Below are 55,283 nucleotides of genomic sequence, written 5' to 3' on the forward strand. Positions count from 1 at the left end.
TCAGGCTTTACTTACGTCAAGTACGAACACATCAACTAGCCCTTTGAGCTCACTGGGCATTGATCCCTCAATGCTCTGTTTGAGGTGGTCCGCGTTCTCAATGAACGTATTTTTCTTCCCCGCCACTTTCTCCTCGGCTCCGAACCAAAGCACTAAGTAGATGCCTTGTTGCTCGGCGTGTGGGTGTATCGAATAGCGTTCGTGCAACTGTTTTGATGCCGCAGTGTAAAGCTCTTCGTGCCACTGCCCTTTGACTTCGACAACAAGAAGTCGTCTATGATTGTCAATAAATTTGGTGCAGGTGAAATCGCACCTCTTTGCATCTTGCAATTGGTGTTCCGGTGTCACCGAGACCCCCTTGTCCTCAAGCCGAAGGCGTATCCGATCCGCTATTCGCAGTGTCGCTGCGACTTCTCCAAGGCGCTCTCCTTTCTTGTAATCCTTGTAGAAAACGTCCTTTGAAGTTGTCTCGCTGCCTATGAGATCAGCTTGATACTTTTGAAGCTCATCAAGCATCATTGCCCGAAGCCCTTCAACAGTGGCGATCTCACCTTTCTCCAGAAGCGCTACCAGTTTGATCGGGTCGGGCGCTTGAAAATTTCTAAGAGCCTTTTTCCTGACTTCTGAAGCGCGGATGCTTCGCAGATCCTGATGCATGTCCGCAAAGCGGGTATCGCCTAGAAGGCGATCTAGAACGGGCAATGAAGTGTCGGGATCACATTTCCCGATGTTCCAGATCGCTTCCGTTAGGAAACGATAGGCCTTCTCCTCTTTCGGGCTGTCGCTTCCTGAGTGGTTGGGCAAGTCAACCTTTGGCCAAACATCGATGAAGGCGTCCAGAATAGCTTCAATTTGGCCGGCGGACAGAAGGGGCCAGTATGGATGTTCGCTGCGGTTTATCCGCCCTGATCGTTCGTCCAGGATCAGGACCGTGTCCTTGTCTGCCTTCAGCCATTCCCAGTAGGCCCTCGGGGCATTGGGTAAGAAATGGAGCGCTCGGACAAACCAAAAGGTGCGTATTTGCTCCAGCTCATTATTTTCCGTTTTGTCGGGCCAGAAGAACATGAATTCCGCACAGCGGATCGAGATTATCTCTTCCAGTTTCTTCGTTTCCCCGAATTGAGCCGCCAACTCAAACAGTTCATCTAGGGCACCAAATGGCAGTCCATAAAAACGCGTTAGCCATTCAATCGGCAAGCTGGGTTGAAGAGGCTTGAATGCTTCGTCATATCGAAGCAAGCCAACTTGTGGATTATTGCACCGTTGAATGCAGAGCTGCGGCTCAACATAGTTTCTTAGAAAAGCCTCGGCCAGCTGGGGCGTCGCAAACAGGTGCTTGTCAGTCTCTGTTTTTAGCAATTCTCGCTCGTCACTAGTAACTGCAGAGTAACCCATGTTAATATTGGTTCTGAGGGCGGCCAACAATGTAGGCTTAACGCGTTTGAGGCTTCCTTCTGTCCGCATGATCTCAAGGCACGCTGCGTACAATATGGTTTCAGAGCGGAGGCCTTGCGATTGACATTGCAGTTCAGCAAGCCTTTGCAGGCTAGGAACATGAGGCTCGATGAAATCGAGGCAATTTCTTAGTGCACTGCGAACGAGTTTTTCGTCACCGAACTCGTGCTCGATCTTGTCGGGTTGCATGAGTACCAGTTCGGCAAATCGGGCGAGACAAGACCAGTGCTCCCCCCCTTCTACAAGCTCCTTATTGTCTTGAACGTACTTGATATTTGCGGCTCTGATTTCGATCTGTTGCCTGTCGCGTCGCCTAATACGCCGCGACAACCGGAAACTGGGAATTCTGTTCTCGCGTTCAAATCTCTCTGCGGCTCTATTGGTCTCTGCCCACTTCTGCATGAACACAGGTTTCTCCCTAGCCTGTTGCTTCATGTAGTGGCGAAGATCGTCCGGGCCTCTTACTTTTTTGTCGCGATGGCGTTGATGGCGCGCAATGAATCGAGACCAAAGAGCGGTATTGTCAACCGAGAACGCTAGGTCCACGATGAAACGATAGTCTATCTGCTGAAAAAATAGTCCAGAGTGACAATGTCTATCGAACTGGTGCACCTTTATTTCAAATATCCGATCACCATCTGTCTCATGTTCAAATGCAAGTGCAATGATGCCTTGGCGCAGGGTGTCGTCTTGTCGAAGGACGCGAACGGCCGTGCTTTGGTCTGGACCTTTGCTTTCATGAAATTTCAGGTTTTGTACCCATTTCCAAATTGTTTTGGGGTCAAAGGGAGCGCTGGACAGTTCAAAAAAACGATCCAATAGCGATCCAACGATTTTGCTGGTTCCGTTCCGACAATCGCATTCGTAGGATTTTTTCCCGCACTTGCAGCTGAGGCCGTGGGTCAAGTTATGCAAGAGCCAGTCGACTGTTGGGAGGTCAAGGATAGAGACAAAACGCTTTACAAAGTATCTGTCACCAATCGTGCGATCAAAACGTTCTGCGTGTGGGGGGTACAGATTTGCACAGATACGCAAGAACCCTGCGAGATAGGTCTTTTCGAAGCTCTCTATCCCAGTGCCCTCCATGATCTTAGCGGCAATATTCAACGAAGTGCGGGTAGCCTCGAATATTAGAACTGCTAGGTCAGCTTTGTGGTCATGTTTTTGAATTCCCAACAAACATTGGCTGGCCAATGTGCGGGTATGGTTGCTTTCCTGTGGCGCAAGTACAAGCTCTCGAAGTTCATTTGACATTAAAGGAATGGCTTTGGAGTCGACTAAAAGTTCGAGTATCAACCATCTAAGATGCCCGTTTTCGTCCTTTTCAGTAAGCAACGGTTTAATGTCGGAAACAACGTCTTCTGTGAAGAACCCTGCCGCACTAAATGTTCTCCATATGTCGCTTCTACGAAAGTATGGATCAGTTTTGGCGATTGACTTCAATCTATGGATTAGCTTGCACTTCGAAGTGGGGAGCAGCCTAGACGGGTCCCCGTTGGCAAGTACGGCATACGGGTCTAGGTCGATCGCAGCTTCTTGGATGTGCTTGTTGCCAAGTGCAGCCATCCAACCAAGGAGACCCCTTAATTCATCACGAACAGTCGAATTCGGTGCAATGATTGCTAAGCATTGTGGAAGAGACAGGGCGTCTGTGGGGTCGGTGATCCGCTTGATCAGGTAAGTCGCGGCACAATACTCTGATACTATTTTATGCATCGGTTGGTGTTGGCCGACCTTGTCACCCGGCTTGAACAGCCTGGTTGCCAAGATGCTTCCAATTGATGCCTCGCCAACAATAAGTGAGGCTAGTCTTGGGTACATGCGATCAGAATTTACATCACTGGAACTCACACCCTCCGAGCCGGAAAGCAACAGCTTGGTGAAGACATCAGCGGCAAGGGCAATTTTCCGTTCGAAAGGGATTTCTCGCTTCTGGGAGACGCTTGTATTTGTCTCTTTTGCTAGTCGATCTACAGCAAGTTCAAAGATGGAAATTTTGTCCTTGAAGCATCTATTGCTTTCCGAGTAGGCATCCGCAAAGAGTGTCAAGAATTGTGGATTTGGCAGGAGTTGTTCTAGGTCGAAACGGGAAACTTCAGCCTGGAATCTGTGAAAATCCTCTCCCGGTATATGGTGGTCAAAAAGCAACTTTTGTTCCGCTTCGATAAAAGCGGTCAAACGCACCACCAATGGTTTGGTGTCAAAGAATTCCGCAAAGCTCTGCGTGCAGGAGTTGTCCCACTCACTTGAGCGGCTGGACAAGATCACCCTATCGGCTTGTGCTTCTACCGCCTTGCCAAGCAGTTTGTAGATGCCGGAAGCGTCAACCTTTGCGAGCTCATCGAATGCATCAATTACAAGCGGTTTGTATTTTGCATTTGAGATTGTGTGATGGAAAACGTTCGCTGTGATCCTTTTGGTCTTCAATTGAGTTGCCAGGCTATCCATTAGCCTCGTTTTCCCGCCTCCCGGTTCAGCCAGAACGACAATGTACTGCGAAGCGGCTAGGAGCGTAGTTTCGCTATATGATTTGTTCTCGTCGTGTAGCGTGCGTGGAAGGTAAAATTCTGAATTCATGATCAGGTCACAACGGGTCGGACTAAAAATGTTCGTCGAGCATAGTGCATGGGCGATATATCGCAATCGGGACGAGGGTCTACTTTTCGACTAACATAGCCATTCAATTCGGCATCTCGACAGACCGGTTCGGGCACGATTTGCCGTTTACCTGTTGCATGGGAACGGCAGCATTCCATCAAGAGCGCCTTTGAGTGACCGCCTCGGGTGGAGGGCGGAAGTCGGGCGGTGGGCGCGGCGATGACGCCTTTCACCAAGCAGCCATTTAGCCACGCTGAGTTGAACGACGGGTGGTCGGCGGGAATCTGACTGCGACATCGCAGATTGAAAGACCATGACGCTTCGCGAATATTCGTCACTTCGATGTCTAGCTAAAGATCATCGGGAGAAGTCTGACTCAATCCCAGTTGAAAACGGGCTTCCGTGGCGTATCAAGTAATGACAGCGGAAAGGAGTGCATGAATGGCGAAGCCCGACGTTTTCATAATCGAAAGCCTTGATCCCGACGATGAGGGAAATGGTCGATTTGAGGGTAGTATCCTCTCAAACTTCCTGCGACTACACGGAAAGCGGCCGAAAATACCGTTACGTTCGGACGCGTGATGAGTTCGAGGAGGCGTTGGAAGCCTACAAGCGCTCGAATTACCGCTATCTTCACATCTCGGCCCACGGAGAGGCTGAAGGCTTAACGCTTACAAACCAAGAGGATATCGACTTTGACGAGCTAGCAATCCTGCTGAAGCCCTGTCTGAAGAACCGCCGTCTATTCCTGTCGGTTTGCTCGATGGTGCATGACGATTTCGCGGATGAGATCATCTCTAAGACAGGCTGCTACTCCGTGGTCGGCCCTACCACGGATATTTACTTTCGCGATGCAGCCGTGTTTTGGATTGCCGCTTACCACTTGATTTTCAAGGCCGATAGAAATCGGATCGCTAGCCGGACCCTTAGGATTGAGTTAGGTCGAGTGCGCGATCTCTTTGATCTCGATATAGCGTACTATTCGAAATCGAAAACTCTCCCTCAAGGTTTCACAAAGGACCTGCTCGCAGTTCGCGGGTGAGTAACATCTTTCTAACCTCCATTCTCGTCCGCACCTCGCGACCGTTTATGGCTTCGAAGATGGCGGGGAAGGAGGGGTTGCCTGGCTCCGAAGGACGCTCGCGTTGGCAATCAATCCAACCGCCGTAGGCCAAGCGAGCAAGAACGGTTTTGGGGTGCTCAATCTGGGGGAAAAAGGGCTGATTCCGAAAAATCACGACTCCTCGATCGAAGATCGACAACTGGCGTTGGTCTCCAAAACGCTGTCAAATCGAGCCCCTAGAGCAGAGGGCAGCATCTGGACCTTTGATCACCATAGCCCCTTGAAGAGAAAGGCTTTTCTCCGGTGGCGTAGTTGGTGATCCCGACAGGAATCGAACCTGTGACCTACAGATTAGGAATCTGCCGCTCTATCCTACTGAGCTACGGGACCACTCGGCTGCACACATAGCGGCTTCAAACGGATTCGCCAACGGTTTTTGGCGGGCCGCGGCTGAAACGTTTTGGCGGCGGCTGGCTGCGGCAAATGCTGTTTCCGCCTCCAGGGCCGGCGGGCAGCCCCGGAGGCGTTTTGCGGGCAGGGGCGCTAGGCCGCCAGGGCGGTTTCGGCGAGGCGGACCCAGTAGCTGACGCCGTGCGGGATGGCCTCGTCGTTGAAGTCATAGGCCGGGTGGTGGAGGTTGGCGGTGTCGCCATTGCCGATGAAGATGAAGGCGCCGGGGCGGGCTTCGAGCATGTAGGAAAAGTCCTCGCCGCCCATCAAGGGCTGGATCGCGCGGTGGACCTGCGCTTCGCCGGCGACGGTGGCGGCGACATCGCCGGCAAACACCGTCTCGTTTTCATGGTTGAAGGTGACGGGATAGTTGGCGTCGTAGTCGAGCTCGATCGCCGTGCCGGTGGCTTCGGCGACGCCGCGGCAGATCGCAGCCATGCGCTCCTGCGCCAGCTTGGCGATGTCCTTTTTCAGCGTGCGCACGGTGCCGGCAATGACCGCCTGCTCGGGAATGATGTTGTAGGCGGTGCCGGCGTTGAACTTGGTCACCGAAACGACGATCGCCTCGGCCGGGTCGGTGCTGCGCGAGGCGATCGTCTGCAGCGCGGTCACCAGCTGGCTGCCGGTGACGATCGGGTCGATGGCGCGGTGCGGCATCGCGGCATGGCCGCCCTTGCCCTTGATGGTGATGGTGAACTCGGCGGTCGCCGCCATGATCGCGCCCGGGCGGATGGCGAACTGGCCGACCGGCAGGCTCGGCATGTTGTGCATGCCAAACACCTTCTGGATGCCGAAACGCTCCATCATGCCGTCCTTGACCATCTCGTTGCCACCGCCGCCGCCTTCTTCGGCGGGCTGGAAGATGACCGCGACAGAACCGGCGAAGTTGCGGGTTTCGGCGAGATACTTGGCCGCACCCAAAAGCATGGCGGTGTGGCCGTCATGGCCGCAGGCATGCATCTTGCCAGGCACTTCAGAGGCGTAGGGCTTGCCGGTGATCTCCTCGATCGGCAGCGCGTCCATGTCGGCGCGCAGGCCCACCACGCCACCGGCACCGAGGCTGCCCTTGATGATGCCGACCACGCCTGTCTTGCCGAGGCCGGTGACGATGTCGTCGCAGCCGAATTCCCTGAGCTTGCCCACCACGAAGTCGGCGGTCTCGAAGACGTCGAAATTGAGTTCCGGCTTCTGGTGCAGGTGACGGCGCCAGCCGGCGATCTCGTCCTGCATTTCGGCGGCTCGGTTCAGGATCGGCATGTTTGTCTCGACTTCCTGTGTGGTGGACCGACTGGGTGTGGAACCAGGGTCCGGATTCGCAATTGTGATCGTCCAAGCTCTGCCATCTTGGCGTCACATAGGTTATTTAGCAGCGGCGGCGGCGCCGTGGCCATGGGTCTTTTGTACCGGCCAGCGCGTTGCCATCCCGGTTTACGGAAATCTTATGGACGGCCGGCTATGATCGGCAAGAGGCGATTTCGGATTTGATGATGAAGATGCAGTTCGTCAAAAGCATGCTCCTTGGCCTAACGGTCGCGACCGCGTTCGGTGCAGCGCCTGCGGCGGCCAATCCGGTGCTGCTTTTCGACATCAATTCAGGTGCCATCATCGAGCACCAGGATGCGTTCAAGCGCTGGCACCCGGCGTCGCTGACCAAGCTGATGACCGCCTACACGACCTTCCGCGCCGTCCAGGCGGGTGAACTGGCGCTCGATTCGCCGATCAGGATCTCCAAAAAGGCGGCGGCCTTCCCGCCGGCCAAGATGGGCTACAAGCCCGGCTCGGTGCTGACCCTCGACAATGCGCTGAAGATCATCATGGTCAAGTCGGCCAACGACATTGCTGCGGCGATCGGCGAGAATGTCGGCGGCACGCCAGAGGCCTTCGCCGCGCGCATGAATGCCGAGGCGCAGCGCCTGGGCATGTCGGGCAGCCACTGGGTCAATGCCAACGGCCTGCATGACCCCGAGCAGTACACCACGGCGCGCGACCTCGCGATCCTGGTGCGGGCGATCCGCTTGGAATACCCGCAATACGCGTCTTATTTCGACATTGAAGGCATCATTGCCGGCAAGGCGAAGCTGAAGAATTTCAACCCGCTGGTCGGCCGCTTCCCCGGCACCGACGGCATGAAAACAGGCTTTGTCTGCGAATTCGGGCTTCAACCTGATCGCCTCGGCCAATCGTGGCGGCCAGACGCTGGCGGCGATCGTGCTCGGCGCGACGTCGCCGGGTGACCGTGCCGAAGAGGCCGCCAAGATGCTGCAGGGTGGTTTTGGCCGCACCGGCATCAGCTCGGTGACGGTGGCGACGCTCGCACCTTATGGCGACAACCGCGACCTTGCCACCGACATGCGCGACGTGGTCTGCTCGAAAAAGGCCAAGCACGTGGCATCAGACGGCCCGACCGAAACGGGCGCAGCACCGGAAAAGGTCTCGATCATTCCCGAAATGACGCGCCCGCGTAACTGGGTGACCGTCAGCCTGGGCGGCGCCACCGGGCCGATGCCCAAGGCGCTTGGCGGCCGCGACATAGCAGTCGAACAGGCCGACGTGCCGCTGCCGACCTGGCGCCCTGACAGGCCGGCGCCGACAGGTGCGGTGCCGGTGGTTTCGAGCAACACCCAGGCCCGGTCGTGAACCCGCAGGCGGCGTTTCCGATCCCCGTCTCGGTGCTGACCGGCTTTCTCGGCGCCGGCAAGACGACGCTGCTCAACCGGCTGCTCAGGGATCCCGAGCTCGCCGACACGGCTGTCATCATCAACGAGTTCGGCGATGTCGCCATCGACCATTTGCTGGTCGAAAAGGCCTCGGACGGCGTCATCGAATTGTCCGATGGCTGCCTGTGCTGCACGGTGCGTGGCGAACTCGTCGACACGCTGGCCGATCTCGTCGACCGCCTGCAGACCGGCCGCATCGAGCGGCTGGCGCGGATCGTCATCGAGACCACCGGGCTTGCCGATCCGGTGCCGGTGCTGCAGTCGATCATGGGCCATCCGGCCCTGATCCATGCCTTCCGGCTCGACGGCGTCATCACGGTCGTCGATGCGGTCAATGGCTCGGCGACGCTCGACGCCCATGTCGAGGCGGTCAAGCAGGTGGCGGTGGCCGACCGCATCGTCTTGACCAAGGCCGACCTCGTCGACGACGCCGAATGGCTTTCAGCACTCAAGGCGCGGATCAGCCGCATCAATCTGGGCGCCGAGATCCGCGAGGTCGAAGGGGCAGCGGTGGCCAAGCTGCTGCAATGCGGGCTCTACGATCCGGCGTCCAAGACCGCCGACGTGCGCCGTTGGCTCGGCGAGGCGCAGGCGCATGATCACCATGATCACCACGATCACCAGCACGATCACCATCACCACCACGGCGATGGCCATGACGACCATCACCACGCCCACGCTCACGACGCCCGCATCGGCTCGTTTTCGCTGAGCCATGACGGTCCGTTGCCGTTTTCGACCATCGAGATGTTCCTCGACCTTTTGCTGTCGACCCAGGGCGACAAGCTTTTGCGCATCAAGGGCATCGTCGAGCTGATGGAGGACCGGGCACGGCCGCTGGTCGTCCATGGCGTGCAGAAGCTTTTGCATCCGCCGGCGCGGTTGCCGTCCTGGCCGGATGCGGTGCGCGGCACAAGGCTGGTGCTGATCGGCATCGACCTGCCGCGCGACTATGTCGAACGGCTGTTTTCAGCCTTCGTCAACAGGCCTGCCATCGACACGCCCGACCGCCAGGCTATGGAAAACAACCCGTTGGCGATCGCCGGGCTCTAGTTTCCAGTCTTTTGCGAAAATCAGTTTCCGCGTTCGACGAGGAAGCGGTGGCCGCCTGAAACCGGCCTGGTTTCGACCAGCCGGTGGCCGGCCTCCTGGCAGAAGGCCGGGATGTCGATCACCGCGAGCGGGTCGGTGGTTTCGAGCCACAACAAGTCGCCCGCCGCCATGTCGGCGAGGCGGCGCCTGGCCTTGAGCACGGGCAGGGGGCAGTTGAGCCCCCTGAGGTCGTAAATGTCGGTGGTTTCGCTCACGCCGATCAGCTGCCGAACAGGCCGAGCAGCTTTTTCTTGAGCTTGGTGGCAGCACCTGCCTCTTCGACCGGGGCGACCTGCGCGGCCTGGGTCGGCGCCTCGGTGACCACCGGCTCGGGCACGGTGGCGGTCACGACCTGCTGCTGGGCGGCAAGCTTGGCAGCCTTGGCGGCAGCGACCGCGGCAAGCTTTTCCTCGGCGGCCTTCTTCTTGGCCTCGGCTGCGGCATCAAGCGCTGCCATGCGGCGGCCTTCGGCCGAATCGATACGGCCCATGCGCGAGGTGACCGTGACGGTGCCATCCTGGTTGAGCGACGGCGGCTCGATCGGCACGCGTTCGCCGCGGGCCCGCTTCTTGGTCCAGTCCGAAACGATGGCGGCTTCCTTGAGGCCGGCAATCGTCGGCTTGGGCGCCGGAATGTCGGCGCCGGTGGCGCTGGCAAAGGCCGCGTCATATTTGCTCTTGTAGGCCTGATAGGCCGTCTGCAACGCCGCCGGCTGGGTCACGGCAGGGCAGGCGCCGGTCGGATTGAAGGTGCCGCCGGCTTCGGGCACCTGGTTGAAGACGTAGCGTTTTTCGCAGACGTCGACCTTCGGTGGCACCTTGGTGATCTCGAAGTGGTCGTAGCCTTCCTTGAGCATCGCCCAGAACTGGTAGTTGGCGTCGTTGCGGTACCGCGCCATGTTGGCGGCGGTCATGCGGAACGGATAGGACTGGACCTGGAACTCGGTCTGGCCGCCCTTGAAGGCATCGCGCGCGAAGGCGTAGATCTCCTCGATCTGCGCATCGGTCATCGAAAAGCAGCCTGACGACGAGCAGGCGCCGTGCACCATCAGGTTCGAGCCGGTGCGGCCGTTGGCGCGGTCATAGCTGTTGGGATAGCCGATGTTGAAGGCGAGGTGGTAGCTGGAGTTCGGGTTCATCTGCCCCGGACGCACGGTGTAGAAACCTTCCGGCGACTGGCGGTCGCCCTCGGTGAATTTGGGGCCGAGCTTGCCCGACATCTTGCAGATGTCGTAGGTGGCGATCAGGTCGTAGCGGCCATTGGTCTTCTGTTTCCAGACTTCCAGCTTGGCCTCTTCCTTGAACACGCGCGCCAGCACCGGCGAGGTCCGCGTCATGCCCTTGGCCTTCATTTCCGCCACGATCTTGGCCGGCAGCTGCCTGTTGGCATGCTGCGGGACAAAATCAGTCACGGAAGATTCCGAGCAGCCGGCCAGCGCGAGCGCAGCGAAAAGCAGTCCGGTACGTGCGATATTGGCGATCATCGGTCTAAAAGTCGTCTCTACATTGCAGTCATGGCGCCTAACGCCATCGACCGGCCCGTCCTGATACTGCTTCGACTTTAAGGTCGTTAACCTTGAAAATTCCTTACCGCAAGTTCCTGGCCCGTCCGACGCACGAAAAATCACGGCACGTTCATTGAACGTGGCGAGGCGGCAATTTTGTGGCGAAAAGATGCCGCGGCCCATGCAGGCCACAGTTTGTGCAATCACAGGCTGCGCATCGTGCTTTCCGATTTTCGGGCCGATGCCTAGAGGCTGCGGCCGATCGCCAGATATTTCTCGCGGCGTTGTTCGCGAAAGTCGATGTTGGAGCCGTTGAACTCGGCGAACGTCCTGGCGATCAGGTCGCCGGTGGCCGAAATGACGGCTTCGGCGTTGCGGTGGGCGCCACCGAGCGGTTCGTCGATGATCTGGTCGATGATCTTGAGGCCGAGCAGATCCTGCGCGGTGATCTTCATGTTGGTCGCCGCGTCCTTGGAGCGCGTCGTGTCGCGCCACAGGATGGAGGCGGCACCTTCCGGCGAGATCACCGAATAGATCGCATGTTCGAGCATGAAGACCCGGTTGGCCGCAGCAATCGCGATCGCGCCGCCCGAACCGCCTTCGCCGATGACGATGGCGATCGACGGCACCTTGAGGCCAAGGCAGGTCGAGGTCGAACGCGCAATGGCTTCGGCCTGGCCGCGCTCTTCGGCGCCGACGCCGGGATAGGCACCTGCGGTGTCGACCAGCATGACGACAGGGATCTTGAAGCGGTCGGCCATCTCGAGCAGGCGCACCGCCTTGCGGTAGCCCTCGGGGCGGACCGAACCGAAATTGTGCTTGAGGCGGCTCTTGGTGTCGTTGCCCTTTTCCTGGCCGAGCACCAGCACCGGCTCGCCACGGAAGCGGGCGAAACCGCCGACCATGGCATTGTCTTCGCCGAAACTGCGGTCGCCGGCCAGAAGGGTGAAGTCGGTGAACAGGCCGTTGATGAAGTCGAGGCAATGCGGGCGGTCGGGGTGGCGGGCCACCTGGACCTTCTGCCACGGCGTCAGCGCCTTGTAGGCGTCGCGCAGCGCATCGCGCGAGCGCTTCTCGAGCCGCTTGATCTCGTCGCCGACATCAACCGCCTCGCCGTTTTCGGCAAGCTTCTTGAGCTCGAGGATCTTGCCTTCGAGATCTTGGACCGGTTTTTCGAAATCGAGGTAATTGTACATTGGCGAGCGGACTACCACGCTGAAATGAGGCACTGGGAGCGCGAAAACTGCGGCGCCGCGCCAGCGGAACGTGGCACTCACATAACGATATGGACCCTAATCGGCAAGCGGGTGATGTTCGTTGACCAGTTTCAGCAGCCTTTCGTGCAGCACATGGGTGTAGATTTGGGTGGTCGAAATGTCGGAATGGCCGAGCAATTGCTGCACGGCGCGCAGGTCGGCACCATTCTGCAGCAGGTGGCTGGCGAAGGCGTGGCGCAAAACGTGCGGTGAAATTTTCGCCGCAGCGATGCCGGCCCGCGCGGCAAGCCCCTTGAGGTCGCGGGCAAAAACCTGGCGTGGCAGGTGACCGCTTTGCGAGGTCGCCGGAAACAAAAACACGCTTTCGGCTTGTCGCGGGTCGCGATTGCGCTGGTCGAGCCAGGCCCGCATCGCCTCGCGCGCCTTTGATGACAGCGGCACCATGCGGTCCTTGTCGCCCTTGCCGCGCACGACGAAAAAACGCTCGTCGCGCAGCGCCACCGTCAGCGGCAGGCTGACCAGCTCGGAGACACGCAGGCCGGTGGCATAGAGCACCTCGACAAGCGCGTGCAGCCTGGCCGCCGCAAAGCTGTCGCCATCGGCGGCCGCCTCCGCTGCCGCGCGGTCGAGCAGGCGGCCGGTTTCGGCCTCGCTCATCGTTTTGGGCAGCGGCCGTTGCTTTTTCGGGCTGTCGAGAATGCCGGTCGGATCGTCGCCGCGCAGCCCTTCGGCATAGAGGAAGCGGAAGAACTGCCTGAGTGCCGAGAGCTTGCGCGCCTGCGAGGTGGTGGCGAAGCCACGGCCGGCGATGTCGTCGAGATAGCTGCGGATGGCAGCGGCATCGGCATCGGCAAGCTGGCCGCCGAGATGTTCGGAGGCGTCTTCGAGATCGCGGCGGTAGCTTGACAGCGTATTGTCGGCGGCACCGCGCTCGGCGCTCATCATTTCAAGGAAGGCCTCGATGCGCGCGCCGCTTTTCATTTTTTCGGCGCGAGCTTTTCCGGCGGGATTCGTATGGTGATTTCCGCCTTCTTGGGCTCGACGAACATCACCAGCGCAAACATGGCGCCGTAAGCGATGCCCGCCAGAACAGCGAGCGTGACAAGGAACCGGAAAAGTGTCGGCATCGATGTGTTTGCCCGTCTGTCCTATCCTGTGCCCTTATGGGACGCCGTGTCAGGCAATTCAAGGGCACGTTTGGTGCCATGCGCTTGACGCAACGGGGCTTTTCATGTCGATACGCCGGCGAAAGGGACGCCATGACACCCGACGTGCAGACTCCATTTCCCGAAGGCTCGGTTGCTGCCCTGCTCGAACGGCTCGGCACACGCTCGATCGTCTTTGTCGGCCTGATGGGCGCGGGCAAGACCGCCATCGGCCGCAAGGTCGCCCAGGCGCTCGGCCTTGGCTTCATCGACAGCGACCACGAGATCGAAAGCGTGTCGCGGATGAGCATCCCCGAGCTGTTCGAACGTTATGGCGAGGTCGAGTTCCGCGCGCTCGAGCAGCGCGTCATCGGCCGTGTGCTGGAGAACGGCCCGCAGGTGCTGTCGACCGGCGGCGGCGCCTTCATGAACGCACAGACCCGCGCGGCGATATCAGGCCATGGCGTATCGGTGTGGCTGAAGGCCGAGCTTGATCTGTTGATGGAGCGGGTCTCCAAGAAGCAGAACCGGCCGCTGTTGCAGAATGCCGATCCGCGCGCCGTGCTTTCCAAACTGATGGACGAGCGCTACCCGGTCTACGGGCTTGCCGACCTCACCGTTGCGACACGCGACGACCGCAAGGAAGCGATCGCCAGCGAGGTCATCGAGGCATTGTGCAATCATCTCGGCGTGCCCGGCAGGATACATGTCTCGGAAGCCCCGGAGGATCACGAATGAGCGTCGTCACTGTCGAAGTCGGGCTTGGCGAGCGCGCCTATGACATATTGATCGGGCCGGGCCTGATCTCGCGGGGCGGCGAGCTGATCCAGCAGCGCCTGCCCAAGGCGCGGGCGGCGATCGTCACCGACGAAAACGTCGCCGCAGCCCATCTCGAACCGTTGGTCGAAAGCCTCAGCGCTGCCGGCAATGTGCCTGCGGTGATCAAACTGCCGGCCGGCGAGAAGACCAAGAGCTTTGATTCGCTGCAGACGGTGGTCGACGACATCATCGCTGCCCGCCTCGAACGCGGCGACGCGGTGATCGCGCTTGGCGGCGGCGTCATCGGCGATCTCACCGGCTTTGCCGCCGGCATCGTCCGGCGCGGCATGAATTTCGTGCAGATGCCGACCTCGCTTCTGGCCCAGGTCGATTCGTCGGTCGGCGGCAAGACCGGCATCAACAGCCCGCGCGGCAAGAACCTGATCGGCGTCTTCCACCAGCCCAAGCTGGTGCTGGCCGACACCGCCGCCCTCGACACGCTGCCGCTGCGCGAATTCCGCGCCGGTTATGCCGAAGTCGCCAAATACGGCCTGATCGACCGCCCCGACTTCTTCGCCTGGCTGGAGACCAACTGGCGCGAGGTTTTTTCAGGCGGCCCAGCCCGCATCGAGGCCATCGCCCAGTCCTGCCGCGCCAAGGCCGATGTCGTTGCCCGCGACGAATTCGAAACCGGCGACCGCGCGCTGCTCAATCTCGGCCACACGTTCGGCCACGCGCTTGAAGCCGCGACCGCCTATGACGGTGCGCGTCTGGTGCATGGCGAGGGTGTCGCCATCGGCATGGCGCTGGCGCATCGCTTCTCGGCCCGGCTCAACCTGGCAAGCCCTGACGACGCGGCGCGTGTCGAGGCGCATCTGCGCGACGTCGGCCTGCCCTGGCGCATGGCCGACATTACCGGCGCGCTGCCCGACGCCGAGGCGCTGTTTGGCTACATCACCCAGGACAAGAAGGTGTCGCGCGGTGCCTTGACCTTCATCCTGACGCGCGGCATCGGCCAGTCCTTCATCGCCAAGGACGTGCCGGCCTCCGAAGTGGTGTCGTTTCTCAAGGAGAATCATCCGGGATGATCGACGCAGGCTGGGTCGTCGCAGGCATTCTGACGGGGCTGATCTTGCTGGCCCTGGCGTTCCGCGACCGTCTGCTCGCTTCGCTCGGCTATGAACTGTTGGCTCTGACGCCGCAGCGTTCGGCCCATGACGAGCTGCGCGGGGCGGTCGACGAGTTCCACCGCGACGGCCAGGTGGTCAAGCAGGACCGCGACCGTGTCGGCGGTCTGCTCGACCTGCACGAACTCGAAGTCTCCGACGTCATGGTCCACCGCACCGCCATGCGTTCGGTCAATGCCGACATTGCGCCGGAGGCGCTGGTCCGCGAGATCCTGCAGAGCCCCTATACACGCATGCCGCTGTGGCGCGGTTCGATCGACAACATCGTCGGCGTCGTCCATGCCAAGGACCTTTTGCGGGCGCTCAACGACGTCGAGGGCGACTATGCCAGGGTCGACGTGCCGAAGGTCGCCTCCAAGCCGTGGTTCGTGCCCGACACCACCACGCTGCAGGAACAGCTCAACGCCTTTTTGCGCCGCAAGGCGCATTTCGCCATCGTCGTTGACGAATATGGCGAGGTCGAAGGGCTGGTGACGCTCGAAGACATCATCGAAGAAATCGTCGGCGAGATCGCCGACGAGCACGACATCGACGTCCAGGGCGTCAAGCAGGAAGCCGACGGCTCGGTGGTCGTCGACGGCACCGTGCCGATTCGCGATCTCAACCGGGCGCTCGACTGGCATCTGCCCGACGACGAGGCGACGACGATCGCCGGCCTGGTCATCCACGAGACCCAGTCGATCCCGGAGGAGAAGCAGGCCTTCACCTTCCACGGCAAACGCTTCATCGTCATGAAGCGCGACAAGAACCGCCTGGCGCGAATCAGGATCAGGCCGGCGGTGGTGGAGCCGCAATCGCCGCGCTGACCATGGTCATTTTTGCTATCTTCGGAAGGTAGCAGGAGGTGCGGTCGATGGTTGCTCGCGTTTCGAAATCCCAGTTCAAGGCAAAAGCGCTGGAGCTGTTTCGTGCAATCGAAGCGACCGGCGCGCCGCTTGTTATCACTGATCATGGCCAGCCGAAGCTGGAGGATCAGGCGGATCGATCAAAGGCAGCCCAACCCGCTTGATATGCTGAACGGGTCGGTGCTGCGCTCGTTCGAGCCGGCCGGCGATGGCGACTGGGACGTCCTGAAATGATCGTCCTTGGGCGCGCCGCTGGTTAGCGCAGACGGCAAGAGAGCGCGCTATGCACGTGAAGAGCATCTGGTCGTCATCGAGCCGTGGCGGCCTCATCTGCGGATTGCGGGGCGGCCCACAACAGCCTTGCCGCGGCCAAGCCGAACAGAGCCCCAACCAGTTGCGCCGCGATGAATGCCGGCGCGTCGGCGGGCGCTATGCCGGCAAATGTATCGCTCAGCGCGCGTGCGATCGTCACCGCAGGATTGGCGAAGGACGTCGACGAGGTGAACCAGTAGGCCGCCAGGATGTAGAGGCCGACGGCGACAGGCGTCGTCTTTGGTGCCTGGACAATGCAGCCGAGGATGGTCAGCACCAGTCCAGACGTCGCGACGGCTTCGCCGAGCCATTGGCCGGCGCCGGTGCGAACGCTTGTCGACAGCTGCAGCACCGGCAGGTCGAACATGGCGTGTGCCGTCCAGACGCCGAGGATCGCCCCGGCGAGCTGTGCTGCGATGTATGGCGGCACCGCCGACCATGCCAGGCGCCGGTCGAGCGCCATGACCAGGCTGACCGCCGGGTTGAGGTGCGCGCCGGAAACCGGCCCCAGGATGGTGATCAGCACGACCAGCATGGCAGCGGTCGCCAAGGCGTTGCACAAAAGCGCGAGCGCAACGTTGCCGCCCGCCAGCTGTGCCGCCATGACGCCGGAGCCGACGACGGTGGCGAGCAGCAATGCCGTGCCGAGAGCTTCGGCGAGCAGGCGTCGTGCCAGCTCAGCGCTCATTTGTCTGAAGCGCCGGAGCTGGCGCCGTCCATCTTGCCGATGTCGTGGAGATGCGAGGTCAGCGCCATGCGGTCGAGGCTGGCGATCGGCAAGGCAACGAACGCCGCGATGCGGTTGCGCATGTATTTGAAGGCGGTGACGAAGGCGGCTTCCTTTTCGAGGTCGCTGCCCAAGACATGGCTCGGATCCTCGATGCCCCAATGGGCATTGGCCGGATGGCCGAGCCAGACCGGGCAGGCTTCGCCGGCGGCGTCGTCGCAGACGGTGAAGATGAAATCCATCTCGGGAGCGCCTTCGACGGCGAATTCGTCCCAGGTCTTGGAGCGGAAACCGTCGCTCGGATAGTCGTAGCTTTCGAGCACCTTCAGCGCGAACGGGTTGACGCTGCCCTTGGGCTGGCTGCCGGCGGAGAAGGCGTTGAAGTGGGGGGCGCCGTCCTTGCGCAGGATGCTCTCGGCAAGGATCGAGCGGGCGCTGTTGCCGGTGCAGAGAAAAAGCACGTTGAAGGGCCTCATGGCATCACTCCTGGGGAACGCAGCAAGGGGAGGCAAGCAAGGGCGCGCAGATCTCGGGCCTGCCTTCGCAGCAGTCCTGCAGCAAAAACAGCAGCACCTTGCGCAGGGCAGTGAGCTCGGCACGGTAGATGATCGAGCGGCCCTGGCGCTCGCCTGTGGCGAGGCCGGCGCGGGTCAGCACGGCCAGATGCGTCGACATGGTGTTTTGCGGAATGTCGAGCCGGCGTGCCAGGTCGCCGGCGGCAATGCCTTCAGGTTCGGCGGCGGCGAGGCGGCGAAAGGCTTCCATCCGGGTCGGCTGGGCCAGTGCTGCCAGTGCGTCGATCGTGTCATTCGCATCCATATATCCGGACTAATGGATATATGTGACAGCCACATGACGCCGCAGCCGCGCCGTCATCGTCGCACAGCTGCGTCGACGCGCTGCTACCAGCGCGTCTTTTCGCCAGGTGCTGCCGGTTCGATGGCGAGCGCATGCAGGCCGGCCTTGAGTTCGGCTGCAAGTGCTTCGTTGACGGCGCGGTGGCGGTCGATGCGGCTCATGCCGGCAAAAGCGGGTGCGACGATACGGATGCGGAAATGGGTTTCACCCGAGCCGTCGAATGTTGCATGGTGGCCGCCATCGACGTGGTGATGGCCGGCATGGAGGTGGCTTTCGTTGAGGACGGCAAGCCGTTCCGGCGAAAATGCCTTGTTCAGCTTGTCTTCGATGGTCGCCTGTATGGACATCGGTCTCGCCTTTCACCACATGTGTCGCCGCGAACAATCGTGCTATCAGGCGCAATTGGGCCGCAAATCAGGCGTTAGGGCCAACATCCTTGAAATGTCAATTCTTGTTTCGCCGCGCCAAGAGGCGGTAAATACAATCCGATGAAGTCGTATCCGAAATATTTCGACAAAATCCGCGTCCGGCCCGATCCGGAAGCGGAGGTGAAGTCGCACGCCCCGATCTGCCAGTGGGACGGCTGCAAGCAGCCGGGAACGCACAAGGCACCGGTCGGCCGCATGAAGGAGGGCGAGTACTTCCGCTTCTGCTTCGACCATGTGCGCGAGTACAACAAGGGGTTCAATTATTTCTCCGGCCTCGCCGATGGCGATATAGCGCGCTTCCAGAAGGAGGCGCTGACCGGGCACCGGCCGACCTGGACCATCGGCTCCAATGCCGCCGCCGGTGCCGGTGGCACGGCGCGCTCGGCACCTGACTTTGCCCAGCAGCGCTCGGGCCGCGCCGGCTATTACAATCGCATGCGCGACTCCAGCAATGTGTTTGGCGGGCAGGGCGCACCGCGCCAGCGCAAGGCCAAGCCCCTGGAAGCCAAGGCGCTGGAGACGCTTGGGCTCGATACCAGGGCGACTGCCACCGACATCAAGACGCGCTACAAGGAACTGGTCAAACGCCACCACCCCGACGCCAATGGCGGCGACAGGGGGTCCGAGGACCGCTTCAGGGACGTGCTCCAGGCCTATCGCGTGCTCAAGCAAGCGGGATTGTGTTGAGCCAGCCGCGGCCGCGGCCTTTTTCCAACTTTCATCTGGTCGGAAAAGGCTTTAAGACCGCCCCCGAAGAAAATTCGATTGCCGGCGTGGCCTGAAGCCACGCGCGTGGAGACGCTATGAACAAGGTCGATCGCGACATCACCAACCTGCCTGATACCACGGTGTCGGTGAAAGACACCTTCGGCTTCGATTCGAAGATGGTCGTACCGGCCTATTCGGCCTCATCGGAGCATGTGCCCGACATCGATCCGGACTATCTGTTCGACAAGGCAACGACGATGGCGATCCTCGCCGGCTTCGCCTACAACCGCCGCGTCATGGTGTCGGGTTATCACGGCACCGGCAAGTCGACCCATATCGAGCAGGTCGCCGCCCGCCTCAACTGGCCGATGGTCCGCGTCAACCTCGACAGCCATGTCAGCCGTATCGATCTCGTCGGCAAGGACGCGATCGTCGTCAAGGAAGGCATGCAGGTCACCGAATTCAAGGACGGCATCCTGCCCTGGGCCTACCAGCACAATGTCGCGCTGTGCTTCGACGAATATGATGCCGGCCGCCCCGACGTGATGTTCGTCATCCAGCGCGTGCTCGAATCCTCGGGCCGCCTGACCCTGCTCGACCAGAGCCGCGTCATCCGTCCGCACCCGGCCTTCCGCCTGTTTGCCACCGCCAACACCGTTGGCCTCGGCGACACCACCGGCCTCTACCACGGCACCCAGCAGATCAACCAGGCACAGATGGACCGCTGGTCGATCGTGACGACGCTGAACTACCTGCCGCACGACAATGAAGTGAACATCGTCATTGCCAAGGCCAAGCACTACCGCGACGCCAAGGGCAAGGAGATCGTCAACAAGATGGTCCGCGTCGCCGACATGACGCGCTCGGCCTTCATCAATGGCGACCTGTCGACGGTCATGAGCCCGCGTACCGTCATCACCTGGGCCGAAAACGCCGAGATCTTCGGCGATGTCGGCATGGCGTTTAGGCTGACCTTCCTCAACAAGTGCGACGAGCTCGAACGTTCTGTCGTGGCCGAGTTCTACCAGCGCGCCTTTGGCGAGGACCTGCCCGAATCAGCCGCCAACGTCGTGCTGGGATAAGAAACAGGCTCAGATGGCGGGGCCGGGCGACAACACACGCAACAAGTCGAAGACGGGCTCGGAAGCCGACAGCTTCAAGCGCGCCGTGACCGTTTGCATGCGGGCCATTTCGGGCGACAACGGGCTTGAGGTGGCTTTCGCCAAGGAGCGGCCGGCACTTGCCGGCAATCGCGCCCGCCTGCCTGAACTGCCCAAGAAGGCCTCGCCCAGCGACATCGCGGTGACCCGCGGCCTTGGCGATTCGATGGCGCTGAAGCGCGCCTGCCACGACACGCGCATCCACAGCCGTCTCGCGCCCGAGGGCAAGCAGGCCCGCGCCGTCTTCGATGCCGTCGAGCAGGCCCGCGTCGAGGCCATCGGCAGCCGCGCCATGACCGGCGTTGCCGCAAACATCAGCTCGATGCTCGAGGACAAATACGCCAAGGCCAACCTCGCCGACGTCACCGAACAGGCGGAAGCGCCGCTCGAAGAGGCGCTGGCGCTGATGGTGCGCGAGAAGCTGACCGGCCAGCCGATCCCCAGGAGCGGCGAGCGCATGGTCGCGCTCTGGCGCAACTGGGTCGAAGACAAGGCCGGCGGCGACCTCGACGGCCTGCTCGGCAGTCTCCAGGACCAGCAGGCCTTCGCCCGTGTCGTCCGCCACATGCTGGCCTCGCTGGAGATGGCCGAGGAATATGGCGACGACCAGGAAACCGAAGACAACGACGACCAGGACGACGACCAGCCGCAAGGCGAGGAGCAGAGCGAGGAGGGCGGCGAGGACGATGCCGGCTCCGACCAGTCGCAGTCCGAAGATGCCGAATCGTCCGCCGAAGAGGAACAGTCCGGCGAGATGGAAGCGTCGGATGCCACCTCCGACGAAATGTCCGACGACGATGACGTCGATTCGGAGACGCCGGGCGAAGCGCGGCGCCAGGACAATCCTTTCGCCAACCTGCCCCGCGACATCGACTACAAGGTCTTCACCACCGCCTTTGACGAGACGGTGGGTGCCGAGGATTTGTGCGACGAGGACGAACTCGACCGTCTGCGCGCCTTCCTCGACAAGCAGCTTGCCAATCTGTCTGGCGTCGTCGGCCGCCTCGCCAACCGGCTGCAGCGCCGCCTGATGGCGCAGCAGAACCGCTCCTGGGACTTCGACCTCGAAGAGGGTTATCTCGATCCGGCGCGCCTGGTGCGTGTCGTCATCGACCCGATGCAGCCGCTGTCGTTCAAGCAGGAGCGCGACACCAAGTTCCGCGACACCGTCGTCACGCTGGTGCTCGACAATTCCGGCTCGATGCGCGGCCGCCCGATCACGGTTGCGGCGACCTGCGCCGACATATTGGCGCGCACGCTGGAGCGCTGCGGCGTCTCGGTCGAGATCCTCGGCTTCACCACCCGCGCCTGGAAGGGTGGCCAAGCGCGCGAGAAGTGGCTGAAGGACGGCAAGCCGCCGAATCCCGGCCGCCTCAACGACCTCAGGCACATCATCTACAAGAGCGCCGACGCGCCGTGGCGGCGCTCCAGGCGCAATCTCGGCCTGATGATGCGCGAAGGCCTGCTCAAGGAAAACATCGACGGTGAAGCGCTGTTGTGGGCGCATCAGCGCCTGATCGCGCGGCCCGAGCAGCGCAAGATCCTGATGATGATCTCGGACGGTGCACCGGTCGACGACTCGACCCTGTCGGTCAACCCGGGCAATTATCTCGAGCGCCATCTGCGCGCCGTCATCGACCTGATCGAGACACGCTCGCCGGTCGAGCTTTTGGCCATCGGCATCGGCCACGACGTCACGCGTTATTATCGCCGCGCCGTCACCATCGTCGACGCCGAAGAACTGGCCGGTGCGATGACCGAGCAGCTGGCGTCGCTGTTTGGCGAAGAGTCGGCACGCGAAACCCGCCGCGGCGGCTTCCGGCGCGCCGGATGATCTTTTTCGCTAGCCCGACTGCGGCAGTTGGCTTGCGCTGCCATGGCAGCACTTGCGCTTTCGACGTCGCTGACCGCCTCGTCGCGGGCCGAGCAGCCTGACATCGAGCGCATCGAAATCTCGGCCCGTTCGATCGCGCGGTTCCAGATCGGCCTCGACCAGAAGATCTTTGGCCCGCTGGAGTTCGTCGGCGGCCTCGAAATGACCTCGTCGTCGCGCAATCTCGGCGCGCTGTCGGCCTTCCGCTTCCTCAAGCCGGGCAGCGATTTCATCGGCGTCGCCGATACCGGCTTCTGGTATTTCGGCCGCATCGTCCGCGATTCCGCGCAGCGGCCGACCGGCGTCGAGAATTTCCGCATGGTGCAGATGGTCGACGCCTCGGGCAGCGCCATCGAAAAGAAATGGCAGGCCGATGCCGAGGGCCTCGCGGTCAAGGACGGCATCGCCACTGTCGGCTTCGAGCGCACGCACCGCGTCGCCCAATACAAGATCGATCCCGACAACATGCAGCCGGCCATCCGCGAGCTCGACTTCGTGGTGCCGCGCAACGAACTGCGGACCAATCGCGGGTTCGAAACCGTCGCCTATTCCGCTGAAAAGGCGAGCCTGGTGGTGGTCTCGGAAAAGAGCCTCGACAAATCAGGCAACATCTTCGGCGCCGTGCTCGAAGGCCCCGGCAAGGGCGTCTTTACGGTCAAGCGCAATGGCGAGTTCGACATCACCGACGGCGCCTTCCTGCCCGATGGCGACCTGCTGCTGCTCGAACGCAGCTTCTCGATGGCGTCGGGCGTCAAGATGCGGCTCAGGCGCATCGCCTCGCAAACCATCGCCACGGGCCAGGTCGCCGATGGCCCGGTGCTGCTGGAAGCCAATATGGGCTACCAGATCGACAATATGGAAGGGCTCGACGTCTGGCAGCGTGCCGACGGCGCGCTGATGGTGTCGCTGGTTTCAGACGACAACCACTCGATCCTGCAGCGCAATCTCTATCTGGAATTCATCCTGCACGGCGATTGAGCGGCGGCACGGCGATTGCGCGGCGATTTTCCGCTATGCTGGCCGCTTGCGGGAGCCCGGCCATGTCGTCCGATGTCACAGCTGTCATCGACCGCTATTGCGCAGTCTGGAACGAGCCCGACCAAGAGCAGCGCAAGGTGCTGCTGGAAGCCGTCTGGGCCGAGCAGGCAAGCTACACCGATCCGCGTGCTGATACTGTCGGCGCCGATGAGCTTTTGGCGCATATCGCAAAGATCCGGGCGAGCCGCCCCGGCGCAAAAATCGTTCGCACCACAGCGGTCGACCTTCATCACGGAGTTGCCCGGTTCGGCTGGCGCGTCATAGAGGCCGACGGCACGCCTTTGCCCGAAGGCATCGACTTTGTCGAACTGGCGCCCGACGGGGAGCGTATCGAACGCATCATCGGGTTCTTCGGGCCGATGACGGCGATCTGATCTGCTTGAAAGCTTCCATCGTGGCTGAGGCAAACGCCGTACCCATCTCAGCCTTTCAGGCAAAAAGAAAGCGAGGGGTCCCCCAACCCCTCGCTGCATAAGTCGGACCTCCGGGGTATCCTCCCCGTAAGGTGTTGCGTGATCAGGCTGCCAGGTGCGCGGCACCTTGCTGGGCGTAGTTGTGGCCGAAGCGGTTGGCGAGGAAGGCGTCGAGGCCGATGTCTTCCTGGCGGATGAAGCCCTGCTGCGGCAGCGCGCCGGAAGCCAGCATGTCGAGCACCGAGCAGATGCCCGAGGCGGTGGTGATCTGGATGGCGCTGCGCACCATCTTGCCCATCTGGCGGCTGTAGATCTTGTTGGCGTAGCTTTCCTGCAGCAGGCGGCCATTCTTGTGGCCGCTGACGGTGACGAAGATCACCACCACGTCCTGCATCGTCGCCGGCAGGGCGTTTTCCAGAATGTCCTTCAGCACCTCGCGGCGGTGGCGCAGGCCAAGGTCGTTGAGCAGCGCCTTCATGATCGCGGCATGGCCGGGATAGCGGATGGTGCGGTAGTTCAGCGTGCGCACCTTGCCCTTGTAGGTCTCGCACAGCGTGCCGAGGCCGCCAGAGGTGTTGAACGCCTCATAGGTGATGCCGTCGAGCGAGAACTCCTCGCGCTCCTCGAGCGGCGGTACCTCGACGAGTGAGCCTTCGACGATGGCTTCGCACGGCTCGCAATATTCGTTGATGACGCCGTCGGTGCTCCAGGTCAGATTGTAGTTCAGCGCGTTGGACGGGTATTGCGGCAGCGCGCCGACACGCATGCGCACGCTCTCCAGCGTGTCGAAGCGCTTGGCGAGATCATTGGCGACGATCGAGATGAAGCCCGGCGCCAGGCCGCATTGCGGGATGAAGGCGCTCTTGGCGGTGGCGGCCAGTTCCCTGACGATGCGGGTCGAGGCGACGTCCTCGGTCAGGTCGAGATAATGCACGCCGGCCTTGGCGGCGGACTCGGCGATGCGCGTGGTCAGGTGGAACGGGGCGGCGGAAAGCACGGCAAACTTGCCGGCCAAAACGGCGTCGAGCGCGCCGGCTTCCGAAATCTCGACCTTCAGCGTCTCGACGGGGTTGCCGGTCTCGAGCGAATCAAGTGCTGCCTGCGAGCGGTCGACCACTGTCACCTTGTAGTCGCCCGTTTCGGCCAGCATGTCGGCGATGGTCGAGCCGATCTTGCCTGCGCCTACAACAACGATCTGTTTCATGGTCATGTCCCCTTCGACTGGAATTTCGTGGCGGATTCTATGGCCGCGCCTCGTCGAAAGGCAGTATCGATTTTGCCGAAAAGACGATATGTTTTAGGCATAACGACGTAGAGTATTGACGAAATGACGACAGACCCCGACCGCGCCCTGCTTGCCTTGCTGCGCGACAATGCGCGGGCCTCGACCGCCGAGCTGGCACGCAAGCTCGGCGTTTCCAGAACGACGGTGCAAAGCCGCATCGAGCGGCTGGAGCAGCGCGGGGTGATCGCTGGCTACAGCGTCCGGCTGTCGCCCGACTACGAGAAGAACCTGGTTCGCGCCCACATCCTCGTCACCGCCTTGCCCAAGGTCTCGGCGGCGGTCGAAGCGGTGCTGAAGCGCATCCCCGAGGTGCGCATGCTGCATTCGGTCAGCGGCAATTTCGACATGATCGTCGTTGTCGAAGCGCCGTCGGTGCGCGACCTCGACGCGCTGATCGACCGCATCGGTGCGCTCGAAGGCGTCGAGCGCACCCTGTCGTCGATCATCCTGTCGACGCGAATCGACCGCTGAGCCGCTTCAGCGGGTCGCGGACAGGTCGTGGCGAAAGACAACCTCGCCGCCGATGATCTCGCCCGTCGCGCGAAAGCCCGTTGAGCGATAAAGCGCCATCGCCGCTTCGTTTTGTGGCACGACGCCGAGGGTGACGTGGCTGCAGCCGGGCAGCCTGGACATCAGCTTCAGCAGTTCGAGCAGTGCTGTGCGGCCATGGCCGCGCCGCTGGAAGCGCTGGTCGATCATCAGCCGGTAGATCCAGTGATTGCCGTCGTCGGGATCGAGCGCATACATGGCAAAACCGACCGGCTCGTCACCTGCGTAGATGGCCAGCGGCACACAATCGTCGCCGTCATCGGCTTCCTCGATCGAGTCTTGGTTGCTGGCGACGAAGTCCTGCTGCGCCGGAGCGACCTGCAGTTCAAGCATTCTGGCCCGCTCGGCATCGTCGAGCGGGCGTAGTGTAATGGTCATGCGTCATCCTTGGTTGCGTTGGGACGCAGCCGCTACCTCACCTAGATTGCATGAGCATGACGCCGGTGGTGTCGCAGTCCGATCGCCATGTGCCATCTGTTTGGAACGCAGCCTGTCGGCCGCCTGTCGCAGCAGGCCGACAAGCTCGTCGAGCGGCTTGACCGCCGATGTCGGCGCTTGCCCGGCAAGGACCATCATCGGCACGCCTGATATGCCGCGCTCGGCGGCAAGGCGTTTGTCGGCGCGCACGGCATCGCCAAAATCCTCGCCGGCGAGCAATGCGGCCACAGCACTCGGGTCAAGCCCGGCCTCGCGGCCATGCCGGTCGAGCACGCCTGTCACAGCGATGTTTTGCGCCTCGCTGTGATAGGCGCGCAGCAGGCGTTCCATCACCGCATCGGCCTTGCCGGCGGCCGCGCCGAGATGAACCAGGCGGTGCGCGTTGAAGCTGTTGACCGGGCGGGCCTTTTCCAGGTCGAGCTGGAGCCCTTCCGCTGCCCCGAACGCCATGATCTCGGCGATCCGCGCTGCGGCGGCGTCGCCACGCCACTGCCTGATCATGTCGGCAGCACTTTCGCCTGGAATCGCGCCGCCCTCGGGCGAAAGCTCGAAGCTGCGCCACACAATTTCGGTGGCTGTGCCGGCCAGTGCCGAGGCCGCTTCGAGGCGGCGCTTGGCGATGTAGCTCCACGGGCACAGCACGTCGGCATGTATCTCGATTTGCATGATGTCCTCCCGGCTCAGGCGTCGGTCGGGCGCGGGCCGGGCGCCACCTCGCGGACGAGCCTGTAGCGCGGCGGACCGCTCATCCGCGGTTCGGCCTTGCCCTTGAGGCTGTCGATCACGCCCTGGATCGCGGCGATGCGGGCGGCATTGTCGGAGACGCGCTCGAACTCGCGGTGTGCGGCTTCGCTGTCCCAATGGATGATGTTGTAGACGCGGGTGCCGTCGGTGCTGGCAAACAGCTGCGCCGACTTGTAGCCGGGATAAAACCGCACCCATTTTTCCTGCAGGCCGGCAAAGGCCTCGATCAGCTCGTGCTGCGTCTGGGCGTCGTCCACGGTGTAGTCGATGATCGAGTAGAAACCCTTGGTGTCTTGCATCTGCTTGTCCTTGTCCGGTTCGATGAGCCGAAGGTAAGGACAGGCAGCCAGGCGGATTAGCCGGGGATTTCGGGATGGATCTTCCGCCTCGACGGAAGATCAGCCCGGGGAAGATCAGCCGCTAAACAGCTGGCGCGGAAAATGCGCGACGACATGGTCGATGAAGGAGCGCAGGCGCCTCGAGACGATGCGCTGGTTGAGATAGACGATGTGGATCGGCTGCGCCTCGCCGCGCCAGTCGGCAAGCACCGTCACCAGCGCGCCGCTGGCCAGCTCGCGCGCCAGCAATGCCGCCGGCACCAAGGCTATGCCGTTGCCCGCGACAGCCTGGTGCCGCAAGGATGAAAGCTGGTTGCCGGTGAAACGGCCTGAGATGTTGACGTCGCAGGCGTCGCCATTGGCGTGGTGGAGCCGTGCGGTGCCATAACCGGCAAAAGACATCAGCTCCCGCGGCTCGATGTCGTTGGGATGGCCGATCGGCGGATGTTTCCCGAGGTAATCCGGCGACGCCACGAGCTGCAGCGCGGCAGCGCCGAGCGAACGGGCGACGAGGCCCGAATCGTCGCGCAGGGCGCCAACGCGGATGGCGACGTCGATGCCGTCGGCGAACAGGTCGGCGTTGCGGCCGCTCAGATTAAGCTCCAGCGCCATGTCGGGATAGGCCTCGAGATAGCTCGCCAGCAGCGGCGCCAGCACGTCGTCCATGGCAATCGTGCTCGCCACCTTGAGCGTGCCGCTCAGCCCTGCTGCCGTATCGGTCAGCTCGGCCTCGTAGCCGCGCAATTCGGCCAGCGCCCGCGCGGCGACCTCGTGGTAGCTCGTGCCGGCCTCGGTCAATGCCAGGCGCCGCGTCGTGCGCTTGAGCAAGGTGCTGCCGAGGCGGGTTTCGAGCGCGGCGATGCGCTGGCTGACCGTGGAGACGGGGATGCCGGTGGCGCGCGCGGCACCGGAAAAGCTGCCGGTCCGAACGACCTCGAGAAAAAGATCAACCGAATCGAGAGCCATATCCTTGCCTGCCATGCCGTGGCGCGAGCCGGCAGACTATGCGGCGGCGCCCGACATGCAAGAGCAGCCGACGGGGTCGTCGGCTGCTCCTTGGCAATACAGTCGTATGTGTGGTGGCTAGGCCAGCGCCGGCTGTGTCCAGCGCGCGGCGATCAGTCGGTAGGGGATCAGCGCGAACAGCGCGATCAACAGCTTCACACAGAGGTCGCCCAGTGCCCAGGAGACCCAGCGCGGCGCGTCCATCGACAGCACGCCGAACAAGGGTGCTGCTTCCAGCGCAAAGCCGTCCTCGGGGCCGAGAAAGGCGAAGGCGGCGGCGAAGGCGACACCGAAGAAGATCGCGGTGTCGAACACCGAGCCGACAAGCGTGCCGAAGATCGGCGCGCGCCACCAGCTCTGCCGGCGCAGCCAGTTGAACACGGTGATGTCGAGCAGCTGCGCGGTCAGGAAGGCGGCACCGGAGGCGACCGCAATGCGCGCCAGGCGGTCGGCGGCGGTGTCGAACGGGATCAGGCCATAGCCAAACAGCACCGGCGGAATGACGATCGAGCAGACCACCGCGGTCATGAAGCCGACAAAGACGATGCGTCGCGCCAGCCTTGGCCCGTAGCGGCGGTTGGCAAGGTCGGTGACCAAAAATGAGAAGGGGTAGGTGAAGGCGCCCCAGGTCAGGACATCGGCAAGCGCCAGAGATCCGACCTGTCCCTGCATCGGGAACTGGACGAGAATGTTGGAAGCAACGACGACAAGCGCCATGGCCGCCACGAAAGGCAGGTATTTTGAACCGGAGTTCATTTTTTTATCCTGGGTAATGGAACCAGCTTTACGGGCCAAGCCCGGGCATTTGGGCGGAGCCTCCATCGTCCTTGCGGCCGTCAGAGGCTCCAGGCGGTCGTCCCCCGCCTGATTCGACGATTAGGCTGCGGCCTGCTCGGCGGTCTTCTTGGCGATCTGCTTCTTGAGCAGGCGCGCACGCTGCGACAGCTCTTCGGCATCTGCCTTGACCAGGAAAGCGTCGAGGCCACCGCGATGCTCGACCGTACGCAGGGCGTTGGCCGAAATGCGCAGGCGCACGTTCTGGTTCAGCGTCTCGGAGATGAGCGTGACATTGACCAGGTTCGGCAGGAAGCGCCGACGGGTCTTGTTGTTGGCGTGGCTCACATTGTTGCCGGTCATGACGGCTTTGCCGGTGAGTTCGCAAGCGCGGGACATGTTACTTACCTTCAGTTCTGGCGGACCAAGCGACGATAACGCACCGATTAAGATGGCGCGCGGTCTCAGTCAGGCGGCCTCATGGAAAAAGTTGGCGTTCCATAGTTGTATTTGGCTGACGCGTCAAGCGTCGTGGTGGTTTCCGGGGGTTGTCCCCAACTCCACAGAATGGCCGGAATTGCTTCTATAACCGATCACAAGGGACACGAACAGCGCGAAGTCAGCTTCCGCTGACGATGAGGTGTTGTCGACGATGCCCCGCCTTTCACTTGCCCTGCTCATCTTTGCCTTGGCCCTGTCGCCGTCGCCGCTGCTGGCCGCCAAAAAATCCTTCAGCGGCGATTTTTCGCTGTCTTTCCTCGGCATTCCGGTCGCCAAGGCGACCTTCGACAGCAGCTATGACGGCAATTCCTATGTCGTCAACGGCAAGGTCTCCAGTGCCGGGCTTGCCGCCTTTTTCGACGATACGCGCGGCACGATCTCGTCGCGCGGCAGCTTTGGTGACGGCCGCACCCGGCCGCGCGCCTTCCGCGCCGACTATGTCTCGGGCAAGGTCAGCTCGCTTGTCGATATCCGCTTCGCCGGCGATCGTGTCAGCCGCACGCAAGTCGTGCCGCCGCCCAAAAAGCGCGGCGAGACCTGGATTTCCGCTCGGTCCCGGCGATCTCAGCGGCGTCGCCGATCCGATCGCCGCCACCATCATCCGCGCCCCCAGCCTCGACAAGGTCTGCGGCCGCACCGTCAGGATCTATGACGGCGAATTGCGCGCCGACCTCAGGCTGACCGAGGTGTCGCGCAAGAAGATGTCGGTCACCGGCTTCTCCGGCGAGACGGTGACCTGCCGCATGGGCTTCAAGCCGGTGTCCGGCTACCGCAGCGACAAGAAGGCGCTGACCTTCCTGCGCGACCGCAGCCGCATCATGGTGACGTTTGCGCCGCTCGGCGAAACCGGGGTATATGCGCCCATATATGCCACGGTCAGCACGGAGATCGGCACGATCACCGTCAAGGCCCGGCGTTTCCAGGCGATCGACTGAGCATGATCCCGAAAAGTGCGTAGCGGTTTTCGGACAAGATCATGCTCCACCAAAAGAACCGGCCCAGAGTCTGGCACTTGAACTGAAGCGGCTTTGAGGCGCCAACGCGCCGGGAGGGGTGAGTGGGGCGCGCAACTTTGATTGGATTTTCGGCGGTTGCCATGTGGGCGCTTCTGGCGCTGCTCACCGACGCATCGGGCGCGGTGCCGCCGTTCCTTTTGTCGGCGATGGCCTTTGCCATCGGCACCGGCGTCGGCCTCGTTGCCCGGCTGTTCATGCCGAAACCCGACAAGGCCGAAAAGATCCCGGCCCAGGTCTGGGTCATCGGCATCGTCGGGCTGTTCGGCTACCACTTCTTCTACTTCACCGCCCTTCGTAACGCGCCGGCGGTCGAGGCCAGCCTGATCGCCTATCTCTGGCCGCTGTTCATCGTGCTCGGCTCGGCACTGATGCCGGGCGAAAGGCTGCGCTGGAACCATATCGCCGGCGCTTTGCTCGGCCTTGCCGGCACCGTCCTGATCGTCACCAAGGGCGGCGGGCTGGCCTTCGAGCCGCGTTATGCCTTTGGCTACGCCATGGCCTTTGCCTGCGCCTTTTTGTGGTCGGGCTATTCGCTGTTGTCGCGCCGCTTCCCGTCGGTGCCGACGACAATCGTCACCTGGTTCTGCCTGGCGACATCGGTGCTGTCCTTTGCCTGCCACCTGGCGCTCGAGGAGACGGTGCTGCCGGCCAATGCCGGCCAGTGGCTCGCCGTGCTCGGCCTTGGCCTGATGCCCGTCGGTGCCGCCTTCTATGCCTGGGACATCGGCGTCAAGCGTGGCAACATCCAGGTGCTGGGGGCGGCAAGCTATGCCGCGCCGCTGCTGTCGACCTTGGTGCTGATATCAGCCGGTTTCGCCGAACCATCCTTGCGCATCCTCGCGGCCTGCGTGCTGATCACCGGCGGTGCGGTGCTGGCGGCCAAGTCGCTGATCTTTGGTCGCCGCAAGGCCGCGGCAACGGATGGGGCAGGGGCCTAAGCGCTCTTCGGCTCCCAGCCGGGTTGCGCCAGTTCGAACTGCGCGAACTCGAAGCCGGGCGAGACGGTGCAGCCAACAAGCGTCCAGTCGCCCAAACTGCGCGCCGTCTGCCACCAGCCAGATGGCACCACGCATTGCGGCCGCTGGCCGGCTGTTATGTCGATGCCGAGCGTGTGGGCGACGATGTCGCCGCCTTGCTGGAACAGCCTGAGCTCGATCGGCGCGCCGGCATGGAAGTGCCAGATCTCGGCGGCATCCCTGACGCGGTGCCAGTGCGAGACGTCGCCATGTTCCAGCAGGAAGTAGATCGCCGTCTGGTTGCCACGCGGACCATGCGGCCCGCCTGCCGGGTTGTCGCGAAAGGTCTCGACATACCAGCCGCCCTCGGGGTGGCGCTGCATGCCGAGGCTGGCGATGATCTCCGCGGCCAACATGCTCAGAAATTGTCCTTGCGCTTGCGGATTTCAGCGAAGACGTCGACATCGGCAGCCGTTTCCATGCCGAGATGCTTGCGGATGGCCGGATCGGCCCAGCGCAGGAACGGGTTGGTGGCGAGCTCCTCGCCGATCGTCGTCGGCAGCGTCGGCTTGCCCTCGCTGCGCAAAGCCTCGATCTTTTCTGTGCGGGCGCGCAGTGCTGCATTGTCGGGGTCGATGGTCAGGGCAAAGCGCGCATTGGACAGCGTGTATTCGTGGCCGCAATAGATCACCGTCTCAGGCGGCAAGGCGGCGAGCTTGTTCAGCGATTCGAACATCACAGGCGCCGGGCGCTCGAACAGCCGGCCGCAGCCAAGCGCAAACAGCGTGTCGGCGGTGAACGCCACTTTCGATTTCGGCAAGAAATAGCAGACATGGCCGGCGGTGTGCCCCGGTGTTTCGATGACCTCGATGGTCTCGTTGCCGAACGGGATCACCGAGCCCTGCTCGACGGTGTCGTCGATGCCGGGGATCTTGTCGCGTTCGGCCTCGGGCCCGACGATGCGCAGCTTGAAACGCTGTTTCAGCGCCAGATTGGCCTCGACATGGTCGGCATGGTGATGCGTCGTCAGGATCGTCGCCGGCGTCCAGCCGCTCTGTTCGATCGCCGCCAGGATCGGGCCTTCCTCGGGCGCATCGATGATCGCCCTTTCGCCGGTTTCGCGGTCGTGCAGCAGGGCGCCGAAATTGTCGGTGCGGCACATGAAAAGTCTGATCTCGACAGCCATGACAAAACTCCATTTTCCGAAGGACGATAGGGCGCGCTGGCGAGGCTGTCACGCCAAATGGGCCGGGGTCGTTGAAGTCGGCCGCCGGCGCGTCTACCTTCCAGCGATGAATTCCGACATCGTCGACCTTCGCTCCTTCTATTCGACGCCGCTTGGCCGCCTCGCCGAGCAGTCGATCACTATGGCGCTGTCGTCGGTGTGGGCCGGCCTGCCCAATGAGCGGCTGGTCGGGCTCGGTTACGCCTTGCCCTGGCTCGACCGCTTCGGCAGCGACGCCGAGCGGGTCTTCGCCTTCATGCCGGCAACGCAAGGTGCCGTGGTGTGGCCGGCCAACGGGCCGTCGTCGACAGCGCTTGTCTTCGACGAGGAACTGCCGCTCGTCGATTCCTCGATCGACCGGGTGTTGCTCGTCCATTCGCTCGAACATGCCGAAAGCCCGCGCGAGACGCTGAAGGAGATCTGGCGGGTGCTGTCGCCGGCCGGGCGCATCGTCATCGTCGTGCCCAACCGGCGCGGGGTGTGGGCGCGCTTCGAACACACGCCATTCGGCACCGGCCGGCCGTTTTCGTCAGGCCAGCTCAACGAACTGTTGCGCGAGGCCAATTTCACCGTCTCGGCATGGTCCGATGCGCTGCATTTCCCGCCGTCGCGGCGCAAATGGATGATGAAGTTCGACCATCTGTTCGAACGCGCCGGCCGGCGCTTGTGGCCGATCTTCTCCGGCGTGATCGTGGTCGAGGCGCAGAAGCGCGTCTACCAGGGCATTCCGGTGGCACAGCGCGCCTCGCGCCGCGTCTTCATGCCGGTGCTGACGCCAAGCGGCGCGACACGCGGGTTTCCAGCACTGCGGCGCGGCGATGCCGAGCATGGCGGCTGACCTCACGAAGGGGTGAAGCTCAGCCACTTCCATTCCGGCGCCTTTGCCGCAACACTGGCGCTTGCCTCGGGAGCCTGCCGACAATGTTGGGCGTGCTGGCCATCATCGCATGTCTGGGCTGCGAATTGCCCAGTCCGGTCGCCGTGCCAGCGGCCGGTGTTACGGTCGATATCGAGCTGGTGCTGGCTGTCGATGTGTCGCGCTCGATGGACCTGGAAGAATTCACCCTGCAGCGTGCCGGTTATGTCGCAGCGCTGCGTCATCCCGATTTTGTCGATGCCGTGCTAGCTGGCCAAAATGGCCGCATCATCATCACCTATTTCGAATGGGCCGGCACGGTGCGCGCGGAATCGGTGGTGCCCTGGCAGATCATCGACGGGCCGCAGAGTGCCGCAGCCTTCGCCGCCCGGCTCGAGGCGAGGCCGTTCAGCGGCTTTCGCGGCACCTCGATCTCGGGCGCGGTCAGCTATGGTGCCGGCCTGTTCGACGACAACGACGCCGATGGCTTTCGCCGCGTCATCGACATATCGGGCGACGGGCCGAACAATTTCGGCAACCCGGTCAAGCCCGCGCGTGATGCAGCCCTTGCCCAGGGCATCGTCATCAACGGCCTGCCGATCCTGATCCGGCCGTCGCGCACGGCAGCCTCGCTCGACCGCTATTATGCCGAATGCGTCACCGGCGGCCCCGGCTCGTTCGTCTTGCCGATCAAGGCGGCGTCGGAGTTCGCCACCGCGATCCGGCGCAAGCTGGTGCTCGAAGTCAGCGGCGATGTCGTGCCGGTGGTCAGGATCGACGCCGCAGCACCGGTCGACTGCATGGTCGGCGAACGCGAGCGGCGGATCTACTCCGACCCCTATTTTCCCGAGCTCGACAGGTAGCAGGGTGCGATCGGGGACGGGGTCGTGCCGGAATATTGCCATCTGCTAATATGAGATGCGCATCAGGCTAACTTTCATGGAAGGTGATTGTCATGCAGGGGGAAGCAGTCGGGCGCCTGCTGCGCCAAGCCGCCGAACACGCCATACGCTACCGGTCGCAACTGGCGACCAGGCCACAGCGTCCGCTGCATGGCTACATGGAGGCGCTGACAGCATTCGAAGGACCCTTGCCGGAAACCGGAAATGCGTCAGACAGCGTGATCGATGATCTGGCAGTACGCGCCGAGCCCGGGCTCAATGCCACGACTGGTTCCGGCTTTTTCGGCTGGGTCATCGGCGGTTCGCACCCGATCGGCGTTGCCGCCGACTGGATGACCAGTGCCTGGGGGCAGAATGCCGGCAACCATCATGCCATGCCCTCGGCCGCGGCTGCCGAAACCGTTGCAGCGCGCTGGCTGCTCGAATTGCTCGATCTGCCGCGCGAAAGCTCGGTTGGCTTCGTCACCGGGGCCACTGTCGCCAATTTCGTCTGCCTTGCCGCGGCGCGCGGGGAGGTGCTGCGCCGTGTCGGCTGGGATGTCGAAGCCAATGGGCTGTTCGGCGCCCCGCCGATATCGGTGCTGATCGGCGACGACGCCCATACGACTGTTTTCTCGGCGTTGCAGTTCCTCGGCCTGGGCCACGATCGCCTGATCCGTGTCGCCACCGATAGCCAGGGCCAGATGTCGGTCGATGATTTCGCGCGCCATGCCGCGGAGGTTCGCGGCCCGGCAATCGTCATATTGCAGGCCGGCCAGATCAACACAGGCGGCTTCGACAAGTTCGCCGAACTGGTGCCGATCGCCCGCGGGGTCGGTGCCTGGGTCCATGTCGACGGCGCATTTGGCTGCTGGGCGCGGGCATGTCCGCCGCTGCGTCATCTGGCCGAAGGACTCGACGCCTGCGATTCCTGGGCAACGGATGGCCATAAATGGCTGCAGACGCCCTATGACTGCGGTTATGCCATAATGCGCGACAGCGAGGCGCATCGCCGCGCCATGACCATTGCAGCAAGTTATCTTCCGCCCAGCGAGCAAGGCGAGCGCGACCCAAGCCATTTCGTTCCCGAGCTGTCGCGGCGGGCGCGTGGTTTTGCCACCTGGGCGATTATTCGCCACCTCGGTCGCGAGGGAATTGCCCGGATGGTCGAACGGCATTGCGCTGCAGCGCGGCTGATTGCCGACCAGCTTCGAAGCGAAAATGCGATCGCGGTGCTGAACGACGTCGTGCTCAACCAGGTGCTGGTGCGTTTCGGGGCCGACGAGCCGGCCGCGCGCGGCGATGAACTGACCAGGGCGACCATTGCCCGCATCCAGCGCGACGGCGCGGTCTTCGCCGGCGGCGCAAGATGGCGCGGCCGTGACGTCATGCGTATTTCGGTCATCTCCTGGTTGATCGACGAGGCTGCCGGTAAAGCCGCCGCCGAAGCCATCGTTAAGGGATGGCGTGCAGTTCAGCGTGGCTCTTAGAGAGCAAGTCTGCAGCAGTGTCGGTCGCGATCGCCTTCTGTGGTCTGGAGGCTTATTCCGCCTTCGGCCTTCAAATCTGCCCGATTGCTCCCTAGATGACGCGGGGATTGCCTTCGCCCGACAACCACAGGGAATATCCTCCTGACCGACGTCATCCACCAGAAGCGCGCCGTGCAGCAAGGCAAGCGCGCCATGCTGATCGTCAATCCGCGCGCCCGTCGTGGCGGCGGTTCGATCGATGCCGCCCGCCAGGTGCTCGTCGATGCCGGGCTCGAGATCGAGGAGATGGCGACCAGCAAGCACGAGAACGCCTCCGAGCTGATCTCGCGCCATGCCGATCATTTCGACATCGCCATCGTTGGCGGCGGTGACGGCACGCTCAACGCCGCGGCTGCCGGCCTTGCCCATACCGGCCTGACGCTCGGCGTGCTGCCGCTCGGCACCGCCAATGATTTCGCCCGCACCATGGGCATCGCGCCCGACCCGATCAAGGCGGCCGAGGTGATCGCCGCCGGCCACGAGACGACCGTCGATCTCGGCGAGGTCAACGGCCATCTGTTTTTCAACGTCGCCAGCATCGGCTTCAGCGCCGACATGGCCGCCGAACTGACCGAGCATGCCAAGAAGCGCTGGGGCACGCTCGGCTACGGCATCGTTGCTGCCAGGCTGTTGATGCGTTCGCGCCTGTTCACCTGTTATGTCGACCATGACGACACCACCGAAGAGATCCGCACCATGCAGGTCTCGGTCGGCAATGGCCGCCATTATGGCGGCGGCATGACCGTCGAGGAGACGGCGACCGCCGACGATGGCTGGCTCGATCTCTACAGTCTCGAGGTCGACCACTGGTGGCGGCTGCTCAGGCTGTTGCCCAGCCTGCGCAAGGGCACGCAAGGCCAGTGGGACGACGTCCGCGCCTTCAAGACCACCGCAGTGACGATCCGCACCAAGCGGCCGCGCCCCGTCAACACCGATGGCGAGCTGGTGACCTGGACGCCGGCGCATTTCCGCATCCGGCCCAAATCGGTTCGGGTCTTTGCGCCCAGGGGCTGACGCGGCTTTGGCCTCTGCAGCGGCTTTTCGATCACGGCAGTCCGGTCAACGCTGTGCTACGTAGCCGCCGTTGAATGGCACAATCGCCCGCGTCGATTCGCGCGCAGCGGCCAGCCGGAGGAAACCTGATGTCGGGCCAATCGTTCACGCAGGCCAATCGCGAGCCGCTGGCACCTGATTTCGACGCTGGATTTTTCAGCCATTTCAAGATGGCGCGGCAGGCGCTTGCCGCCTCGCCGGTGCGCCGGACGCTTGTCTGGCTCAGCCTGTCGATCCTGGCCGTCATCATCGCCACGTCGGCCGGGCAGATCGTGCTCAACCGCTGGAACAAGCCGTTCTACGACGCGCTGGAGAACCGCGACCTCGACGCCTTCCTGCACCAGCTGATGATCTTTGCGGCGATTGCCGGCTGCCTGTTGGTGTTGAATGTCGGCCAGCAATGGCTCAACCAGATGATCCGGCTCAAGCTGCGCGAGGGGCTGACGCTCGATCTGATCACCGAATGGCTGCGGCCGGGGCGCGCCTTCCGCCTCGCCAATGCCGGTGCCGTCGGCGTCAATCCCGACCAGCGCATGCAGCAGGATGCCGGCCATCTCGCCGACCTCACCACCGACCTCGGCATCGGCCTGCTGCAGGCCTCGATCCTGCTGGTTTCGTTCGTCGGGGTGTTGTGGAGCCTGTCGTCCGGCTTTGTCTTTCATGTCGGCGAAAGCTCGTTCAGCATTCCCGGCTACATGGTCTGGGCGGCGATCATCTATGCTGGCTCGGCCTCGTTTTTGAGCTGGCTCGTCGGCCGGCCGCTGATTGCCCAGAATTCCGATCGCTATTCGCGCGAGGCCGAGTTGCGCTTCTCGATGGTCCGCATCAACCAGAACATCGATGCGATCTCGCTGGCCCGCGGCGAAGCCGACGAAAAGCAGCGGCTGGAGCGCGACCTGAAAAGCGTGCTGACATCGCTGCGCCGCATCTTCGCCACCCAGATCAATCTCGGCTGGGTCACCGACGGTTATGGCTGGTTCACCGTGGTCGCGCCGATCCTGGTTGCAGCACCGGTCTATTTTGCCGGCGACATCAGCTTTGGCGGGCTGATGATGGCGGTCAGCGCCTTCAACCAGGTCCATGCCTCGCTGCGCTGGTTCATCAACAATGTCGGCGCCATCGCCGACTGGCGCGCCACCTTGATGCGCGTCGGCATGATCCGCAGCGTGCTGGTGGCCACTGACGTGCTGCATGAGGGGGAAGACCGCATCGAGGTCAGCGAAAGCCGTGACGGCAGCCTCGCCCTCGACAATCTCGAGATCGTCTCACCAAGCGGCTGCACCAGGCTTTCCGAGCCGCATCTCAGGGTCAGGCCGGGCGAACGCGTGCTCATCGTCGGCGAAGCCGGCGCCGGCAAGACCTTGCTGTTCCGCGCCCTGGCCGGGCTGTGGCCATGGGGCAAGGGCCGCATCGAGCTGCCGGCCGGCAAGCAGGTGGCGTTCCTGCCGCGGGTCTCTTACCTGCCGCCGGGCACGCTGCGCGACGTGTTGCGTTACCCATCCAATGGCCGCGAACCGGCAGACGCCGAATTCACCGCGGCACTCGGCGCTGTCGGGCTGGAGCGGCTTGGCCCGTCGCTCGACCGCGTCGCCGCGTGGAACGACGAACTCAGCAGCGACGAATTGCGCCTCGTCGCCTTTGCCCGGCTCGCCTTGCACAAGCCCGACTGGGTGATCATCGACGAGGCCTTCGACACGCTCGATGTCGCAGCCCATGAGCGCGTCAGGGCGATGTTCGACGGCCAGCTCGCCGACACCGGCGTCGTCTATTTCGGCCCGGCCCGCAACGATGGCGGCCTGTTCGACAGGACGGTGCATCTTGCCAAGGACAAGCAGGGGCCGGCCCTCAAGCGTGTCCGCATCAAGGATGTGGCAAAGGCTGTCGCCCCTGCCTGAGCCGCTCCAAATTGGCTGTCGCCTTGTTGCGTTCGCCCCTCCTGCACCGACGCACTCCTGTCCGGCAGGACAGAGGGGGGGCGACGAAACGCGGGGCCGAAAGTGCAGGGCCGCTTCATTGCCTGTGACAGGTCAGATCACCTGCGACTCGGCCTTCGGGCAGGGCCCGGCGCAGTTCGTCCTGGCCGGTCCGAAGATGACGAAGCTGAGTGCTGCCAGGATCCAGACGCCGATGCCGCCATAAAGCACCGTCCAGCCAAAGCCGTTGACCAGTGCGGCGTGAACGACAGTGGCTGAAACGTCGAGGGTGGTGCCTGCCTCCGATGACACCGCACCTCCGGCAGCGATACGCTCGGCCAGCGAACGCAACTGTGCGGCGTCGGAATTCTCGGGAAGGGCTGTTTTCAGCGTGTAGAGAATGCCCTCGACAAAGACGAAGCCCATCACCGCGATGTTGACGGCGAGCGAAATCAGCCTGGCGCTGGCGTCGATGCCCGAGGCCATGCCGGCGCGGCTGGCCGGCACCGAGCCTGTCGTCATGTTGGTGGCGGGCGTCGTCGTCAGGCCAAGGCCGATGCCGGAGAGCAGCGCGCCGGCCAGCACCGTCGCTCCGGTGGCCTGTTCAAGGCCGCTGCCGAACCACATGACGATGAAGCCAAGGCCGATGGTGAACAGGCCGAGCGGGATGATGGTGCGGGCGCTGGTGCGCAGCAAAAGGTACTGGGCAACAGGCGACATCACCAGGAAGGGCACGGTGTAGGCGAGCAGCGCGAGCCCGGTCGTTGCGCTGTCGTAACCAAGGCCGACGGTGAGATAGATCGGCAGGTAGATCATCAGCGGCCAGTAGCTGAAATTCATGCCGATGCAGCCGATGATGGCGCCGGAGAAGTCGCGGATCTGGAACACCGAGAAGTCGAACATCGGATGCGGATGCAGCCGCTCGGCGGCGACGAAGGCGATCAGGCCGACGAGGGTTGCCGCCGCGATGGCCAGCGCGGTCGGGCTGAAGAAACCGAGGTCGGCGCCGCCGGTGATGTAGTAGGTCAGGCCGAACACCGATGCGCTCAAGAGCACGATGCCGGCGACGTCGAGCTTGCGGGCCTGGGGATCGCGCGATTCGGTGACGCTGGCATAGGCCATGACAAGGCACAGCACGGCGAGCGGCGCATGGACCAGGAAAACCCATTGCCAGGTCGACAGGGCGACGATCAGACCGCCGATGACCGGCCCGAAACCGAGGCCGATGCCCGAGATGACGCCCCAGATGGCAAAGGCGCTGCTGCGCGCCCTGGCGTCCTGGAACTGGTGCGACAAAATGGCGATCGAACAGATGAACATGGCGCCGCCGGCCATGCCCTGCAGGAAACGGCTGACGATCAGCACCGTGGTGTTGGGAGCGAGGCCGCACATCAGCGAGGTCAGGCCGAAGGCCGCAACCGTGATGGCAAAGACCAGCTTGCGGCCATAACGGTCGGCCAGCGTACCCGTTGCCATCAGCACCGTCGTGCAGGCGAGGGTGTAGGCGTTCATGATCCACTGCATGTCCTGGAAGTCGGCATGCAGCACATGTTCGAGCGTCGGCAGGATCACCGGCACGCTCGATATTTCGAGGCCGAACATCAGCGCCGACAGACAGATCGCCCCCAGCGCCAGATTGTCTCTACTGATCAGGGTCATCCCATACCTCTGGCTGACGGCAAGGCTCAGGCGCCTTGCCGCACTGTTGTTTGAGCCATCGAGATAGGTGACGCTTGATCATATCGAAATGGTATGTATTTCTATTTCAGTGATAACAAAATGGAATGGATGCGATGCTGTGGCTTGACCCCGAAGCGGTACGCAACTTCGTCATGGTGGCCGAACTGCAAAGTTTCACCCGGGCCGCCGACGCGATGGGCTCGACCCAGGCCGCCGTCTCCGTCAAGCTCAAGCGGCTGGAAGAACGGATCGGCCGCAAGCTGATCGAGCGCACGCCGCGGCGCGTGCGGCTGTCGGCCGAGGGCGCCTTGTTCATCGATTCGGCACGGGCGTTCCTGGTCGCGCATGACAATGCGGTCGCCGGCCTGTCATGCGGCACGCGCCGCTTTGCGCTCGGCATCGCCGGACATGTCGCGGGGCCCGAGGTGACGACCTTGCTGGCGCGGCTCAACCAGCACGATCCGGCACTGACCATCGAGGTCCAGGTCGACAATTCGAGCAATCTGCTCGACGCCTTCGACCGCGGCAAGCTCGATGCGGCGATCGTCAGGCGCGAGGACGACCGCCGCGATGGCGAGGTTTTGGGGCCGGAGCATTTCGGCTGGTTTGCCACACCCGACTTCCATCACCGCCAGGGCGAGCCGCTACGCTTGGCCGCCTTGTCGCGGGCCTGCGGCGTGCGTGACCTCGCCACGCGCACGCTCGACGATGCCGGCATCGCCTGGGTCGAGGTGTTCCTTGGCGGCGGCTCGTCGGTGGTGACGGCGGCGGTGTCAGCCGGCCTTGCCACGGCGGTGTTTTCGAGCCGGCTGGCGCCCCCCGGCACGGTCGAGGTCAGCCGCAAGTTCGGCCTGCCTGAGGTGCCGTCGTCGGAAATCGTGCTGCATTCGACACTGACCGACCGCCGTTCGCGCGAGGCGCTGCGCATCCTGGCCTGCGCCTTCCGCGAGCATGGCGCGTCGGCAGGATAGGCGGCTTTGCTTGTTTCGAGGAGGCGCTGCGCGAGGCGACCCGCGAGGGCATCGACAGCGGAGCGCCCGAGCCGTTCGATTTCCAGTCATTCATGAACGCGTTTCGCGACGGCTCGGGCAAATGTGGCGCGTAGGCTCCGCCTTGCGCCGAAAACCCGGTCTGACCTCAGGCAGATCCGCGATGACCGGCAAGATCCGACCTCATCTTGGCCGTTCGCGGCCAGAATGCGAACTCCTAAAAACTGCCAGTTGGCGCCCGATGCCGTCCGGCTTGGTCGGGGCCGGAAGTTGACCGTCCGCTTCTCGGGAGAAGGAGATAGGATAGCAGCCATTCCGGCCGTTGCCGATTGCAGAGCGTCCGCGAGCTCACAGATGGCGATCAAGCAGTTTCGACAAGCGAAGTGATCGTCACTTCCACGACACATGAATCTAGTTCAAGCGGAGTTTAGATCTCATCATTTGCAGTCGTTTTTCAGACCTTCAATAGTCCTCCGGCACTCAAACGCCAGAGGAAACCAGATGCAAATAAACAGCCTTTTCTGCAATGTTGTGAGCGCTTGCCTGCTCCTTTCCAGCACAGCTTTTGCCGATGTCGCTTTGAACGGTCGCGATGCCACACCTGAGATGATCGTCCGCGTGGCCAATGGCGAGGCAGTTGCAGTGGATGGTGAAAGTCTCGACAAGGTCGCCCGTGCCTATGCCGTCCTTCTGCAGGGAGCAAAGGAAGGCCAGGAGATCTACCGGCCTGACCGTCGGCGTCGGCTGGAACAAGGACCGCAAGATGGTCGATGCGACAGGCGAGCTTACCCCGGAGCTGATGGAGGCATCGCGCGAATTCAACGAGGGGCTTTTACGCGCCCACTCCGTCGGAGTTGGGCCAGACACAGCTTTGCCGGTCGTGCGAGCCGCCATGGCCGTGCGCCTAAACAACATCCTCACCGGAGGACCGGGCGTTCAACCCCATGTCGCCGAGATGCTCATCGCCTTCCTGAACAAGGACATCACGCCGATCATGCCGTCGCGCGGCTCGGTCGGCCAGGCTGACATGACGCTCCTCAGCCATATCGGCCTTGCCATGCTCGGCGAAGGCGAAGTCGACTATCAAGGTCGCCGGATGCCGGCGGCCGATGGCTTGAAGGCCGCCGGTATCGAGCCGCTGAAACCGTTTGGCAAGGATGGCCTGGCGATCCTGAGCTCCAACGCCTACGCTGCCGGTCTGGCTGCCATTGCCATCCACGATGCTGAGCAACTGCTTTCAACGTCGCGCCTCGTCTATGCGCTCAGCCTCGAGGGTCTAAACGGCAATGTCTCGCCGCTTCTCGAAGACGTTGCCAAGCTTCGGCCCTTCCCCAGCCATATCAGCGCAACGGCCGACCTGCGCGCAGTGCTTGACGGCAGCTACCTATGGCAGGCGGATGACAAACGCATCCTTCAGGATCCGCTAAGTTTCCGCACCGCGCCCTATCTGTTCGGCAGCTTCGCCGACAGCCTGGCCCGCACAAAGGCGCTGGTGGAAATCCAGATCAATTCTTCGGACGACAATCCCGGTATCGCGGTGGGCGCCGAGCCCAGGTCTGACCTGGCACAGGCACGGCGTGGCTATGTCGATGGCGGCGCTGTCCTTCCGACAGCGAACTTCGAGCCGCTGCCTTGGGTGATCGCCTTCGAGGAGCTCGGCATCGTCTTGGCGCACCATACGACAGCATCGTCGGAACGCGTCCTGAAACTTAACAATCCGACCCACACGAAGCTGCCGCGCTATCTCGGAACGGAGAGTACACATCATGCCTTTCTCGTGGTCGAAGCGCCCCTGATGGCCCTGGCGACCGAGAACCGGGCGCTCGCGCAGCCAACCTCGTTCGATTCCCGCCCGATCGCCGGCGGTGTCGAGGATGTCGGAACGAACGCTCCCTTCGTCATGGAACGCGTGCGGGCGCAGATCGACAACAGCTACGCCATCCTCTCCATGGAGTTGCTGCACGCCGCGCAAGCCGCGGACCTGCGCCTGAAGGAGCATCCGGAACGCAAGCTGGCGTCGGCGACAAAGTCCTTCCACGATGCTTTCCGCCAAAAGGTGCCGTTCCTGGATCGGGACCGGTCCATGACCCCAGACATCGCCGCCGGATCGGACTTTCTGAAAGACTATGCACTAACAAACTGAGTTCGGCCGGCAAGGACTCCTTTGGCTCGCAACCTCACAGTTGCGGGCCGTTTGCGTGTCCAGGGAACGCCGATTTGGGGCAATCACACCAGGCGCTGGATCCATTGCAGGAACTCGCGGATGGCCTTCTCCTTACCGCGTCGCTGCAGGTGAACGAGATACCATCCGCCGGGCTGCATGACGTCTGAGATGAGTGGTGCCACAAGCGTACCTGCGGCAATATCGGCCTCGACCAGAAACCTTGGCACGACCACCACCCCCTGCCCATTGATCGCAGCCTCAATGGCGAGCAGGTTGCTGTCGAAGAGCGGTCCTGTTTTTTGCGAGACACCGGTCAGGCCGACGCTCGCCGCCCATGTCGCGGCGTCCTCCGTGGTTCCGCTGACCGCAAGGAACGAGAAGGAACGCAGGTCCTCCGGCCCCTTGATGGCCTGGGCGATGGCAGGGGAACAGACACCGACGAGCCGTTCGCGGCGCAGCAGCGTATATGTCAGATTCGGTCGGTTCGGTGCGCGCGTGTAGATGAAGCCGATGTCGGCGCGATCGGCGTTGAACTCCCAGTCAAGCAGACTTGCATCGAGGTTCACGGCGATTTCGGGAAACGCTTTCTTGAACGTCTGGAGCCTCGGTATCAGCCAGCGCACGGCCACGGTGACATAGACCTGGACCGTCAGCGAAGCGGGCGTGTTTTTCTGGCGAATCAGATCCGTGGTCAGCGCGATCCGGTCCAATGCATCCTGCACGACCGGATAGTAGACCGCACCCTGTTCGCTCAACTCCACACGGCCAGGCAAGCGCAGGAACAGCAGCGTTCCGAGGTATCGCTCCAGCGAAGCGACCTGATGGCTGATTGCGGATTGCGTGACGCGGAGTTCTTCTGCCGCCGCTTTGAAGCTCATCAGCCGCGCCGCCGCCTCGAATGCCCGCAACGTCGTCAGGGGAGGCAAGATGCGCCGGACCATTCTCGCAAATCCACATGAATTCTTCTCATGTAGACTTGATTTCTAATCGTTTGCAAGGCGCCGGACCCATTTTCATACTCGTCCAACAAAACCAAAAATGGGGAACCAGAAAATGAAGGATCACCTTCTGAAAAGCACGGCTTTAGCCGTGACAATGGCGGCCTGTTCGCTTTCGGCAACGGTGGCTTTTGCGCAAGAAGGCTGCGTTCGTGTGCTCGGCTATGAGTCTGACGGCGAAAAACAAACCATGGATCCGGCCGCCCTCATCGGCACGGACAGCGTCTACCATATCCGCGCCATCTACGAGCCGCTGGTCGACCGCAACAACACCATGCAGCCGGTGCCGGCGCTGGCCGAATCCTGGGAATCCAATGCCGACGCGACGGAATGGACATTTCACTTGCGGCAGGGCGTAAAATTCCACGACGGCTCCGATTTCGATGCCAAGGACGTGGTCTATTCCTATCGCCGCCTGCTCGATCCCGCCGTCTCGCCGGGCGGCTTTTCCACTCTCGCTTTCCTGGACCCGAATGGCATCACCGCCGTCGACGACCATACGGTGCGCTTCAAGGTGAAGCAGCCCGTGGTCGAACTGCCGATGCTGATCGCGACCAAATACGCGCTGATGGTGCCGGAGGGCGCCAAATCGGAAGACTTGCGCGTCAACGGCAACGGCACCGGCCCCTTCATGCAGGAAACGTTCACTGTCAACGGCGCGGTACGCGTCATGCGCCGCAACGGCAATTACTGGCGCGCCGGCCTGCCGAAGGCGGAATGCCTGGAGATCACCACCAGCCTGGAGCCGACTTCGCGTCTTTCGGCGCTGCTGTCAGGCACGGTCGACCTGTCGCTGACGGTAGATCCTGCAAGCCTTGTCACGCTAAAAGACAATCCTGCCGTTGAGCTGGTGGCAACACCGGGCGCAACGTCTCTGTATCTGGCGGTGTGGACAGACACGCCGCCCTTCGACAACCTCAAGGTCCGCGAGGCGATGAAACTGGTGATGGACCGCCAGAAGATCCTGGATACCGTGCTGCTCGGCTACGGAGAAGTAGGTGCCGATACGCCGATCCCGCTCTCCTCGCCGCTCGGCCTCGGCACACCCGCAAAGACAGCGGATATCGAAAAGGCAGCAGCCCTGCTCGCCGAGGCCGGCCATCCCGACGGCATCGATTTCGATCTCTACACCTCAGATTCCTATCCCGGCATGATGCTGCTTGCGCAAGTTTATGCCCAGATGGCCGCACCAGCCGGCATTCGCGTCAACGTCATCACCTCACCGGCCGAAGGCTACTGGGATACGATCTGGCTGAAGAAGCCGGCTGTCGTCTCCTACACCAGCGCCCGCCCGCCGGCCGAAGCTCTGACGCTATCGCTGAGCAGCAAGTCCGAGTGGAACGAAACGCATTGGCAACGCGACGATTTCGACGCGCTTGTCGTCAAGGCAGGCCAGACAGCAGATGAAAAGGCGCGCAATGACCTCTACCGCGAAGCCCAGCGGGTGGTCGCCGACGAAGGCGGCATGATCCTGCCAGTCTTCACATCCGTTGTCGCAGGTTTGCGCAAGGGCTGCGCAGGCTATCAGCCGAATGTCGACGTAAACCGCATCGACTATGCCGAGCTGACCTGCAGCCGGTAAGGCGCACTCTCTTCCTCCCAGGACATTCGCATCCACGGGGCAGGTCGCCCCGTGGAAGAGGATAGCTGTATGACGACTTCCGCTCTTATCACTTTTCTCACACGCTTTGCCGACGCGCTCGATCGAGATGCGCGAAGCGTATCGCAATCCCACGCCACCCGGCTGCGCCAGCTTGCGGAACGATTGCCTCCGATGAACGAGGCTTTACCGGGTCGCGTACCGATACAGGCAGCCTGCGAGGCAGAACTGGCATGCCATGCGGCACAGTCGCCGATTGCCCAGGCGCTCGCCGCCCTGCTGCCGGCAATCCACGTGACCCGCAGCCAGAGCTATCTCGCCAACCCGCCTAGCAACGATTTCGGCGAGAACTACGGCTATGGCGTCATCTGCGGCCCTGATGGCGGACCGCCGGCGCTGATCAAGGACCCTGATATCGCCTTCGGGTTGATGTTCCTGGGGCCAAGAACCCACTATCCGCTACATCATCACCCGGCCGATGAACTCTACTACACCGTCACCGGCCCTTCCTACTGGCGGGCGGGCGAAGCGGACTGGACCAGGCGGGGCATCGACGAAATCATCCACCACCCGTCATGGCTGCCCCATGCCACGCTTTCGGAGGAGCGGCCTCTTGTGCTTCTTTATGTATGGGAGGGCGACCTCGAGACCGATGCGGCTTTCATACCCGATGCCGTGACGGCGGATGCCGCCCCCACTTCCGTGGGGTTGGATGTGACATGAGCGTTTTTCGCCTCCTCGCCGGCCGAATCATGTTTTCGGCCCTGACGCTGCTTCTCGTGTCGATCCTGATCTTCCTGATCCTCGAGGCGCTTCCTGGCGACGTCGCCACCCGTATCCTCGGCCGCGATGCCACCGCCAAGGCACTGGAAGTTCTGCGCGGCCAGCTTCATCTCGACCAGTCTGCCCCCATCCGGTATTTCCACTGGCTCGGCGACTTCCTGCGCGGCGATCTCGGCGTGTCGATCGCCACCGGCCGCCCGATCGCCGATGTTCTCGCTCCCCGCATCGCCAATACTCTGCTGCTTTCGCTCTTTGCCTTTGCAATCTATCTCGTGCTTGCGCTTGTTCCCGCAATCATCCAGGCCACGAACCGCGGCAAGCTCGTCGACCACGTCATCTCGGTCATCACGCTCATTCTGCTGTCGCTGCCGGATTTCCTGCTCGCCACGATCCTGCTCTTCGTCTTTGCAGTTGCGATGCCGATCCTGCCTGCTCTGGCGACGATCTCGGAGGCCAGCACCTGGCAGGAGACGCTGCGCGCCATGGTCCTGCCCGCCGTCACGCTCGCCATCATGATGGCGGTCTATGCCATCCGCGTCTTGCGCGACAGCCTCATCGAGGTGCTGCGCTCCGACTATGTGCGCCTCGCAGAACTCAAGGGCCTGCGCCCGCGCACCGTGCTCTTCCGACATGCCCTGCCGAACGCCATCGTGCCGGCGCTCAATGTCACCGCACTCAATCTCGGCTTCCTGATTGGCGGCGTCGTGATCGTCGAGCGGGTGTTTTCCTATCCCGGCTTCGGCACGCTGCTGATTGATGCGCTGCAACTGCGCGATGTTCCGTTGATCAAGGCGACTGTGATGATCAGTGCTGCCGTCTATGTCGTTGCCAATCTGGTGGCCGACGTCCTGGCTGTCCTGCTCCAACCACGCCTCAGGACAAGCCGATGACCACGATCACATCCAATCCCTCGATGCGGTTCGCCCGGTCCAGTGCCGAGCGCTGGCATGCCGCACCCGGCCCGTTCAAGGTTGGTGCGGTCATCCTCGCCGCCCATGTGCTCTTCGCCATCGTCGGTTGTTTCTGGACCCCTTATGGCTTTGCCGAAATGGGAGCGGGACTGCCGCTCTCGGGCGCATCCTTTCAGCATCCGATGGGCCTTGACCAAATCGGCCGCGACGTCTTCAGCCGTTTCATGCACGGCGCACATATCGTGCTTTTGCTCGCTTTTGCAGGCACGATCCTGGGCATGGTCGCCGGCACCACTCTGGGCCTGCTTTCGGGCTATGTAGGCGGCTGGTTCGACGAGATTGCCCAGCGCATCGTCGAAGCAATGATCAGCATCCCCTTTCTGGCACTTGCGCTGGTGATGATCATCGCCGCAGGCCCGGCACTTGCCGGGGAGCCAGTGTTGATCGTGCTCGTCGTCGGCCTGGTCTATGCCCCGCGCATAGCCCGCATCGCGCGCGCGGCCGCCATGGAAATAGCGACGCGTGAGTATGTCGCGGTGGCAGAACTGCGTGGCGAAGGCACATGGTCCATCGTCTTCCGCGAAATCCTTCCCAATGCAGCCAACGTGCTTCTCGTCGAGTTCTCATTGCGCCTTAGCTATGCCCCGATCCTCATTGGAGCGCTCGGCTTCCTCGGATTCGGCATTCGCCCACCGACGCCGGAATGGGGCCTCATGATCAGCGAAAACCGCAATCTCCTGATCGCCTCTCCAGTGACCGTGTTCGGGCCCGGCTTGGGCCTCGCATCCCTCGTCATCGGCTTTAACCTGTTCACCGATGGCCTCTCGCGCATGCTTGGCCAGCGGCCCGTGGCGGGAGCGTGAACATGAAAAAGCTCATCGAAGTCCGCAATCTCAACATCGCCTATGGTGGGAAAGCCGGCTGGACCAACGTGGTGCAGGACGTTTCCTTCGAGATCGCCCGCGGTGAAGCCTTCGGGCTCGTTGGTGAATCCGGCTGCGGCAAATCCACTGTCGCTTACCGCCTGCTTGGCTACGGCACCATCAACAGCCTGGTTCAGACCGGCGAGGTAGTGTTCGACGGCATGGATCTGCTCAAGCTTGATACCTCGGCACTAACACGCCTGCGCGGCAACCGTATCGCGCTCGTTCCGCAGAATCCGACAACCTCTCTCAGCCCGGGCATGCGGGTCGGCTCGCAGATCCGCGAAATGATCGCAACGCACCGGGCACTGCCTGACGGCATAAGCATGGAGCGCCGCGTCGTCGAACTCTTTGCTCTGGTCGGCCTGCCCGACGTGGGTCATCGCTACCCGCACGAACTCTCCGGCGGCCAGCAGCAACGCGTGGCAATCGCCATGGCCGTCGCCTGTAATCCGGACCTGCTCGTACTCGACGAGCCGACCACCGGCCTCGACGTCACCACCCAGCGCCAGATAATCCAGCTTCTCTGCGATCTTCGAGCCTGCATCGGCATGGCCATGCTGTACGTTACGCACGATCTGGCGCTGCTCGCCCAGATCGCCGACCGGGTGGGCGTCATGTATGCGGGCCAACTCGTCGAGGTCGCGCCCTGCAACGAGTTGTTAGCCGCGCCTGCCCATCCCTATTCCCGCGGGCTCATCGCCTCGATCCCGACCGTCGATGGAACCGACAGGCAGGCGCGGGGCCTGCGCGGCGTGCTGCGGCGAGACCAGATCTCCACCGGCTGCAAATTCGAACCACGCTGTGATTTCGCATCCGGGCCGTGTCGCACCACGCCGCAGGTTCTGCAGCCGGTCGGCAATGTGCGATCCGTTGCCTGCATGAAATGGCAAGAAGCCGCGGTGCCGCAAACGCCGGCTGCAAAGCCATGTCGGGGCGTCGAAGCAACCACCAGACACGACAGGCTGCTTTCGGTCACCGACTTGAACCTGTCTTATCGAAAGCCCGGTATTTTCGACAGGTTCCTCCGAAAGTCGATCCCTCCCGTCGTGCGCGATATCGAGCTCGAATTGCGCGCCGGTGAGGTGGTCGCGCTCGTTGGGGAATCCGGCAGCGGCAAATCGACGATTGCGCGCGCAATCAGCGGTCGCCTGCCGCCACAGTCGGGATCGGTCAGCCTGGACGGCGACCTGTTGGCCCCGGCGCTGAAAAGCCGCTCGGTCGAGCAATTGCGCCAGATCCAGTACATCTTCCAGAACCCGGACGCGTCCCTGAACCCCCGTCGCAGTATCCGGGCAATCCTCGCACGCCCGCTGGATCATTTCGGGATCGAGACAAACGAGGTGGCTCTCGCGGCCGTGTTGGACGACGTTGGCCTGCACGCGGGTTATCTCAACCGGTTTCCCGACCAGCTTTCTGGCGGCGAGCGCCAACGCATTGCCATCGCCCGCGCGCTGCTGGTCAATCCCAAACTACTGATCTGCGATGAAATCCTGTCAGCACTCGACGTCTCGGTGCAGGCCAGGATCGTCGAGATGCTGCGCTCCCTCAAGGAAAGGCAAGCGGTTGCGATGCTCTTCATCTCACACGACCTCGCCGTCGTGCAGAAGCTCGCCGATCGGGTTGCAGTGCTCTATCGCGGTGAGATCATGCAATTGGCCGATACCGGCACGCTGCTCGGCGATCCGCTCCACCCCTATACCGAAATGCTGCTCGACGCCGCGCCCGGCCTCAGCAAGGATCACTACGTCCCCCATCCCCCCGCCATTCCGACGTCGCGGGCGGTGCCGGGCATCGGCTGCCCGCTCGTCGGCCGCTGTCCCCGCCAGGTCGGACGCAACTGCGCCGAGACGCGGCCGCCGGTTCGCCAAACCGGCAGCGGCTATATCCGCTGCCACATTCCGGTCGACGAACTGGCAACTCGTGCAGTTCGGCAAGGTCTGAAGCCCTTGAGCGTTGAAACTTAATTGGGCTAGGATTGCCCTGACCAGGAAGGCACCGGCTAGGCGAAAGGGTCCAGGCAGTACCTTGAGTGGGTATCGAGCTCATCACTGGAACACCTAGGGGGAGAGTACCCCTGGTCCGCGACCGGTTAGCGCGTGGCGACGCTCGGTTCAAGGTTCCAGCCAAACGCGACAGCCTTGTTTGCGGTGCCGGACGTCGGCTCAGGGGCGCAAAGTTGCCAAACAGCTTGGAAGACCGAACGGCCGCTTACCGTGTCTCGGCTCCAAAACCCACTCTGACCTGCCCTAAGCGTCGGGTGCCAAGCGTCAGGCCACTGGCGCGTGCTCGATCGGATCATTCCGTTTGCTTGTCGATGTTGTGCGTGTTCTCGACGGCCACAGGAATATCGATGACGGCATGTCCACCGCCGCCTGCAGACGAAGGGTTTCGAGGGCCAGCAGGGCGTCAAGGGACCGCGCCCGGTGTCGGGCGCGGTCGCGATGGCAGCGGCTAGCGCTTCGTGCCGATGTTCTCCAGATCAAACGCCGTGGTCTGGTAGACCCGGTTGATCCAGTTGCCGAACAAAAGATGGGCGTGCGAGCGCCAGCGGTTGAGCGGCTTACGCTGCGGGTCGTCATTGGGGTAATATTCATGCGGCACGGCGATGGTCACCCCGGCCGCGACATCGCGATCATATTCTTCCTTGAGCGAGGTCGAGTCGTATTCGATGTGGTTGAACATGTAGAGCCGGTTGCCGGCTTCTTCGGAAAGCAGGCTCGGTCCGGTCTCTTCCGATTCCATCAAAAGTTCGAGGCCTGAACCCTGAGGGATGTCTTCGGCGCGGACCTCGGTCCAGCGCGACACCGGGATGGCGAAGTCGTCGGAGAAGCCGGCGAGGTAAGGCGATGCCGGCGCGTTGTTGTTGTGGCGGTAGACGCCGAACGCCTTGTCTTCCAGCGTGTGCTTGGGGACACGGTGGAAATGCCAGGCGGCTGCCATCGCGCCCCAGCAGATGAAGAACGGCGAATGCACGTTGGTCGTCGTCCAGTCCATGATCTGCTTGAGTTCGTCCCAGTAGGTGACGTCCTCGAAGGGCAGCAGTTCAATGGGCGCACCGGTGATGATGAAGCCGTCGAACTTGCGATGCCTGACCTCTTCCCAGGTCTGGTAGAAGGCGATCAGGTGGTCTTCGGAGGTGTTCTTGGCCTTGTGGGTGCCGATACGCACCAGGGTCAGCTCGACCTGCAGCGGGCTGGCGCCGATCAGCCGGGCGATCTGGGTTTCCGTCCTGACCTTGTTGGGCATCAGGTTGAGCAGGCCGATCTGCAGCGGACGGATGTCCTGACGCAAAGCGGTCTGCTCGTCCATGATGGACACGCCCTCTTTGACAAGCACTTCACGGGCGGGCAGCTGATCGGGGATCTTGATCGGCACTGTGCGAACTCCAAAAAACAAAACCGGCATTGCTGTCGCAAAGCCGGTTTACGGATCGCAAACGGCCCTTTAGCGACTTGTTTAACGTGGCTGCAAGCCGACCGGCCAAATCACCACGGGTCTATGACCTGCTCTTACGCCCGAGTACCGATTGCGTCAACAGCGACTCAAATGGGGCGCCAGGGCGGCCTTGCCAGCCGGTTTTCCTCGACATTATACGCCCTGGGCGGTATTTCCGCTGCGGCCTCCGATCGGAGGCGCCAATCCAGGATATTTCGAAATGACCAAGGCACCCGAGCAGATTCGCCCCGAACCCCGCGCCGGCATCATGGACATCGCCGCCTATGTGCCGGGCAAGAGCACAGCTCCGGCAGGCGTCGCCAAGGTCCACAAGCTGTCGTCGAACGAAAATCCGCTCGGGGCGTCGCCGCATGCGATCGAGGCGGTCCAGAAGCTTTCGCATAAGATGGAGTATTATCCCGACGGGTCGGCGTCACGCCTGAGGCAGGCGATCGCCGCGACCCATGGGCTCAACCCTGCCAACATCCTGTGCTCGAACGGCTCCGACGAGGTGCTGGGCCTGTTGTCGCAGAGCTATCTCTCGCCGGGCGACGAGGCCGTCTACACCGAGCACGGCTTCATGGTCTACAAGATCTACACCCAGGCCGCCGGTGCCACACCGGTCGTTGCCAAGGAAGATGCCGAGAAGGCCAGCGTCGACAACATCATCGCGGCGCTGACGCCGAAGACCAAGATCGTCTTCCTCGCCAACCCGAACAACCCGACCGGCACCTATCTGCCGTTCGAGGAAGTGCGCCGCCTGCATGCCGCCCTGCCCAGGAACGTGCTGCTGGTGCTCGATGCGGCCTATGCCGAATATGTCCGCCGCAACGACTACGAGTCGGGCGTCGAGCTGGTCGCGGCCAACGAAAACGTCGTCATGACGCGCACCTTCTCCAAGATCCACGGCCTGGGCGGCATGCGCATCGGCTGGATCTACGCGCCGGCGCACATCATCGACGTGCTCGAGCGCATGCGTGGTCCCTTCAACGTCAATGCGGCGGCGATCGAAGCCGGCGTCGCGGCGATGGAAGACCGCGGCCATGTCGAGCGCACGGTGGCGCACAACGCCAAATGGGCGGAATGGCTGGTCGCCGAGTTCGAAAAACTCGGCCTGCGCGTCACGCCCTCGGTCGGCAACTTCCTGCTGGTCCACTTCCCCGATGAGGCCAAGCACGCGGCCGCTGCCGCCGACGACTATCTCAGCGCGCGCGGCTATATCCTGCGCAGGGTCACCGGCTACGGTTTTCCCAATGCGCTGCGCATGACCATCGGCACCGAAGAGGCCAATCGCGGCGTCATTGCCGCACTCACCGAATTCCTGAAAAGTTGACCCATGTCAGACCCTCTGTTTGAAAAGATCGCCCTGATCGGCATCGGCCTGATCGGCTCCTCGCTCGCCCGGGTCATCCGGCGCGAGGGCCTGGCCCGCCACATCGCCATTTCGACGCGCAGCGCAGCGACGCTGGCGCGTGCCGAGGAACTTGGCCTCGGCGACAGCTATGCGACCGACGCCAAGCTGGCGGTCAAGGATGCCGACCTCATCATCGTTTCGGTGCCGGTCGGCTCGTCGGGCGCTGTTGCCGCCGACATCGCTTCGGCGCTCAAGCCGGGCGCCATCCTCACCGATGTCGGCTCGACCAAGGCCTCGGTCATCGCCCAGATGGCGCCCTTCATTCGGCAAGGCGTGCATTTCATCCCCGGCCACCCGCTCGCCGGTACCGAGAAGTCGGGCCCCGATGCAGGCTTTGCCGAGCTGTTCGAGAACCGCTGGTGCATCTTCACGCCGCTGCCCGATACCGATCCGGCAGCGCTTGAAAAGCTGTCGGCGTTCTGGCGCCGCTGCGGCTCCAACATCGACACGATGGACCCCGAGCATCACGACATGACGCTGGCCATCGTTTCGCATCTGCCGCACATCATCGCCTACAACATCGTCGGCACCGCCGACGATCTGGAGTCGGTGACCAAGTCGGAAGTGATCAAATATTCGGCGTCGGGTTTCCGCGACTTCACCCGTCTCGCCGCCTCCGATCCGACGATGTGGCGCGATGTGTGCCTGCACAACAAGGATGCGATCCTGGAAATGCTGGCGCGCTTTTCCGAAGACCTGGCGTCGCTGCAGCGGGCGATCCGCTGGGGCGACGGCGACAAGCTGTTTGAGATGTTCACCCGCACCCGCGCCATTCGTCGCTCGATCATCGACGCCGGCCAGGAAGTCGACGTGCCGAACTTCGGCCGCGAGGCGATCGAGCATCCGGTGAAGAGCTAAGGTCGCGCACTGATAAACTGCCGGGGTAGCTGCACGGTTCTGATTCAAGCTCCTTGAAGGGAGCTGCTGATGGGCCAGCCTGGCTACGAGTTGACGGATTTCGAGTGATCGGACCGCTGCGCCCGAACAAGCCGCGCGGGGTGCCTCGGGTTGATGACTGGCGTCTTCGAACCGGCTGGCCGTGTTCGAACCGGCTGGCCGTGTTCGGACCGGCTCGCCGTGGACGGACATTCCCGAGCGCTACGGAGCGCCGCCGGCATGCTCGATACGCTCGGCGGCGGCGACGTGCTGCTTGCCGATCGCGCCTAAGACGGTGATGCCTTGCCGAGAGATGGCCGCGCGCGCATGGGCCAACATCAAGCCGATGCCCGGCCGCAAACGCCGCCCGCCGTATTCAGCGCCTTCCTCTATCGGTACTGTGACCTCGTCGAACGCTTCTTCAGCAAACCCAAGCACTTCCGCGCCGTCGCCACCGCTTTGAAAAGCATAGCGAAAACTACCTTGCTCTCGTCAAGCTCGCTTCAGCCAAAATCTGGATGCGCTTTACTGGTCGGTGAGCTAGGAAGGCTACTCGAATGCTCGCAGAGGCGTTCAGGCAGGAGCCAGACCATGATCAAGATGAGTGTCTACTATCGCGCCGATGGCGGTTCGAAGTTCGATCACGACTACTACCGCACCCGCCATATGCCACTGCTCCAGGAACGGCTCGGCGATGCCTGCCTGCGCTACGAGATCGATAAGGGCCTTGCGGGTCGCGAAGCTGGAAGCGCGCCGGAGTTCGTCGCGGCGTGCCACGTCTACTCGCCTGACCTGGCGACATTCCAGGAGGCGTTGGGTCCCCCACCGCGCGGAGATCGCCGCTGATGTCGCCAACTATACTGACATCGCCCCTATCGTGCAGATCAGCGAAGTC

The 55,283-nt window shown here is 62.6% G+C and carries 52 protein-coding genes, 1 tRNA gene, 3 pseudogenes and 1 riboswitch (1 of these 57 cut by a window edge); of the genes and pseudogenes, 32 read left to right on the plus strand and 24 right to left on the minus strand.

The genetic code is table 11. The annotated features are described in order from the left end of the window. Positions 1-3,903 (minus strand): hypothetical protein, encoded by a 3,903-nt coding sequence (locus tag ACHMW7_RS08335; protein ID WP_395449809.1) that lies wholly within the window; start codon positions 3,901-3,903, stop codon positions 1-3. A 646-nt stretch (positions 3,904-4,549) separates the two neighbouring features. Here ACHMW7_RS08335 and ACHMW7_RS08340 point away from each other — a divergent pair. Further along, positions 4,550-5,095 carry a hypothetical protein gene (locus ACHMW7_RS08340; RefSeq protein WP_395449810.1) on the plus strand — a complete coding sequence of 182 codons (546 nt, stop codon included), beginning with the start codon at positions 4,550-4,552 and terminating at the stop codon, positions 5,093-5,095. A gap of 334 nt (positions 5,096-5,429) precedes the next feature. Here ACHMW7_RS08340 and ACHMW7_RS08345 read toward each other — a convergent pair. Both ACHMW7_RS08345 and ACHMW7_RS08350 read right to left on the minus strand, forming a co-directional pair. Then, positions 5,430-5,506 (minus strand) — tRNA-Arg (locus tag ACHMW7_RS08345). A 153-nt stretch (positions 5,507-5,659) separates the two neighbouring features. Beyond that, positions 5,660-6,823 (minus strand): M20 aminoacylase family protein, encoded by a 1,164-nt coding sequence (locus ACHMW7_RS08350; RefSeq protein ID WP_395449811.1) that lies wholly within the window; start codon positions 6,821-6,823, stop codon positions 5,660-5,662. 227 nt (positions 6,824-7,050) lie between these two features. Between ACHMW7_RS08350 and ACHMW7_RS08355 the strand changes: the two are divergent. Both ACHMW7_RS08355 and ACHMW7_RS08360 read left to right on the plus strand, forming a co-directional pair. Further along, positions 7,051-8,203: pseudogene (locus tag ACHMW7_RS08355) on the plus strand (D-alanyl-D-alanine carboxypeptidase family protein). Further along, complete coding sequence (locus tag ACHMW7_RS08360; RefSeq protein WP_395449812.1) at positions 8,200-9,336, plus strand: CobW family GTP-binding protein; 1,137 nt, start codon at positions 8,200-8,202, stop codon at positions 9,334-9,336. Before ACHMW7_RS08355 ends, ACHMW7_RS08360 begins: the two are co-directional and overlap by 4 nt. A 20-nt stretch (positions 9,337-9,356) precedes the next feature. Here the strand turns inward: ACHMW7_RS08360 and ACHMW7_RS08365 are convergent, their stop codons facing one another. The 5 genes from ACHMW7_RS08365 to ACHMW7_RS08385 form a co-directional block, all read right to left on the minus strand. Continuing rightward, complete coding sequence (locus ACHMW7_RS08365) at positions 9,357-9,590, minus strand: sulfurtransferase TusA family protein (protein WP_395449813.1); 234 nt, start codon at positions 9,588-9,590, stop codon at positions 9,357-9,359. A 5-nt stretch (positions 9,591-9,595) separates the two neighbouring features. Beyond that, positions 9,596-10,858, minus strand: a complete 1,263-nt coding sequence (locus ACHMW7_RS08370) for a murein L,D-transpeptidase family protein (protein ID WP_395449814.1) — start codon at positions 10,856-10,858, stop codon at positions 9,596-9,598. Between the two features lie 266 nt (positions 10,859-11,124). Next, positions 11,125-12,075 carry an acetyl-CoA carboxylase carboxyltransferase subunit alpha gene (locus ACHMW7_RS08375; protein WP_395449815.1) on the minus strand — a complete coding sequence of 317 codons (951 nt, stop codon included), beginning with the start codon at positions 12,073-12,075 and terminating at the stop codon, positions 11,125-11,127. Between the two features lie 96 nt (positions 12,076-12,171). Continuing rightward, positions 12,172-13,077, minus strand: coding sequence for a site-specific tyrosine recombinase XerD (locus ACHMW7_RS08380; protein ID WP_395449816.1), 906 nt, complete (start codon positions 13,075-13,077; stop codon positions 12,172-12,174). Then, on the minus strand, positions 13,074-13,223 hold the full coding sequence (locus ACHMW7_RS08385; protein ID WP_067957555.1) for a histidine kinase: 150 nt from the start codon (positions 13,221-13,223) through the stop codon (positions 13,074-13,076). The genes ACHMW7_RS08380 and ACHMW7_RS08385 overlap by 4 nt, the downstream gene beginning before the upstream one ends. Before the next feature lie 132 nt (positions 13,224-13,355). On the opposite strand from ACHMW7_RS08385, the gene ACHMW7_RS08390 reads away from it, so the two are divergent. Genes ACHMW7_RS08390 through ACHMW7_RS08405 form a run of 4 tightly spaced genes read left to right on the plus strand, consistent with a single transcriptional unit; the run spans position 13,356 to position 16,196 of the window. Continuing rightward, entirely contained in the window at positions 13,356-13,979 is a 624-nt protein-coding gene (locus ACHMW7_RS08390; protein WP_395449817.1) for a shikimate kinase, read from the plus strand. Beyond that, positions 13,976-15,088: a 3-dehydroquinate synthase gene (gene aroB, locus ACHMW7_RS08395; protein WP_395449818.1), complete on the plus strand. Its 1,113-nt coding sequence runs from the start codon at positions 13,976-13,978 to the stop codon at positions 15,086-15,088. The genes ACHMW7_RS08390 and aroB overlap by 4 nt, the downstream gene beginning before the upstream one ends. Next, positions 15,085-15,993 carry an HlyC/CorC family transporter gene (locus ACHMW7_RS08400; protein WP_395449819.1) on the plus strand — a complete coding sequence of 303 codons (909 nt, stop codon included), beginning with the start codon at positions 15,085-15,087 and terminating at the stop codon, positions 15,991-15,993. The genes aroB and ACHMW7_RS08400 overlap by 4 nt, the downstream gene beginning before the upstream one ends. A 47-nt stretch (positions 15,994-16,040) precedes the next feature. Beyond that, a complete protein-coding gene (locus tag ACHMW7_RS08405; protein ID WP_395449820.1) occupies positions 16,041-16,196 on the plus strand; it encodes a hypothetical protein in 156 nt (51 codons plus the stop codon). Positions 16,197-16,339: 143 nt separating this feature from the next. Here the strand turns inward: ACHMW7_RS08405 and ACHMW7_RS08410 are convergent, their stop codons facing one another. The 4 genes from ACHMW7_RS08410 to ACHMW7_RS08425 form a co-directional block, all read right to left on the minus strand. Beyond that, complete coding sequence (locus ACHMW7_RS08410; RefSeq protein WP_395449821.1) at positions 16,340-17,032, minus strand: aquaporin; 693 nt, start codon at positions 17,030-17,032, stop codon at positions 16,340-16,342. Continuing rightward, positions 17,029-17,547 (minus strand): arsenate reductase ArsC, encoded by a 519-nt coding sequence (locus ACHMW7_RS08415; RefSeq protein WP_395449822.1) that lies wholly within the window; start codon positions 17,545-17,547, stop codon positions 17,029-17,031. Before ACHMW7_RS08415 ends, ACHMW7_RS08410 begins: the two co-directional genes overlap by 4 nt. 4 nt (positions 17,548-17,551) lie before the next feature. After that, a complete protein-coding gene (locus tag ACHMW7_RS08420; protein ID WP_395449823.1) occupies positions 17,552-17,890 on the minus strand; it encodes an ArsR/SmtB family transcription factor in 339 nt (112 codons plus the stop codon). A gap of 83 nt (positions 17,891-17,973) precedes the next feature. Continuing rightward, entirely contained in the window at positions 17,974-18,276 is a 303-nt protein-coding gene (locus ACHMW7_RS08425; protein ID WP_395449824.1) for a BolA family protein, read from the minus strand. 141 nt (positions 18,277-18,417) lie between these two features. On the opposite strand from ACHMW7_RS08425, the gene ACHMW7_RS08430 reads away from it, so the two are divergent. The 5 genes from ACHMW7_RS08430 (at position 18,418) to ACHMW7_RS08450 (ending at position 23,510) form a co-directional block, all read left to right on the plus strand. Beyond that, complete coding sequence (locus ACHMW7_RS08430; protein WP_395449825.1) at positions 18,418-19,044, plus strand: J domain-containing protein; 627 nt, start codon at positions 18,418-18,420, stop codon at positions 19,042-19,044. Between the two features lie 116 nt (positions 19,045-19,160). Next, positions 19,161-20,147 carry a cobaltochelatase subunit CobS gene (gene cobS / locus ACHMW7_RS08435; protein ID WP_067957584.1) on the plus strand — a complete coding sequence of 329 codons (987 nt, stop codon included), beginning with the start codon at positions 19,161-19,163 and terminating at the stop codon, positions 20,145-20,147. Positions 20,148-20,160: 13 nt separating this feature from the next. Continuing rightward, on the plus strand, positions 20,161-22,059 hold the full coding sequence (cobT, locus tag ACHMW7_RS08440; RefSeq protein WP_395449826.1) for a cobaltochelatase subunit CobT: 1,899 nt from the start codon (positions 20,161-20,163) through the stop codon (positions 22,057-22,059). A gap of 42 nt (positions 22,060-22,101) precedes the next feature. Beyond that, the gene (locus tag ACHMW7_RS08445) at positions 22,102-23,076 is read left to right on the plus strand and encodes an esterase-like activity of phytase family protein (RefSeq protein WP_395449827.1); all 975 of its coding nucleotides are present in this window, start codon (positions 22,102-22,104) and stop codon (positions 23,074-23,076) included. Positions 23,077-23,138: 62 nt separating this feature from the next. After that, a complete protein-coding gene (locus tag ACHMW7_RS08450; protein WP_395449828.1) occupies positions 23,139-23,510 on the plus strand; it encodes a nuclear transport factor 2 family protein in 372 nt (123 codons plus the stop codon). A gap of 142 nt (positions 23,511-23,652) precedes the next feature. Here ACHMW7_RS08450 and ACHMW7_RS08455 read toward each other — a convergent pair whose 3' ends face one another. After that, a complete protein-coding gene (locus tag ACHMW7_RS08455) occupies positions 23,653-24,753 on the minus strand; it encodes a saccharopine dehydrogenase C-terminal domain-containing protein (RefSeq protein WP_395449829.1) in 1,101 nt (366 codons plus the stop codon). A 123-nt stretch (positions 24,754-24,876) separates the two neighbouring features. Between ACHMW7_RS08455 and ACHMW7_RS08460 the strand changes: the two genes are divergently transcribed. Beyond that, entirely contained in the window at positions 24,877-25,305 is a 429-nt protein-coding gene (locus ACHMW7_RS08460; protein ID WP_395449830.1) for an Lrp/AsnC family transcriptional regulator, read from the plus strand. A 6-nt stretch (positions 25,306-25,311) separates the two neighbouring features. Here ACHMW7_RS08460 and ACHMW7_RS08465 read toward each other — a convergent pair whose 3' ends face one another. The 6 genes from ACHMW7_RS08465 to rpmB form a co-directional block, all read right to left on the minus strand. After that, positions 25,312-25,761: a GNAT family N-acetyltransferase gene (locus ACHMW7_RS08465; protein ID WP_395449831.1), complete on the minus strand. Its 450-nt coding sequence runs from the start codon at positions 25,759-25,761 to the stop codon at positions 25,312-25,314. A gap of 3 nt (positions 25,762-25,764) precedes the next feature. Then, a complete protein-coding gene (locus tag ACHMW7_RS08470) occupies positions 25,765-26,487 on the minus strand; it encodes a DsbA family protein (protein ID WP_395449832.1) in 723 nt (240 codons plus the stop codon). 14 nt (positions 26,488-26,501) lie between these two features. After that, entirely contained in the window at positions 26,502-26,864 is a 363-nt protein-coding gene (locus ACHMW7_RS08475; RefSeq protein WP_395449833.1) for an antibiotic biosynthesis monooxygenase family protein, read from the minus strand. A gap of 114 nt (positions 26,865-26,978) precedes the next feature. Further along, complete coding sequence (locus ACHMW7_RS08480; protein WP_395449834.1) at positions 26,979-27,869, minus strand: LysR family transcriptional regulator; 891 nt, start codon at positions 27,867-27,869, stop codon at positions 26,979-26,981. 117 nt (positions 27,870-27,986) lie between these two features. Next, complete coding sequence (locus ACHMW7_RS08485) at positions 27,987-28,664, minus strand: queuosine precursor transporter (protein ID WP_395449835.1); 678 nt, start codon at positions 28,662-28,664, stop codon at positions 27,987-27,989. A gap of 120 nt (positions 28,665-28,784) precedes the next feature. Then, on the minus strand, positions 28,785-29,081 hold the full coding sequence (gene rpmB / locus ACHMW7_RS08490; RefSeq protein ID WP_214391350.1) for a 50S ribosomal protein L28: 297 nt from the start codon (positions 29,079-29,081) through the stop codon (positions 28,785-28,787). Between the two features lie 253 nt (positions 29,082-29,334). Here rpmB and ACHMW7_RS08495 point away from each other — a divergent pair, with 253 nt between their 5' ends. The 3 genes from ACHMW7_RS08495 (at position 29,335) to ACHMW7_RS08505 (ending at position 31,137) form a co-directional block, all read left to right on the plus strand. Continuing rightward, positions 29,335-29,835, plus strand: a complete 501-nt coding sequence (locus ACHMW7_RS08495) for a DUF3108 domain-containing protein (RefSeq protein ID WP_395449836.1) — start codon at positions 29,335-29,337, stop codon at positions 29,833-29,835. Positions 29,836-29,842: 7 nt separating this feature from the next. After that, complete coding sequence (locus ACHMW7_RS08500; protein WP_395449837.1) at positions 29,843-30,118, plus strand: hypothetical protein; 276 nt, start codon at positions 29,843-29,845, stop codon at positions 30,116-30,118. Positions 30,119-30,240: 122 nt separating this feature from the next. After that, the gene (locus tag ACHMW7_RS08505; RefSeq protein WP_395449838.1) at positions 30,241-31,137 is read left to right on the plus strand and encodes a DMT family transporter; all 897 of its coding nucleotides are present in this window, start codon (positions 30,241-30,243) and stop codon (positions 31,135-31,137) included. On the opposite strand, the gene ACHMW7_RS08510 is transcribed toward ACHMW7_RS08505, so the two are convergent. Then, the gene (locus ACHMW7_RS08510) at positions 31,134-31,571 is read right to left on the minus strand and encodes a cupin domain-containing protein (protein ID WP_395449839.1); all 438 of its coding nucleotides are present in this window, start codon (positions 31,569-31,571) and stop codon (positions 31,134-31,136) included. The two genes, ACHMW7_RS08505 and ACHMW7_RS08510, sit on opposite strands and share 4 nt — an antisense overlap. A 2-nt stretch (positions 31,572-31,573) precedes the next feature. Continuing rightward, positions 31,574-32,341 carry a hydroxyacylglutathione hydrolase gene (gloB, locus tag ACHMW7_RS08515; RefSeq protein ID WP_395449840.1) on the minus strand — a complete coding sequence of 256 codons (768 nt, stop codon included), beginning with the start codon at positions 32,339-32,341 and terminating at the stop codon, positions 31,574-31,576. 106 nt (positions 32,342-32,447) lie between these two features. Here gloB and ACHMW7_RS08520 point away from each other — a divergent pair, with 106 nt between their 5' ends. The 5 genes from ACHMW7_RS08520 to ACHMW7_RS08540 all read left to right on the plus strand — a co-directional run bounded on the left by ACHMW7_RS08520 (position 32,448) and on the right by ACHMW7_RS08540 (position 38,594). Further along, complete coding sequence (locus tag ACHMW7_RS08520) at positions 32,448-33,218, plus strand: class I SAM-dependent methyltransferase (protein WP_395451289.1); 771 nt, start codon at positions 32,448-32,450, stop codon at positions 33,216-33,218. Positions 33,219-33,301: 83 nt separating this feature from the next. Further along, positions 33,302-34,099 carry a DUF1194 domain-containing protein gene (locus tag ACHMW7_RS08525; RefSeq protein ID WP_395449841.1) on the plus strand — a complete coding sequence of 266 codons (798 nt, stop codon included), beginning with the start codon at positions 33,302-33,304 and terminating at the stop codon, positions 34,097-34,099. A gap of 92 nt (positions 34,100-34,191) precedes the next feature. Continuing rightward, positions 34,192-35,607: a pyridoxal phosphate-dependent decarboxylase family protein gene (locus tag ACHMW7_RS08530; protein WP_395449842.1), complete on the plus strand. Its 1,416-nt coding sequence runs from the start codon at positions 34,192-34,194 to the stop codon at positions 35,605-35,607. Between the two features lie 192 nt (positions 35,608-35,799). Continuing rightward, positions 35,800-36,660, plus strand: coding sequence for a lipid kinase (locus ACHMW7_RS08535; RefSeq protein WP_395451290.1), 861 nt, complete (start codon positions 35,800-35,802; stop codon positions 36,658-36,660). A gap of 128 nt (positions 36,661-36,788) precedes the next feature. Next, positions 36,789-38,594 carry an ABC transporter ATP-binding protein/permease gene (locus tag ACHMW7_RS08540; protein ID WP_395449843.1) on the plus strand — a complete coding sequence of 602 codons (1,806 nt, stop codon included), beginning with the start codon at positions 36,789-36,791 and terminating at the stop codon, positions 38,592-38,594. Positions 38,595-38,726: 132 nt separating this feature from the next. Here ACHMW7_RS08540 and ACHMW7_RS08545 read toward each other — a convergent pair whose 3' ends face one another. Continuing rightward, positions 38,727-40,271, minus strand: a complete 1,545-nt coding sequence (locus ACHMW7_RS08545) for an MFS transporter (protein WP_395449844.1) — start codon at positions 40,269-40,271, stop codon at positions 38,727-38,729. Between the two features lie 134 nt (positions 40,272-40,405). Here ACHMW7_RS08545 and ACHMW7_RS08550 point away from each other — a divergent pair, with 134 nt between their 5' ends. Next, positions 40,406-41,263 (plus strand): LysR family transcriptional regulator, encoded by an 858-nt coding sequence (locus ACHMW7_RS08550; RefSeq protein ID WP_395449845.1) that lies wholly within the window; start codon positions 40,406-40,408, stop codon positions 41,261-41,263. A gap of 781 nt (positions 41,264-42,044) precedes the next feature. Continuing rightward, complete coding sequence (hutH, locus tag ACHMW7_RS08555) at positions 42,045-43,424, plus strand: histidine ammonia-lyase (RefSeq protein WP_395449846.1); 1,380 nt, start codon at positions 42,045-42,047, stop codon at positions 43,422-43,424. A gap of 83 nt (positions 43,425-43,507) precedes the next feature. Here the strand turns inward: hutH and ACHMW7_RS08560 are convergent, their stop codons facing one another. Then, positions 43,508-44,386: a LysR substrate-binding domain-containing protein gene (locus ACHMW7_RS08560; RefSeq protein ID WP_395449847.1), complete on the minus strand. Its 879-nt coding sequence runs from the start codon at positions 44,384-44,386 to the stop codon at positions 43,508-43,510. A gap of 247 nt (positions 44,387-44,633) precedes the next feature. Between ACHMW7_RS08560 and ACHMW7_RS08565 the strand changes: the two genes are divergently transcribed. The 5 genes from ACHMW7_RS08565 to ACHMW7_RS08585 all read left to right on the plus strand — a co-directional run bounded on the left by ACHMW7_RS08565 (position 44,634) and on the right by ACHMW7_RS08585 (position 50,627). Beyond that, positions 44,634-46,025 (plus strand): ABC transporter substrate-binding protein, encoded by a 1,392-nt coding sequence (locus ACHMW7_RS08565; RefSeq protein WP_395449848.1) that lies wholly within the window; start codon positions 44,634-44,636, stop codon positions 46,023-46,025. Between the two features lie 69 nt (positions 46,026-46,094). Continuing rightward, positions 46,095-46,766, plus strand: coding sequence for a dimethylsulfonioproprionate lyase family protein (locus ACHMW7_RS08570; protein WP_395449849.1), 672 nt, complete (start codon positions 46,095-46,097; stop codon positions 46,764-46,766). Beyond that, positions 46,763-47,716: an ABC transporter permease gene (locus ACHMW7_RS08575; RefSeq protein WP_395449850.1), complete on the plus strand. Its 954-nt coding sequence runs from the start codon at positions 46,763-46,765 to the stop codon at positions 47,714-47,716. Before ACHMW7_RS08570 ends, ACHMW7_RS08575 begins: the two co-directional genes overlap by 4 nt. Beyond that, positions 47,713-48,600 carry an ABC transporter permease gene (locus ACHMW7_RS08580; RefSeq protein ID WP_395449851.1) on the plus strand — a complete coding sequence of 296 codons (888 nt, stop codon included), beginning with the start codon at positions 47,713-47,715 and terminating at the stop codon, positions 48,598-48,600. Before ACHMW7_RS08575 ends, ACHMW7_RS08580 begins: the two co-directional genes overlap by 4 nt. A 2-nt stretch (positions 48,601-48,602) precedes the next feature. Beyond that, on the plus strand, positions 48,603-50,627 hold the full coding sequence (locus ACHMW7_RS08585) for a dipeptide ABC transporter ATP-binding protein (protein WP_395449852.1): 2,025 nt from the start codon (positions 48,603-48,605) through the stop codon (positions 50,625-50,627). Positions 50,628-51,114: 487 nt separating this feature from the next. On the opposite strand, the gene metA is transcribed toward ACHMW7_RS08585, so the two are convergent. Further along, the gene (gene metA, locus ACHMW7_RS08590; protein WP_395449853.1) at positions 51,115-52,038 is read right to left on the minus strand and encodes a homoserine O-succinyltransferase; all 924 of its coding nucleotides are present in this window, start codon (positions 52,036-52,038) and stop codon (positions 51,115-51,117) included. A gap of 49 nt (positions 52,039-52,087) precedes the next feature. Beyond that, positions 52,088-52,165: riboswitch (SAM riboswitch) on the minus strand. A gap of 153 nt (positions 52,166-52,318) precedes the next feature. Here metA and hisC point away from each other — a divergent pair. The 4 genes and pseudogenes from hisC to ACHMW7_RS08610 all read left to right on the plus strand — a co-directional run. Further along, positions 52,319-53,431 (plus strand): histidinol-phosphate transaminase, encoded by a 1,113-nt coding sequence (gene hisC, locus ACHMW7_RS08595; RefSeq protein WP_395449854.1) that lies wholly within the window; start codon positions 52,319-52,321, stop codon positions 53,429-53,431. Between the two features lie 3 nt (positions 53,432-53,434). Then, positions 53,435-54,370: a prephenate/arogenate dehydrogenase family protein gene (locus ACHMW7_RS08600; protein ID WP_395449855.1), complete on the plus strand. Its 936-nt coding sequence runs from the start codon at positions 53,435-53,437 to the stop codon at positions 54,368-54,370. Positions 54,371-54,423: 53 nt separating this feature from the next. After that, a pseudogene (locus tag ACHMW7_RS08605) lies at positions 54,424-54,927 on the plus strand (hypothetical protein). A 52-nt stretch (positions 54,928-54,979) separates the two neighbouring features. Then, positions 54,980-55,283 (plus strand): annotated as a pseudogene (locus ACHMW7_RS08610) (EthD family reductase); it runs 12 nt beyond the window's last position.

This window comes from Aminobacter sp. UC22_36, from assembly GCF_044056035.1.
In the GTDB taxonomy this organism is placed as follows: Bacteria; Pseudomonadota; Alphaproteobacteria; order Rhizobiales; family Rhizobiaceae; genus Aminobacter.

Coding starts and splice junctions, on each gene's coding strand:
- ACHMW7_RS08335 (WP_395449809.1), bottom strand. CDS start 3,903: ATGGATAGCCTGGCAACTCAATTGAAGACCAAAAGGATCACAGCGAAC.
- ACHMW7_RS08340 (WP_395449810.1), top strand. CDS start 4,550: ATGGTCGATTTGAGGGTAGTATCCTCTCAAACTTCCTGCGACTACACG.
- ACHMW7_RS08350 (WP_395449811.1), bottom strand. CDS start 6,823: ATGCCGATCCTGAACCGAGCCGCCGAAATGCAGGACGAGATCGCCGGC.
- ACHMW7_RS08370 (WP_395449814.1), bottom strand. CDS start 10,858: ATGATCGCCAATATCGCACGTACCGGACTGCTTTTCGCTGCGCTCGCG.
- ACHMW7_RS08375 (WP_395449815.1), bottom strand. CDS start 12,075: ATGTACAATTACCTCGATTTCGAAAAACCGGTCCAAGATCTCGAAGGC.
- ACHMW7_RS08380 (WP_395449816.1), bottom strand. CDS start 13,077: ATGAAAAGCGGCGCGCGCATCGAGGCCTTCCTTGAAATGATGAGCGCC.
- ACHMW7_RS08385 (WP_067957555.1), bottom strand. CDS start 13,223: ATGCCGACACTTTTCCGGTTCCTTGTCACGCTCGCTGTTCTGGCGGGC.
- ACHMW7_RS08390 (WP_395449817.1), top strand. CDS start 13,356: ATGACACCCGACGTGCAGACTCCATTTCCCGAAGGCTCGGTTGCTGCC.
- aroB (WP_395449818.1), top strand. CDS start 13,976: ATGAGCGTCGTCACTGTCGAAGTCGGGCTTGGCGAGCGCGCCTATGAC.
- ACHMW7_RS08400 (WP_395449819.1), top strand. CDS start 15,085: ATGATCGACGCAGGCTGGGTCGTCGCAGGCATTCTGACGGGGCTGATC.
- ACHMW7_RS08405 (WP_395449820.1), top strand. CDS start 16,041: ATGGTTGCTCGCGTTTCGAAATCCCAGTTCAAGGCAAAAGCGCTGGAG.
- ACHMW7_RS08410 (WP_395449821.1), bottom strand. CDS start 17,032: ATGAGCGCTGAGCTGGCACGACGCCTGCTCGCCGAAGCTCTCGGCACG.
- ACHMW7_RS08415 (WP_395449822.1), bottom strand. CDS start 17,547: ATGAGGCCCTTCAACGTGCTTTTTCTCTGCACCGGCAACAGCGCCCGC.
- ACHMW7_RS08420 (WP_395449823.1), bottom strand. CDS start 17,890: ATGGATGCGAATGACACGATCGACGCACTGGCAGCACTGGCCCAGCCG.
- ACHMW7_RS08425 (WP_395449824.1), bottom strand. CDS start 18,276: ATGTCCATACAGGCGACCATCGAAGACAAGCTGAACAAGGCATTTTCG.
- ACHMW7_RS08430 (WP_395449825.1), top strand. CDS start 18,418: ATGAAGTCGTATCCGAAATATTTCGACAAAATCCGCGTCCGGCCCGAT.
- cobS (WP_067957584.1), top strand. CDS start 19,161: ATGAACAAGGTCGATCGCGACATCACCAACCTGCCTGATACCACGGTG.
- cobT (WP_395449826.1), top strand. CDS start 20,161: ATGGCGGGGCCGGGCGACAACACACGCAACAAGTCGAAGACGGGCTCG.
- ACHMW7_RS08445 (WP_395449827.1), top strand. CDS start 22,102: ATGGCAGCACTTGCGCTTTCGACGTCGCTGACCGCCTCGTCGCGGGCC.
- ACHMW7_RS08450 (WP_395449828.1), top strand. CDS start 23,139: ATGTCGTCCGATGTCACAGCTGTCATCGACCGCTATTGCGCAGTCTGG.
- ACHMW7_RS08455 (WP_395449829.1), bottom strand. CDS start 24,753: ATGAAACAGATCGTTGTTGTAGGCGCAGGCAAGATCGGCTCGACCATC.
- ACHMW7_RS08460 (WP_395449830.1), top strand. CDS start 24,877: ATGACGACAGACCCCGACCGCGCCCTGCTTGCCTTGCTGCGCGACAAT.
- ACHMW7_RS08465 (WP_395449831.1), bottom strand. CDS start 25,761: ATGACCATTACACTACGCCCGCTCGACGATGCCGAGCGGGCCAGAATG.
- ACHMW7_RS08470 (WP_395449832.1), bottom strand. CDS start 26,487: ATGCAAATCGAGATACATGCCGACGTGCTGTGCCCGTGGAGCTACATC.
- ACHMW7_RS08475 (WP_395449833.1), bottom strand. CDS start 26,864: ATGCAAGACACCAAGGGTTTCTACTCGATCATCGACTACACCGTGGAC.
- ACHMW7_RS08480 (WP_395449834.1), bottom strand. CDS start 27,869: ATGGCTCTCGATTCGGTTGATCTTTTTCTCGAGGTCGTTCGGACCGGC.
- ACHMW7_RS08485 (WP_395449835.1), bottom strand. CDS start 28,664: ATGAACTCCGGTTCAAAATACCTGCCTTTCGTGGCGGCCATGGCGCTT.
- rpmB (WP_214391350.1), bottom strand. CDS start 29,081: ATGTCCCGCGCTTGCGAACTCACCGGCAAAGCCGTCATGACCGGCAAC.
- ACHMW7_RS08495 (WP_395449836.1), top strand. CDS start 29,335: ATGCCCCGCCTTTCACTTGCCCTGCTCATCTTTGCCTTGGCCCTGTCG.
- ACHMW7_RS08510 (WP_395449839.1), bottom strand. CDS start 31,571: ATGTTGGCCGCGGAGATCATCGCCAGCCTCGGCATGCAGCGCCACCCC.
- gloB (WP_395449840.1), bottom strand. CDS start 32,341: ATGGCTGTCGAGATCAGACTTTTCATGTGCCGCACCGACAATTTCGGC.
- ACHMW7_RS08520 (WP_395451289.1), top strand. CDS start 32,448: ATGAATTCCGACATCGTCGACCTTCGCTCCTTCTATTCGACGCCGCTT.
- ACHMW7_RS08525 (WP_395449841.1), top strand. CDS start 33,302: ATGTTGGGCGTGCTGGCCATCATCGCATGTCTGGGCTGCGAATTGCCC.
- ACHMW7_RS08530 (WP_395449842.1), top strand. CDS start 34,192: ATGCAGGGGGAAGCAGTCGGGCGCCTGCTGCGCCAAGCCGCCGAACAC.
- ACHMW7_RS08535 (WP_395451290.1), top strand. CDS start 35,800: ATGCTGATCGTCAATCCGCGCGCCCGTCGTGGCGGCGGTTCGATCGAT.
- ACHMW7_RS08540 (WP_395449843.1), top strand. CDS start 36,789: ATGTCGGGCCAATCGTTCACGCAGGCCAATCGCGAGCCGCTGGCACCT.
- ACHMW7_RS08545 (WP_395449844.1), bottom strand. CDS start 40,271: ATGACCCTGATCAGTAGAGACAATCTGGCGCTGGGGGCGATCTGTCTG.
- ACHMW7_RS08550 (WP_395449845.1), top strand. CDS start 40,406: ATGCTGTGGCTTGACCCCGAAGCGGTACGCAACTTCGTCATGGTGGCC.
- hutH (WP_395449846.1), top strand. CDS start 42,045: ATGGTCGATGCGACAGGCGAGCTTACCCCGGAGCTGATGGAGGCATCG.
- ACHMW7_RS08560 (WP_395449847.1), bottom strand. CDS start 44,386: ATGGTCCGGCGCATCTTGCCTCCCCTGACGACGTTGCGGGCATTCGAG.
- ACHMW7_RS08565 (WP_395449848.1), top strand. CDS start 44,634: ATGGATCCGGCCGCCCTCATCGGCACGGACAGCGTCTACCATATCCGC.
- ACHMW7_RS08570 (WP_395449849.1), top strand. CDS start 46,095: ATGACGACTTCCGCTCTTATCACTTTTCTCACACGCTTTGCCGACGCG.
- ACHMW7_RS08575 (WP_395449850.1), top strand. CDS start 46,763: ATGAGCGTTTTTCGCCTCCTCGCCGGCCGAATCATGTTTTCGGCCCTG.
- ACHMW7_RS08580 (WP_395449851.1), top strand. CDS start 47,713: ATGACCACGATCACATCCAATCCCTCGATGCGGTTCGCCCGGTCCAGT.
- ACHMW7_RS08585 (WP_395449852.1), top strand. CDS start 48,603: ATGAAAAAGCTCATCGAAGTCCGCAATCTCAACATCGCCTATGGTGGG.
- hisC (WP_395449854.1), top strand. CDS start 52,319: ATGACCAAGGCACCCGAGCAGATTCGCCCCGAACCCCGCGCCGGCATC.
- ACHMW7_RS08600 (WP_395449855.1), top strand. CDS start 53,435: ATGTCAGACCCTCTGTTTGAAAAGATCGCCCTGATCGGCATCGGCCTG.